General features: G+C 67.3%; 51 protein-coding genes, 6 tRNA genes and 1 other RNA gene (1 of these 58 running past the window's edge). 11 read left to right on the top strand and 47 right to left on the bottom strand.

Features of this window, described 5'->3' with window-relative positions; genetic code table 11:
- Nucleotides 1-95: 95 nt before the first annotated feature.
- The 6 genes from QE393_RS06855 to QE393_RS06830 form a co-directional block, all read right to left on the bottom strand.
- Nucleotides 96-779, bottom strand: coding sequence for a TerC family protein (locus QE393_RS06855; protein WP_273807011.1), 684 nt, complete (start codon nucleotides 777-779; stop codon nucleotides 96-98).
- 163 nt (nucleotides 780-942) lie between these two features.
- Complete coding sequence (locus QE393_RS06850) at nucleotides 943-1,680, bottom strand: ABC transporter substrate-binding protein (protein WP_273807009.1); 738 nt, start codon at nucleotides 1,678-1,680, stop codon at nucleotides 943-945.
- 118 nt (nucleotides 1,681-1,798) lie between these two features.
- Nucleotides 1,799-2,515, bottom strand: coding sequence for an ABC transporter ATP-binding protein (locus QE393_RS06845; RefSeq protein WP_273807007.1), 717 nt, complete (start codon nucleotides 2,513-2,515; stop codon nucleotides 1,799-1,801).
- A complete protein-coding gene (locus QE393_RS06840; RefSeq protein WP_405046281.1) occupies nucleotides 2,515-3,321 on the bottom strand; it encodes an ABC transporter permease in 807 nt (268 codons plus the stop codon). Before QE393_RS06840 ends, QE393_RS06845 begins: the two co-directional genes overlap by 1 nt.
- Before the next feature lie 8 nt (nucleotides 3,322-3,329).
- Nucleotides 3,330-4,328: an aliphatic sulfonate ABC transporter substrate-binding protein gene (locus QE393_RS06835; RefSeq protein ID WP_273807006.1), complete on the bottom strand. Its 999-nt coding sequence runs from the start codon at nucleotides 4,326-4,328 to the stop codon at nucleotides 3,330-3,332.
- 17 nt (nucleotides 4,329-4,345) lie between these two features.
- Nucleotides 4,346-5,329, bottom strand: a complete 984-nt coding sequence (locus QE393_RS06830; RefSeq protein WP_273807005.1) for an aliphatic sulfonate ABC transporter substrate-binding protein — start codon at nucleotides 5,327-5,329, stop codon at nucleotides 4,346-4,348.
- Between the two features lie 260 nt (nucleotides 5,330-5,589).
- Here QE393_RS06830 and QE393_RS06825 point away from each other — a divergent pair, with 260 nt between their 5' ends.
- Complete coding sequence (locus QE393_RS06825; protein ID WP_273807004.1) at nucleotides 5,590-6,957, top strand: LLM class flavin-dependent oxidoreductase; 1,368 nt, start codon at nucleotides 5,590-5,592, stop codon at nucleotides 6,955-6,957.
- Between the two features lie 17 nt (nucleotides 6,958-6,974).
- Nucleotides 6,975-7,760 (top strand): MetQ/NlpA family ABC transporter substrate-binding protein, encoded by a 786-nt coding sequence (locus QE393_RS06820; protein WP_273807003.1) that lies wholly within the window; start codon nucleotides 6,975-6,977, stop codon nucleotides 7,758-7,760.
- A 28-nt stretch (nucleotides 7,761-7,788) separates the two neighbouring features.
- Here QE393_RS06820 and QE393_RS06815 read toward each other — a convergent pair whose 3' ends face one another.
- The 10 genes from QE393_RS06815 to QE393_RS06770 all read right to left on the bottom strand — a co-directional run bounded on the left by QE393_RS06815 (nucleotide 7,789) and on the right by QE393_RS06770 (nucleotide 17,583).
- Nucleotides 7,789-8,391, bottom strand: a complete 603-nt coding sequence (locus tag QE393_RS06815) for a trans-aconitate 2-methyltransferase (RefSeq protein WP_273807002.1) — start codon at nucleotides 8,389-8,391, stop codon at nucleotides 7,789-7,791.
- 161 nt (nucleotides 8,392-8,552) lie between these two features.
- The gene (sfnG, locus tag QE393_RS06810; RefSeq protein WP_273807001.1) at nucleotides 8,553-9,644 is read right to left on the bottom strand and encodes a dimethylsulfone monooxygenase SfnG; all 1,092 of its coding nucleotides are present in this window, start codon (nucleotides 9,642-9,644) and stop codon (nucleotides 8,553-8,555) included.
- A 226-nt stretch (nucleotides 9,645-9,870) separates the two neighbouring features.
- A complete protein-coding gene (locus tag QE393_RS06805) occupies nucleotides 9,871-11,055 on the bottom strand; it encodes a PotD/PotF family extracellular solute-binding protein (RefSeq protein ID WP_273807000.1) in 1,185 nt (394 codons plus the stop codon).
- Nucleotides 11,052-12,041, bottom strand: a complete 990-nt coding sequence (locus tag QE393_RS06800) for a GTP-binding protein (protein WP_273806999.1) — start codon at nucleotides 12,039-12,041, stop codon at nucleotides 11,052-11,054. The genes QE393_RS06805 and QE393_RS06800 overlap by 4 nt, the downstream gene beginning before the upstream one ends.
- Nucleotides 12,038-12,337: a hypothetical protein gene (locus QE393_RS06795; protein WP_273806998.1), complete on the bottom strand. Its 300-nt coding sequence runs from the start codon at nucleotides 12,335-12,337 to the stop codon at nucleotides 12,038-12,040. Before QE393_RS06795 ends, QE393_RS06800 begins: the two co-directional genes overlap by 4 nt.
- 9 nt (nucleotides 12,338-12,346) lie before the next feature.
- Complete coding sequence (locus QE393_RS06790; RefSeq protein ID WP_273806997.1) at nucleotides 12,347-13,096, bottom strand: SDR family NAD(P)-dependent oxidoreductase; 750 nt, start codon at nucleotides 13,094-13,096, stop codon at nucleotides 12,347-12,349.
- A gap of 10 nt (nucleotides 13,097-13,106) precedes the next feature.
- The gene (locus QE393_RS06785) at nucleotides 13,107-13,877 is read right to left on the bottom strand and encodes an SDR family NAD(P)-dependent oxidoreductase (RefSeq protein ID WP_273806996.1); all 771 of its coding nucleotides are present in this window, start codon (nucleotides 13,875-13,877) and stop codon (nucleotides 13,107-13,109) included.
- An 11-nt stretch (nucleotides 13,878-13,888) separates the two neighbouring features.
- Nucleotides 13,889-15,247: an MFS transporter gene (locus tag QE393_RS06780; protein WP_310042680.1), complete on the bottom strand. Its 1,359-nt coding sequence runs from the start codon at nucleotides 15,245-15,247 to the stop codon at nucleotides 13,889-13,891.
- 25 nt (nucleotides 15,248-15,272) lie between these two features.
- Complete coding sequence (locus tag QE393_RS06775; protein WP_310042678.1) at nucleotides 15,273-16,154, bottom strand: polysaccharide deacetylase; 882 nt, start codon at nucleotides 16,152-16,154, stop codon at nucleotides 15,273-15,275.
- 73 nt (nucleotides 16,155-16,227) lie between these two features.
- Entirely contained in the window at nucleotides 16,228-17,583 is a 1,356-nt protein-coding gene (locus QE393_RS06770; protein WP_310042676.1) for an amidase, read from the bottom strand.
- A 286-nt stretch (nucleotides 17,584-17,869) separates the two neighbouring features.
- On the opposite strand from QE393_RS06770, the gene QE393_RS06765 reads away from it, so the two are divergent.
- Nucleotides 17,870-18,883 (top strand): GntR family transcriptional regulator, encoded by a 1,014-nt coding sequence (locus QE393_RS06765; RefSeq protein ID WP_273806993.1) that lies wholly within the window; start codon nucleotides 17,870-17,872, stop codon nucleotides 18,881-18,883.
- Here QE393_RS06765 and QE393_RS06760 read toward each other — a convergent pair.
- From QE393_RS06760 to QE393_RS06730, 7 genes are all read right to left on the bottom strand, one after another.
- Nucleotides 18,880-19,533 (bottom strand): methionine ABC transporter permease, encoded by a 654-nt coding sequence (locus QE393_RS06760; RefSeq protein WP_044342295.1) that lies wholly within the window; start codon nucleotides 19,531-19,533, stop codon nucleotides 18,880-18,882. The two genes, QE393_RS06765 and QE393_RS06760, sit on opposite strands and share 4 nt — an antisense overlap.
- Nucleotides 19,526-20,620 carry a methionine ABC transporter ATP-binding protein gene (locus QE393_RS06755; protein WP_273806992.1) on the bottom strand — a complete coding sequence of 365 codons (1,095 nt, stop codon included), beginning with the start codon at nucleotides 20,618-20,620 and terminating at the stop codon, nucleotides 19,526-19,528. Before QE393_RS06755 ends, QE393_RS06760 begins: the two co-directional genes overlap by 8 nt.
- Complete coding sequence (locus QE393_RS06750) at nucleotides 20,617-21,459, bottom strand: MetQ/NlpA family ABC transporter substrate-binding protein (protein ID WP_273806991.1); 843 nt, start codon at nucleotides 21,457-21,459, stop codon at nucleotides 20,617-20,619. The genes QE393_RS06755 and QE393_RS06750 overlap by 4 nt, the downstream gene beginning before the upstream one ends.
- A gap of 63 nt (nucleotides 21,460-21,522) precedes the next feature.
- A complete protein-coding gene (locus tag QE393_RS06745) occupies nucleotides 21,523-22,551 on the bottom strand; it encodes an ABC transporter substrate-binding protein (protein WP_310042674.1) in 1,029 nt (342 codons plus the stop codon).
- A gap of 201 nt (nucleotides 22,552-22,752) precedes the next feature.
- Entirely contained in the window at nucleotides 22,753-23,718 is a 966-nt protein-coding gene (locus QE393_RS06740) for an ABC transporter substrate-binding protein (RefSeq protein WP_273807133.1), read from the bottom strand.
- A 5-nt stretch (nucleotides 23,719-23,723) separates the two neighbouring features.
- On the bottom strand, nucleotides 23,724-24,677 hold the full coding sequence (locus QE393_RS06735) for an ABC transporter substrate-binding protein (protein ID WP_273806989.1): 954 nt from the start codon (nucleotides 24,675-24,677) through the stop codon (nucleotides 23,724-23,726).
- Complete coding sequence (locus QE393_RS06730; protein ID WP_273806988.1) at nucleotides 24,674-25,453, bottom strand: class II aldolase/adducin family protein; 780 nt, start codon at nucleotides 25,451-25,453, stop codon at nucleotides 24,674-24,676. The genes QE393_RS06735 and QE393_RS06730 overlap by 4 nt, the downstream gene beginning before the upstream one ends.
- 251 nt (nucleotides 25,454-25,704) lie before the next feature.
- Here QE393_RS06730 and QE393_RS06725 point away from each other — a divergent pair, with 251 nt between their 5' ends.
- Complete coding sequence (locus QE393_RS06725; RefSeq protein WP_273806987.1) at nucleotides 25,705-26,307, top strand: cysteine dioxygenase; 603 nt, start codon at nucleotides 25,705-25,707, stop codon at nucleotides 26,305-26,307.
- The gene (locus QE393_RS06720) at nucleotides 26,304-27,872 is read left to right on the top strand and encodes a rhodanese-related sulfurtransferase (protein ID WP_310042671.1); all 1,569 of its coding nucleotides are present in this window, start codon (nucleotides 26,304-26,306) and stop codon (nucleotides 27,870-27,872) included. Before QE393_RS06725 ends, QE393_RS06720 begins: the two co-directional genes overlap by 4 nt.
- Here QE393_RS06720 and QE393_RS06715 read toward each other — a convergent pair.
- On the bottom strand, nucleotides 27,869-28,516 hold the full coding sequence (locus QE393_RS06715) for an alpha/beta family hydrolase (protein ID WP_273806985.1): 648 nt from the start codon (nucleotides 28,514-28,516) through the stop codon (nucleotides 27,869-27,871). The genes QE393_RS06720 and QE393_RS06715 overlap by 4 nt on opposite strands.
- 112 nt (nucleotides 28,517-28,628) lie before the next feature.
- Between QE393_RS06715 and hemN the strand changes: the two genes are divergently transcribed.
- Nucleotides 28,629-30,011 (top strand): oxygen-independent coproporphyrinogen III oxidase, encoded by a 1,383-nt coding sequence (gene hemN / locus QE393_RS06710; protein WP_273806984.1) that lies wholly within the window; start codon nucleotides 28,629-28,631, stop codon nucleotides 30,009-30,011.
- Between the two features lie 63 nt (nucleotides 30,012-30,074).
- The gene (gene fnr, locus QE393_RS06705; protein ID WP_007162251.1) at nucleotides 30,075-30,806 is read left to right on the top strand and encodes a fumarate/nitrate reduction transcriptional regulator Fnr; all 732 of its coding nucleotides are present in this window, start codon (nucleotides 30,075-30,077) and stop codon (nucleotides 30,804-30,806) included.
- A 45-nt stretch (nucleotides 30,807-30,851) separates the two neighbouring features.
- Here the strand turns inward: fnr and QE393_RS06700 are convergent, their stop codons facing one another.
- The 11 genes from QE393_RS06700 to smc form a co-directional block, all read right to left on the bottom strand.
- Nucleotides 30,852-33,269 (bottom strand): TonB-dependent siderophore receptor, encoded by a 2,418-nt coding sequence (locus QE393_RS06700; protein ID WP_405046234.1) that lies wholly within the window; start codon nucleotides 33,267-33,269, stop codon nucleotides 30,852-30,854.
- A gap of 77 nt (nucleotides 33,270-33,346) precedes the next feature.
- A complete protein-coding gene (locus QE393_RS06695; RefSeq protein ID WP_273806982.1) occupies nucleotides 33,347-34,279 on the bottom strand; it encodes a DUF4880 domain-containing protein in 933 nt (310 codons plus the stop codon).
- Entirely contained in the window at nucleotides 34,276-34,785 is a 510-nt protein-coding gene (locus tag QE393_RS06690; protein ID WP_133859284.1) for a sigma-70 family RNA polymerase sigma factor, read from the bottom strand. Before QE393_RS06690 ends, QE393_RS06695 begins: the two co-directional genes overlap by 4 nt.
- Before the next feature lie 98 nt (nucleotides 34,786-34,883).
- Nucleotides 34,884-35,483 carry a recombination mediator RecR gene (gene recR, locus QE393_RS06685; protein ID WP_273806981.1) on the bottom strand — a complete coding sequence of 200 codons (600 nt, stop codon included), beginning with the start codon at nucleotides 35,481-35,483 and terminating at the stop codon, nucleotides 34,884-34,886.
- Nucleotides 35,484-35,689: 206 nt separating this feature from the next.
- Complete coding sequence (locus tag QE393_RS06680; protein ID WP_007162246.1) at nucleotides 35,690-36,016, bottom strand: YbaB/EbfC family nucleoid-associated protein; 327 nt, start codon at nucleotides 36,014-36,016, stop codon at nucleotides 35,690-35,692.
- Between the two features lie 33 nt (nucleotides 36,017-36,049).
- A complete protein-coding gene (gene dnaX / locus QE393_RS06675; RefSeq protein ID WP_310042669.1) occupies nucleotides 36,050-38,041 on the bottom strand; it encodes a DNA polymerase III subunit gamma/tau in 1,992 nt (663 codons plus the stop codon).
- A gap of 178 nt (nucleotides 38,042-38,219) precedes the next feature.
- Complete coding sequence (locus QE393_RS06670; RefSeq protein ID WP_273806978.1) at nucleotides 38,220-38,501, bottom strand: hypothetical protein; 282 nt, start codon at nucleotides 38,499-38,501, stop codon at nucleotides 38,220-38,222.
- Between the two features lie 192 nt (nucleotides 38,502-38,693).
- Nucleotides 38,694-38,790: signal recognition particle sRNA small type (gene ffs, locus QE393_RS06665), an RNA gene on the bottom strand.
- Nucleotides 38,791-39,076: 286 nt separating this feature from the next.
- Nucleotides 39,077-41,461: an NAD-dependent DNA ligase LigA gene (gene ligA / locus QE393_RS06660; protein WP_310042667.1), complete on the bottom strand. Its 2,385-nt coding sequence runs from the start codon at nucleotides 41,459-41,461 to the stop codon at nucleotides 39,077-39,079.
- A gap of 115 nt (nucleotides 41,462-41,576) precedes the next feature.
- A complete protein-coding gene (gene zipA / locus QE393_RS06655; RefSeq protein WP_310042665.1) occupies nucleotides 41,577-42,476 on the bottom strand; it encodes a cell division protein ZipA in 900 nt (299 codons plus the stop codon).
- A 205-nt stretch (nucleotides 42,477-42,681) separates the two neighbouring features.
- On the bottom strand, nucleotides 42,682-46,167 hold the full coding sequence (gene smc / locus QE393_RS06650; protein ID WP_310042663.1) for a chromosome segregation protein SMC: 3,486 nt from the start codon (nucleotides 46,165-46,167) through the stop codon (nucleotides 42,682-42,684).
- 167 nt (nucleotides 46,168-46,334) lie between these two features.
- Between smc and QE393_RS06645 the strand changes: the two genes are divergently transcribed.
- Entirely contained in the window at nucleotides 46,335-47,330 is a 996-nt protein-coding gene (locus QE393_RS06645; protein ID WP_310042661.1) for a sulfate ABC transporter substrate-binding protein, read from the top strand.
- Nucleotides 47,331-47,421: 91 nt separating this feature from the next.
- On the opposite strand, the gene QE393_RS06640 is transcribed toward QE393_RS06645, so the two are convergent.
- The 6 genes from QE393_RS06640 to QE393_RS06615 all read right to left on the bottom strand — a co-directional run bounded on the left by QE393_RS06640 (nucleotide 47,422) and on the right by QE393_RS06615 (nucleotide 48,018).
- A tRNA-Gly gene (locus tag QE393_RS06640) sits at nucleotides 47,422-47,497 on the bottom strand.
- A 4-nt stretch (nucleotides 47,498-47,501) separates the two neighbouring features.
- Nucleotides 47,502-47,577 (bottom strand) — tRNA-Glu (locus QE393_RS06635).
- Nucleotides 47,578-47,641: 64 nt separating this feature from the next.
- Nucleotides 47,642-47,717: transfer RNA gene (locus QE393_RS06630), tRNA-Gly, on the bottom strand.
- A gap of 4 nt (nucleotides 47,718-47,721) precedes the next feature.
- A tRNA-Glu gene (locus QE393_RS06625) sits at nucleotides 47,722-47,797 on the bottom strand.
- Nucleotides 47,798-47,861: 64 nt separating this feature from the next.
- Nucleotides 47,862-47,937, bottom strand: a tRNA-Gly gene (locus QE393_RS06620).
- A 5-nt stretch (nucleotides 47,938-47,942) separates the two neighbouring features.
- Nucleotides 47,943-48,018: transfer RNA gene (locus tag QE393_RS06615), tRNA-Glu, on the bottom strand.
- A gap of 171 nt (nucleotides 48,019-48,189) precedes the next feature.
- Between QE393_RS06615 and QE393_RS06610 the strand changes: the two genes are divergently transcribed.
- A complete protein-coding gene (locus QE393_RS06610) occupies nucleotides 48,190-48,957 on the top strand; it encodes a hypothetical protein (protein ID WP_310042659.1) in 768 nt (255 codons plus the stop codon).
- Nucleotides 48,958-48,982: 25 nt separating this feature from the next.
- On the opposite strand, the gene QE393_RS06605 is transcribed toward QE393_RS06610, so the two are convergent.
- From QE393_RS06605 to msrB, 4 genes are all read right to left on the bottom strand, one after another.
- On the bottom strand, nucleotides 48,983-49,471 hold the full coding sequence (locus tag QE393_RS06605) for a GAF domain-containing protein (RefSeq protein ID WP_310042657.1): 489 nt from the start codon (nucleotides 49,469-49,471) through the stop codon (nucleotides 48,983-48,985).
- A complete protein-coding gene (locus tag QE393_RS06600) occupies nucleotides 49,468-50,355 on the bottom strand; it encodes an ATP-binding protein (protein ID WP_310042653.1) in 888 nt (295 codons plus the stop codon). Before QE393_RS06600 ends, QE393_RS06605 begins: the two co-directional genes overlap by 4 nt.
- 105 nt (nucleotides 50,356-50,460) lie before the next feature.
- Nucleotides 50,461-50,946, bottom strand: a complete 486-nt coding sequence (locus QE393_RS06595; protein WP_183630348.1) for a glutathione peroxidase — start codon at nucleotides 50,944-50,946, stop codon at nucleotides 50,461-50,463.
- A complete protein-coding gene (gene msrB / locus QE393_RS06590; RefSeq protein ID WP_133859295.1) occupies nucleotides 50,943-51,344 on the bottom strand; it encodes a peptide-methionine (R)-S-oxide reductase MsrB in 402 nt (133 codons plus the stop codon). The genes QE393_RS06595 and msrB overlap by 4 nt, the downstream gene beginning before the upstream one ends.
- Before the next feature lie 155 nt (nucleotides 51,345-51,499).
- On the opposite strand from msrB, the gene QE393_RS06585 reads away from it, so the two are divergent.
- Both QE393_RS06585 and htpX read left to right on the top strand, forming a co-directional pair.
- Nucleotides 51,500-52,711 carry a pyridoxal phosphate-dependent aminotransferase gene (locus QE393_RS06585; protein ID WP_273809642.1) on the top strand — a complete coding sequence of 404 codons (1,212 nt, stop codon included), beginning with the start codon at nucleotides 51,500-51,502 and terminating at the stop codon, nucleotides 52,709-52,711.
- A gap of 194 nt (nucleotides 52,712-52,905) precedes the next feature.
- Nucleotides 52,906-53,784, top strand: coding sequence for a protease HtpX (gene htpX, locus QE393_RS06580; RefSeq protein WP_310042651.1), 879 nt, complete (start codon nucleotides 52,906-52,908; stop codon nucleotides 53,782-53,784).
- 39 nt (nucleotides 53,785-53,823) lie between these two features.
- Here the strand turns inward: htpX and QE393_RS06575 are convergent, their stop codons facing one another.
- Both QE393_RS06575 and QE393_RS06570 read right to left on the bottom strand, forming a co-directional pair.
- Nucleotides 53,824-54,999, bottom strand: coding sequence for a VWA domain-containing protein (locus QE393_RS06575; protein ID WP_273809641.1), 1,176 nt, complete (start codon nucleotides 54,997-54,999; stop codon nucleotides 53,824-53,826).
- A gap of 8 nt (nucleotides 55,000-55,007) precedes the next feature.
- Nucleotides 55,008-55,562, bottom strand: partial view of a MoxR family ATPase gene (locus tag QE393_RS06570; RefSeq protein ID WP_273809640.1) — the 3' portion only. Its footprint extends 279 nt past the window's final position; 555 of the gene's 834 nt are visible here — the last part of the coding sequence; its start codon lies beyond the right edge, outside the window — the gene reads right to left on this strand; the stop codon is at nucleotides 55,008-55,010.

The raw sequence follows: 55,562 nt of genomic DNA, 5'->3' as shown, positions 1-55,562 counted from the left end.
CGGAATTCGACTAACGATATGCAGTGACGGCGCAGGCGCCGGCGGTGCCGTCACGGCAGAGCAAAGGTGGACCAGCCTGGGCTGGCCAGCGGACCTCAGGCGGTGACCGCGCGCCGCGCCAGTAGCTGACCTACCGCCAGCACGAAGACCGCGCCGATCGCCCCGGCCACATAGGGCACCCAGTGCACATCGGAAAAGCCCAGCCAGCCCTGCAGCAGTTCGTCGCTGGCGATCAGCTTGCCGGCGATCCAGCCCAGCAGGGCCGCACCGGCCACCACCAGCCAGCGAAACTTTTCCATGAGCTTCAGGATGAGCTGGCTGCCAAAGATGATGATGGGGATGCTGATGAGCACCCCGGTGATGGCCAGGCCCAGGTGCCCCTGGGCAGCGCCCGCCACGGCGATGACGTTGTCCAGGCTCATCACCACGTCGGCCACGATGATGATCCAGATGGCCTGGCCAAGGGTGGTACCGGCCTTGACGTTGGCCTCGTCCTCTTCGGGCGTCAGCAACTTGATGCCGATCCACAGCAGCAGCACGCCACCGACCACCTTGAGCAGCGGCCAGCCCAGCACATAGCTGGCGACGAACAGCAGCAGGATGCGCAGGATCACCGCGCCGGCGACACCGCCGAGGATAGCCTTGCGGCGCTGGGCCTCGGGCAACCGCCGACAGGCCAGCGCGATCACCACGGCGTTGTCGCCGCCGAGCAGGATATCGATGATGACGATCTGCAGGAGACCGGTGAGAAAGGCAGGATCGGACAGGGTGGCGAGCAAGATCGACCTCGACGCTAAGGGTGCTGGGACAGGCGTTTGGCAGCAGGGGGCGTTGATGATTTCATCCGGCCCCTGCCATGGCGCCAAGAATAGCGCCCCAAGCTGTCATCCAGCCGACGAAACGGCGCCGCGGATCGATTCCGCCTGGCGCCGGGGCCTCGTTTCAGCCGTTTGTCGAGGGGGCACCGATCCGCACGTCGCCCTGACCGCTGGCGGCCAGCTCGCGGGCAACCAGGCCGCTGCGCAGTTGCTCGTCGAGAAAGCCCTGCACGAAGGCTGCCGCGGCCGCGCGCCCCTTGGGCACGGCCATGGCCTGGCGGATCTCGGTGAAGCTGTCGGCCAGCACCCGGTAGCCCGGATGAGCGGCGGCATAGGCTTCCAGGGGTTGACGCACCCCGGCGGCGGCGTCCAGGCGCTGATCGACGAACCAGTCGATGGCCGCCGGCGAGGTCGGCGCGCGCACCAGCTCCGCCTGGGTCAGGGTGCGACTGAGATAGAGGTCATAGGCCGCGCCCTGCCCCACGGCGATACGGCGCCCGGCCCGGTCCAGCTCGGCCACGCCCTGAGCCGGATCGTCCGCGCGCAGCAGATAGGTGCCCTCGATGATGACATAGGGTTCGCTGAAGGCGATCTGCGCCGCCCGCACCGGTTCGATGGCGAGAAAGGCCAGGTCCCAGGCGCCGTCCTGCAGCGCGGCAAAGACCTTGCCGGCGGCGTCGTGGGTCGTGAAATGCACCGGCACATCCAGGCGCTCGGCCAGCGCCCGGGCCAGGGCCACCGAGACACCGGCCGGCTCGCCATCGGCGCCGCGTTGCGCCAGCACCGGGTTGCCGTAGTTGATCGCGGTCCGGAGAACGCCCTGGGGGGCCAGTTCGGCCAATACCGTTGCGGATGGGCTCATGGAAGCTCCTTGGAGGGGTCGACTGTCGGGGTGCGGTTGGGGCTCGCCGCTGCCGTCCGATACTGCCCGCTCCCGGGCGATTGCGCACGCCTTCGTCGACCCTTCCGTGCTCGCGGCCTCACACCCTGAGCCGCTGCAATTCCTCATAGGCCTCGGCGGCCTGGGCCAGCAAGGCGGGGGCGCGCCGCTCACGCGGCTGGGGCGCCGCCACGGCGAAGTGGCGCTGCACGCGGGAGGGCGCGCCGCCCAGGACCAGGACGCGGTCGCCGAGGTAGAAGGCCTCGTCCAGGTCATGGGTCACCAGCAGCACGCCGATCTGATACCGGGCCACCAGGCGCAGCACCAGGTCCTGCAGTTGCCAGCGGGTGAAGGCATCCACCGCGCTGAAGGGCTCGTCGAGCAACAGCAGCCGTGGGCGACCATAGAGTCCGCGAGCGATGGCGACCCGCTGCGCCATGCCGCCGGAGAGTTGCTTGGGCAGCAAGGCGCCCTGCCCCTCCAGCCCGACCTCACTTAGCAACTGCGCGGTCCAGGCGCGATCGAAGCGCGCGCCCTCGGCGAAGCCGACGTTGGCAGCCACGTCCAGCCAGGGCATCAGCCGCGGCTCCTGGAACACCACGCCGACGCCCTGGCTGGACGCGGCCAGGGTCAGGCGGCCACCGAACTCGTCGTCCAGTCCGGCGGCGATGCGCAGCAGGGTGCTCTTGCCGCAGCCACTGGCGCCCAGCAGGCTGACCACCTCGCCGGCGGCCAGGGTCAGGTCGACGCCTTCCAGCACCCGGCGCCCGGCAAAGGCCTTGCCGATGCGTTCGAGGGACAGCAGGGGTTCGCTCATCACTGGCCACCCTGGTAGGTGTCGCGCCAGGCCAGCGCCCGGCGTTCCAGGCGTAGCAGCAGTTCATCACTGAGCTTGCCGAGCACCGCCAGCACCAGGATGGCGGCGATGACCACGTCCGGTCGCGAGGTCTCCCGGCCGTCGCTGAGCAGATAGCCGAGGCCGGCGGTGGCGGCGATCAGTTCGGCGGCCACCAGGAACATCCAGCTCATGCTCAAGGCTCCGCGCAGCCCGGTGAACAGACTGGGCAAGGCGGCCGGCAGCAGGATGCGGCGGATCAGCGCTGGGCGCGACAGGCGATAGAGGCGGCCCACTTCCACCAGGCGGCGATCGACGTCGCGGATGCCGCTGACCAGCGCCAGGTACAGTGGAAAGAAGGCGCCCAGGGCGATCAGCACGATCTTTGGCGTTTCATCGATACCCAGCCAGAGCAGCAGCAGGGGTACCCAGGCCAGGCTGGGAATAGCGCGCAGCGCCTGGAACAGCGGATCGAGATAGGCCTCGGCGCGGCGCGACATCCCGACCCAGGCGCCGATCAGCAGCGCCAGACCCGCGCCCAGGGCAAAGCCACTGGCGACCCGCGCCAGACTGGCCGCCAGATGCCGCCACAACTCCCCTTCCCCCAGCAGCCACAGGGTCCGCAGCACCTCGCTGGGCGGTGGCATCTGGTAGGCCGGCAGCCAGCCCAGGCGCACCACCGCTTCCAGCACCGCCACCAGCCCCAGGGGCAGCACGGCGCCGCGCCAGCGGCCACCCGCACCGCGAGCGGGTCGGGAGGCCTGGGCCAGCGGCGCAGCCTGGGTCAGTTCATCACTCACGGCGCGTTCACCTTGGCCACGGCGGGTTCGGCCTTGATCACGGCCTGGGCCAGCGCGGGCTGGACCAGGGCATCGACCGCCGCGACGGCATCCACGCCGGGGCGTACCAGGCCTTCTTCGGCCAGCAGCGGCGCGGCACCCTTGAGCGCGGCGACGAATTGCGGACCCGGCAGCGGCTGGCTGAAATCGGTACGGGCGAGCTGGCGCTGGGCGACTTCCAGCGGCAGGCCGGACGCCTTGGCCAGTAATTCGGCGGTCTCTTGGGGATGGGCCAAGGTCCAGCGGCGCGCGTCCTCATAGGCGCCCAGCACCGCCTTGACCAGTTCCGGCTGGGCCTTGGCGAAGGCTTCGGTGGTGCTCAGCACGCCATAGCTGTTGAAGTCGAGATTGCGATAGAGCAGGCGCGAGCCCGCCTGCAATTCGCTGGCGGCCATGTGCGGATCGAGACCGGCCCAGGCGTCCACCTGGCCGCGCTCCAGGGCGGCGCGACCGTCCGGGTGCTGGAGATGGACGATTTCCACGTCGCCCTTCTTCAGGCCCGCCTCGCGCAGGCTGCGCAGCAGGAACAGATAGGGATCGGTGCCCTTGGTCGCGGCGATCTTCTTGCCCTTGAGATCGGCCAGGGACTTGAGCGGCGAAGCCTTGGGCACCACCAGGGCGGTCCATTCCGGGCGACTGGCGAGATAGAGGGTTTCGATCGGAGCGCCATTGGCGCGGCTGAGCAGCGCCGCGAGACCCGCGGTGGAGGCGAAATCGGTGCTGCCGCTGTTGAGGTATTCCAGCGAGCGATTGCTGCCCTGGCTGAACACCCAGCGCACGGCGATGCCCTGCTCGCCGAGGCGCTTTTCCAGCAGGCCCTGCTCCTTGAGCACCAGGCTGGTGGGGGCATAGTAGGCGTAGTCCAGGCGGACTTCCTTGGGCGGTGCGGCCAGCGCCAGCAGCGCGCTGCCGAGCAGGGCCAGGCCGGCGGCCCAGCGTAGCGTGGTCTTGTGCATCTCGAGTTCCTTGTCGGCTAGCGGGAGGTCAGGGGGGCGCTGGGGGTCCAGAGGTCCACGGCGCTGGCATCCACGGCAGTGGGTAGCAGCTTGGCCGCGTGGAAGGCATCGGCGATGCGCTGCTGCTCGCCGAGGGCGGCGCGACTGACCGGCTGGACATCGTAGGTGCGGCGGCCGTTGGCCAGCTCGACGGTAGCCTCGTCCAGGCGACCCCACTGCGGACCGAGGATGCGTGCCGCCTCGGCGGGGCGTTGCTTCACCCACTGCCCCGTGCGCTGCAGCTCGGCGAACACCAGGGCCAGCACCTCGGGATGAGCCTGGGCATAGGGGGTGGCGGCCAGGTAGTAGCGCTGGTAGCTGGCCAGGCCTTCGCCGGAGGCGAGTATGCGGACGTGCTGCTGGCGCTGGGCGCTGGCGACGAAGGGCTCCCAGGTGACCCAGGCGTCCACCTTGCCGTTCTCCAGGGCGGCGCGACCGTCGGCGGGGGTGAGATAGGCCGGCTGGATGTCGGCGAAGCTCAGGCCGGCCTCCTGCAGGGCGGCGATCAGCAGGTAGTGGCTACCGGCGGCCTTGGTCACGGCGATGCGCTTGCCCTTGAGATCGGCGAGGCTCTGCAGCGGCGAGCCCTCCGGGACCAGGATGGCCTGGGCCTGGGGCGATGGTGTTTCCCGAGCGAAATAGGTGAGCTTGGCACCCGCCGCCTGGGCGAACACCGGCACGGTGTCGGCGACGTCGGCGGAGAGATCCACGTTGCCGACGTTGAGGGATTCCAGCAGCGGCAGGCCGCTGGAGAACTCATGCCAGCTGACGGTGATGCCCTTGGCTGCCAGATCCCGCTCCAGGGTGCCCTGCTCCTTGAGCAGCACCAGCAGGGTGGAGGATTTCTGGTAACCGATACGCAGGCTGGTATCGGCCTGAGCGGCGCAGGCAAGGCCCAGCAGACCCAGGGCGAGCAGTCCCTGGCAGAGACCTGCGCGAAACGAAAAGCGGATAGCGGCCATGAATGCCTCAGCGGGCGGCGAATGGATGCCGGCCACGATAAGGAATAAGCAAAGGTCAGCTTAATACCGATTTGGAATTTGGTTAGAGGCGAGGCCCACGCCCGCGAACGCCTTAACGTTATTCCGAAAGGCTATTTAAAGCCCGGCATATCTCGAAGCTAACGTATAACCACCGGACCACCGGATCTCTCCTTTCGCCTTGAACCCGAGGATCCCATGGCTGTGCTCCGGACTCTTCTCCCCGCGGGGGCACCCGCCCCATGACCGCCCCCGCCAAGCAGGTGCTACTCAACGCCTTCAACATGAACACCGTGGGCCACATCAACCACGGCCTCTGGACCCATCCGCGTGACACCTCCAGTCGGTACCACACCCTCAGCTACTGGACCGAGCTGGCCCAGCTGCTGGAGCGCGGCCTGTTCGATGGCCTGTTCATCGCCGACATCCTCGGCGTCTACGACGTCTATGGCGGCAACGTCGACCTGACCCTGCGCGAATCCATCCAGTTGCCGGTCAACGACCCCTTCCTGCTGGTCTCGGCCATGGCCGCTAGCACCCGGCACCTGGGTTTCGGCCTCACCGCCAACCTCACCTACGAGCCGCCCTATCCCTTCGCCCGCCGCCTCTCCACCCTGGATCACCTGAGCGAAGGTCGCGTGGGCTGGAACATCGTCACCGGCTACCTGGACAGCGCCGCCCGCGCCATGGGCCTGGACCGGCAGATCGCCCACGACCGCCGCTACGACCAGGCCGACGAATACCTGGAAGTCCTCTACAAGCTGCTCGAAGGCAGCTGGGCGGACGATGCCGTGGTCCGCGATCGCGTCCAGCGGATCTATGCTCGTCCCGAGCGGGTGCGCAAGGTCGCGCACCATGGCGAATTCTTCGACGTCGAGGGCTATCACCTCTGCGAGCCCTCGCGGCAACGCACGCCGGTGCTGTTCCAGGCCGGCTCCTCGGATCGCGGTCTGGCCTTTGCCGGGCGCCATGCCGAGTGCGTGTTCATCTCCGGGCAGGACCAGGCCGCCACCCGCGCCCAGGTCGAGCGGGTGCGGGGCGCGGCAGTGGCCGCCGGCCGCCGCGCGGATGACGTCAAGCTGTTCATGGGCCTCACGGTGATCGTCGCCCCCACAGCCGCCGAAGCCCGCGACAAGCACGCCGAATACCTGAGTCATGCCAGTCCCGAGGCCGGGGTCGCCCACCATTCGGCCTCGGTGGGCATAGATCTCGCCGCCTATGGCCTCGACGAACCCATCCGCCCGCAACGGACCGAGGCCATCGAGTCGGCGCTCAAGCGCCTGGTCGCCAAGGACGCCGGCTGGACCCGCCGCAAGCTGCTGGAGCAGCACGCCCTCGGTGGCCGCTACACCGCCCTGGTCGGCGATCCCGGGCAGGTGGCCGATGCCCTGCTCGGCTGGATCGACGAAACCGGGCTGGACGGCTTCAACCTGGCGCGCACCGTCACCCCCGAGTGCTACGGCGACTTCATCGACATGGTGATCCCGGAGTTGCAGAGCCGGGGTCGCTACAAGACCGCCTACGCCGAAGGCAGCTTCAGACACAAGCTGTTCGGCCGCGGCGACCACCTCGATACCCGCCACTTCGGCAGCCGCTTCCGCCAGGACTGACCGCTCAAGGACGCCCCATGACCCGCCTCAAACCCCTGCTCTTCGCCCTCGGCCTGTTCAGCACCGCGGCCCTGGCCGCGCCACTCAAGATCGGCACCACCGCCGCCTTCGCCCCGCCGCTGGAAGTCGCGGTGCAGGAGGCCAAGGCCGCCGGGGTGGACGTGGAGATCGTCGAATTCAGCGACTGGATCGCCCCCAACACCAGCCTCGCCAACCACGACATCGACGCCAACTACTACCAGCACATCCCCTTCCTGGAGAACGCCAAGCGCACCGCCGGCTATGACCTGGTGGCGGTGGCGCCGGGGATCATCAACAACGTCGGGCTCTATTCGAAGAAGTACCGGACCCTGGCGGAAGTACCCAAGGGCGCGCGGGTGGCCATCGCCAACGACGCCATCAACGGCGGCCGTGGCCTGTTGCTGCTGGAGAAGGCCGGCTTCATCACCCTCAAGCCCGGCGTCGGCTACCACGCCACCCTGGCGGACATCACCGGCAATCCGCGCGACATCCAGATCGTCGAACTGGAGGCCGTGCAGCTGGCCCGCTCGCTGGACGACGTCGACGTGGCCCAGGGCTATCCGCACTACTTGCGCCTGGCCAAGACCATCGACCCCAACCAGGCCCTGCTCTTCGATGGCCTCGACCACCCCGAGTACGTCATCCAATTCGTCGCGCGCCCGGACAACAGGGAGGATCCGCGCCTGGCCAAGCTGATCGACCTTTATCAGCACTCGCCCAAGGTCCGCGCCGCCCTGGACCAGGCCCATGGCACCCTCTACCAGCCGGGCTGGAAGGAGTGATCCGCGTCCGGGTCACCGAGCGAGAAGGTCAGAGCTTCTCCACGACGAAGGCACAGCGACCACGGTTGCGGCCGCCGTCGGGCAGGTCCATGAAGTCGTCGATGAGGATGCGCACGCCCTGCGCCAGCAGCAGGGCGCGCAGCTCCTCCGGCGGATGCGAGTCGTAGAAGAACGGCTGGTCGAACATGGTATCGACGAAGGAGCCCGCCGCCGAACCGCCGGCCGTCAGCATCAGGCGGCCACCCTGTGGCAACCCGCCGATCACCCGCGCCAGGAGGGTCGCGTGCCAGCGGCGCTCCAGATGGAACAGCGAATCCCACAGCAGCGCGCCCTGATAGCGTTCGGCGCAGGCGTAGGTTTCCAGCCGCGCCTCGATCCAGCGCTGCTTGGGGAACTCCCGCCGCGCATGGGCCAGCATGGCGGCCGCCTGGTCGACACCCAGCACGCGATGCCCCTGGGCGAGGATGGCGGCGGCGACCGGGGTGCCGGTGCCGCAGCCCAGATCGAGCAGGGTGGCGCCCGGTTCGAGGTTCTCCAGGAGCACCTCCAGGTAGCGACGCTCGTCGTCCCTGAGGCTGACGCGGGCCTGGCGAAAGGTGTCGGCGATGGCGTTGTAGGAGGTCTTGTTCATGGCGTCGGCTCCCTGGCTATTACCTGAGCCTAGCTGATCCAGGAAAAGGCTTCCGGCCCTGCGTCTCGCCCTGAAACTGTACCTGGCCGTTTTCGACGCCTGGCCTCAGCTCACCCGGATCGTGCTGCGCTAACGCGCCTGCGTTCCGGGTGAGCCCTGCCCTAGGCCGCCGCCTGGGCCGCGGCTTGCGCTTCGAGTTCGCGCACCAGGGGCAGCACCCGCTGGCCGAAGTACTCCACCTCTTCCTGGAAGTGCAGGAAACCGGCGAGCACCAGGTCCACGCCCTCGGCCTTGAGGGCCACGATGCGCTCGGCGACCTGCTCGGGCGTGCCGATCAGGTTCGGCTTGAAGCCGTCGTTGTACTGCACCAGATCCTCGAAGCTGGAGTCGGCCCAGTTACCCTTGCCTTCCGGGCTAGCGGCACCAGCCTGGCGCGCCGCATCGCCAAAGGCCTTGACCGCCTCGGGGTTGGCCTTGGCCACGATCTCCCGCAACACCTCGCGCGCCTCGGTCTCGGTGTCGCGCGCGATGATGAAGGCATTCACCCCGACCTTGACCTCACGCCCCTCCGCCGCGGCCTTGGCGCGCAGGTCCTGTACCTGGGCGCGAATCTCCTCGCGGGTGCCGCCGTTGGTGAAGTACCAGTCGGAGACCCGCGCCGCCATGTCCCGCGCGGCCCGCGAGCTGCCACCCTGGAAGATCTCTGGATGGGGCTGCTGCAGCGGCTTGGGTTTCAGGGTGTAGTCGCGGAAGCGATAGAAGTCGCCGGCGAAGCTGAAATTGTCCTGGGTCCAGATGCCCTTGAGGGCGCGGATGAATTCCTCGGAACGCCGATAGCGTTCGTCGTGCTCCAGCCAGGGCTCGCCGATGCCGTGGAATTCACCCTTGAACCAGCCGGACACCAGGTTGATGGCGACCCGGCCGTTGGTGAGCTGGTCGATGGTCGCCAGCTGCTTGGCCGCCAGCGCCGGATTCCAGGGGCCGGGCAGGATGGCGGCGATCACCTTGAGACGCTCGGTGGCGGCCAGCAGCGCATGGCTGAAGGCCACCGATTCATGCTGGTATTCGGCGCCGTAGCCGGCGGTGAAACGGATCTGCGTCAGGGCATAGTCGAAGCCGGCCCGCTCGGCGAGCTGGGCCAGCGTGCGGTTGTAGTCGATGCCCCAGTGGGTGCGCTGCTCGATGGTGCTGACCACCAGGCCGCCGCTGACATTGGGGACCCAATAGGCGAATTTGACGGGGTTCTGCGACATGCAAGGGCTCTCCGGGTTGGGCTCGCCGCGAGGGCGAGCGAAACAGTGACTCCGAGCCTTCAATCAAGAACCGAACCAAGTCTTTAAGTCTTTTTATATCAATGACTTACAGATATCAACCAGAGGCTTTCAGGTGTAGCGCCAAGGGCAGCTGTCCAATCGCTGTCGCCTGGGCAACAGCGCACCAAGGCGTCTGGCGCGCGGTTCTCGGCGAAAGAATGTCACCTCAGGCGGCCGTGGTGCGCAGGAATTCGCTCCAGCGCCGCACCAGATAGTTGTGCTCGTCCATCACCGAATTCCACACGCCGATATGGCTCATGCGTTCGGCGTAGGAACCGCCTTCGCGACGCTGGCCCACCTCGATCAGCGGCAGGCCGTCGCTGCCGGCGAGTTCTTCACGGGCAGGCAGGCCGCCGTACCAGAAGTCCCACTCGGCAGCGCTCAGGTGATCCCGCGCCCGCACCGGATTGGCGATGTAGAACCCCTGGCGGGCCATCACCGCCCCGGGCCAGCCGGCCAGCCACCAGTTGAGGTAGGCATAGGCGGCATCACGCACCCGCCCCTCCGCGCAGCGCGACAGCGACAGGCCGCCGAACCAGGCGCGGTAGCCCTCGCGCGGGACCGCCACCCGATAATCCACCCCCGCCCGGTGCAGCGCCATGAGCATGGGTGACCAGAGACTCTGGATATCCACCCCGGCGGCCAGGGTCAGCTCGCCGGCGCTGCGGTCGTCGGACCAGAAGGCGGCGAAATGCCGATGGCGCTGGCGCTCCACCAGCAACTCGGCCAGGCGGTCGATCTCTTCCAGGCGCAGATTGCCGATGTCGTCGAAACGCGCGAGACCGGCGGCCTGGATCGCCAGGGCGGCGTCCAGGGCGCCGATGGCGGCGTCGCTCTGCAGGGCGCTATGGCCGCACCAGCCTTCATCGATCAGCCAGGCCCAGCTCTCCTGCTGGCCCACCAGGGCGGCAGGCAGGCTTTCGGGTCGGTAGGCGAAGCTGTCGGCATTGTGGGTCAGCGGCAGCATGCTGATGCGTTCACTGGGCTGGCCGCCGAGGCTGCCGTCGTGCTGCACATAGAGGCGGTCGCACGGCCGGCAGCCGGGCGCCAGGCGATCCGTGGCATGCAGCCGGCCGCGCTTGGGCAGGTCGTTGATCTCCTCCCAGAGCGCGATGCGGCGGATGTCGATGGGCTGGATCGCCCGCGCCGGCCAGACGAAGTCGACGTTGTGGAACCACTGGTCATAGAGGTCGTAGCTGCCCGGCTCCAGCACCGCGATACGCTGGGCGGTCTGGACGTCGTGGATCTGGTAGACCAGGCGGATGCCCAGTTCCGCCTCCGCCCGCTGGCGGATGGGTTCGAGCAGGGTCACCGAGGTGCCCAGCACCCTCAGGGTCAGCGGCGTGCTCATGCGGCCCGGCCCAGGCCGCCCATGAAGGCGGCGAAGGAGCGCCTGAGCAGCGCGGTGTCCAGATCACGGACGATGAACACCAGACGCGAGCGGCGTTCGCCCGCCGGCCAGGCCGGCAGGTGCACTGGCGGATGCAGGCTGTGTTGCACGCCATGGATGACGATGGGTTGGCTGGCGTCGATCACGTCGAGGATGCCCTTGACTCGCAGGATGCGTTGCCCGTGGCATCTTAGCAGCATCGACAGCCACACCCCGAAGGCCATCCAGTCCAGCGGCCGGTCGAACTCCAGGCAGCAGACCTCGGCGCTGCCGTGGCGGCCTTCGGCAACGGCGGCGAACAGGCGCCAGCGGCCGACCTCGGCCGCCGGATCGGCGGCGCGCAGCCCTTCGCCCAGCAGCAGGTCATCGCCGCTGGCCACGGAAGCCGCCAGGGCCCGGGTGGCGGTGGGATTGAGCTGGGCCAGATGGCGGTCCAGCCGCTCCAGCACGGCGGGCGCGACCCGGTCGGCCTTGCTCAGCAACAGCCGGTCGGCCGCGGTGACCTGATTGAGCCACTCCGGATGCAGCCCTTCCTGTAGCGCGGCGTGCTCGGCGTCCACCACGGTCACCAGCAAGCCCAGGTGGAAGCGTCCGCGCAGCTGGGGATCGAGATTAAGGGTGGCCAGGATCGGCCCCGGATCAGCCAGGCCGGTGGTCTCCAGCAGGACCCGGCGAAAGGCCGGGATCTCGCCACGACTACGGCGCCCGTGCAGGGTCAGCAGCGCCGCCTTGAGATCGCCGCGCACCGAGCAGCAGACGCAGCCGCTGGGCAGCAGCACGGTGTCCGGAGCCACCTCTTCCACCAGCAGGTGGTCGATGCCGACCTCGCCGAATTCGTTGATCAGCAGCGCCGTCTCGCCCAGGGCTTCCTGGGCCAGCAGGCGCCGCAGCAGGGTGGTCTTGCCGCTGCCGAGGAAGCCGGTGATGACATTGACCGCCAAGCTCATGGCGCCGCCTCCAGCGGTGCCAGGATACGCGGATCCAGGGGGTCGAGCGGTCGCCCCAGCACCGCCTCGGCCTGGCGCCAGAGATCGTCCAGCCCCTCGGCCAGCGCCTGGCGCCCGGTCGGGCCCTGGACCAGGTAGGAGGCGCCCTGGACGTCGCTCACCGTCAGCCGGAAGGGCGCCACCACCCGGTTGATGGCGGCGACCCGACGCAGGCGCTCGCGCCGCCGGGGCAGGTCATCGCCCAGCGGATCGCTCCAGTGGAGATCCGGGCCGAGCAGGCCGCACAGTCCGCACATGGTTATCTCCTAGGGCATGACGTCGCCGGAATTGGGGCCCAGGGTCTGGCCGACGAAGAGGTTGCCGCCCGGATCGCTGGCCAGCAGCAGCGCCACCGGCGCCACCTCTTCCGCGCGACCGAAGCGGCCCAGCGGCAATTCGCGGGCCTTGGCCACCTTCCAGTCGGCGCTGATGCCATCCACCAGCGGGGTCTCGATGGGACCGGGGGCGATGGCGTTGACCAGCACGTTGTCGCGGCCCACCTCCAGCGCCAGCGACTTGGTGAAGCCGATCACCCCGGCCTTGGCCGCCGCATAGTGGCAGAGCTCGGCGCCGCCCTTGATGCCGAGCTGGGAGGCGACGTTGATGATGCGGCCCCAGCGCTGCGCCTGCATGTGCGGCAGGGCGCGCTGGCTGGCGAGAAAGACACTGGTGAGGTCGACGCGCAGCATGTCGTTCCACTGTTCCAGCGTCAGGTCGACGCAGGGTGCCTGGGTCAGCATCCCGGCGTTGTTGACCAGGATGTCGATGCCGCCGTAAGCCGCCACGCAGGCGTCCACGCCGGCGCGGGCCCCATCCGGCTGGCCCACGTCGGCGACGGTCTCCGTCACCGACGCGCCCAGGGCACGGCATTCCGCGGCCAACCGGGCCAGCCGCTCGGCGTCGCGGTCGGCCAGCACCAGGCGCGCCCCCGCAGCGGCATAGCTGCGGGCGATGGCGGCGCCGATCCCGCTGGCCGCGCCGGTCACCAGGGCGCGGCGGTCTGTCAGCTCGAACATGCTCTTCTCCTCAATCGGGCCAACGGACGGTGAGACCGCCATCGACGATAAGACTCTGGCCGGTGATGTAGCTGGCTTCGGTACTGGTCAGGAAGCGCACCAGCGCCGCCACCTCCTCGGGCCTGCCGACCCGCCCCAGGGGAATGCTGCGGGCGGCCTTGGCCAGGCCCTCCGGGCCCAGGGAGTTCTTGGCGTCCAGCGACTGGGGGGTCTCGATCAGGCCCGGGATCACCGCGTTGCAGCGGATGCCACGCGGCGCCAGTTCGACGGCCAGCGAGCGACACAGCCCCGGCACCCCGGCCTTGGCCGCGGCGTAATGGGCATGGTCCTGCCAGCCATAGACGCCGCCGGCGATGGAGGAGATGGCCACCAGGGCCCCGCCCTCCCCCAGGTGCCGCGCGGCGGCGCGAAAGGTGCGCATGACGCCGGTGAGGTCGACGTCGAGCATCTCGTGCCAGCGTGCATCGCTCATTTCCAGCAGCGGTGCGGCGCGGAGGAGGCCGGCGTTGGCCACGGCATAGTCGAGGCGACCGAAGTGAGCCAGGGCGGCATCGGCCAGGGCATCCACCGAGGCGCTGTCGCTGACGTCCAGGGGTTCGAGCAGGCACACGCCACCCGCGGCGGCGACCCGCCGCCGCGTGTCTTCGGGGTCATGGGGATCGCCGGGGTAGTAGCCGCCGACCACCCGCACGCCCTGCTGGGCATAGGCCACGGCCAGGGCCTGGCCGATGCCGCTGGCGGCACCGGTGATCAGGGCGACGGGAGAGGTATGAGCTGTCATGGGGGCTCCTGTCATTTGAGACTGGTGGGTTCGACGTGGCGGGCGGCCCACATCACCAGGCCTGAGAGAAAGCACGGCAGCGCCCCGAACCAGAGCGCGGCGCTGTACCACTGGCCACCGCTGCCGAGCACGCTGGTGATGCCGAGGCCGGCGAGGATGGCGCCGATCGGTCCCATGGCGTGGACGATGGCGCCACCGGTGGCGCGAATGCTGGTGGGAAAGCTTTCGCCCATGAAGAACAACATGGCCGAATAGGGGCCGGTGAGAAAGAACAGCCCCAGGCTGTAGAGCGCCACCACCGGTACCAGCTGGCTGGGCGCCTGCAGCATGGCGAAGAAGGCCAGGCCACCGCACATCCAGCCGAGGGCCACGGTATTGCGCCGGCCGATGCGATCGCCCAGCCAGCCATGGAACAGGTAGCCGATGAAGCCAACGGCGTTGGACAGCACCAGGATCCACAGCGAGTTCTCGAAGCTGAGCTTGTGCACGCTGACGATCACCGAGGTCCCCAGCACGCTGAACACCTGGATCGCCGACCAGTTGAGCAGGATGGCCAGGCTCAGCACCAGGGTCGGGCGCAGGGCCTGGCCCTTGAAGGCCATGGCCACGCCGGCCTTGGCGTGCTCTTCGTAGTCCACGCCGTATTCCTGGGCCAGGCTGCGGGCGTCCTGCTCCTGGCCTTCGCGGCGCAGGCGCTGGATGCGGGCATGCACCTGGAATTGCGGGCTTTCCTTGAGCTTGCGCGCCAGCACGGCGATGACGAAGGCCGGCACGGCGGCGAACACGAAGCAGCCCTGCCAGCCGATGTGCGGCAGCAGCAAGGCGGTAAGCCCGGCGGCGATCAGCGCACCGATCGGCCAGCCACTCTGCACCAGGCTGTAGATGAAGCCCCGGCGGCGGATCAGCCGCGGATCGTCGGAGGCGGCATAGACCTCGGTCAGGTAGGTGGCGTTGACCCCCTCCTCCGCATAGCCCAGGCCGGCCACCGAACGCACCAGCACCAGCGGCACCTTGCCCATGCCGGCGCACAGCGCGGTCAGCGCCGAGCATACGGCGGTGCCGCCTATGGTGACGATGATGCCGCCGCGGCGACCGATCCGGTCCACCAGCGGGCCGATGGCGAAGGCGATGATGGCCCCGCCCAGCGCCACCCAGGTGGCGAGTTCGGCCTGCTCGGCTTCGCTCCAGTTGAAGTGCCCACCCATCACCGGCAGCAGGGTGCCGAACAGGATGAAGTCGTAGACGGCGAACACCCAGGCGAAAAAGGCGATCCAGGTGGCGTAGCGGACATCACCGGAAGACAGCGGCTGCGGTTTCCAGGCAGCCGTGGCGGTTTCCGGGTGGAGCGAAGGGGCGGCAGGGAGGGTCATGATCCTGTACCTGTGGGCTGGGCGCTTAGCGCTGGCGCGGCTGGCGCCGCAGGAAGTCGTCGGCGATCTCGTCCATGGTGGCGAAGCGCACCCCGGCGTGACCCTGGATATGCTCGATCAGGCGTTCGAGCATCAGCAGCACCTGCGGCCGCCCCGAGACGTCGGGGTGGATGGTGATGGGGAACACGGCGTAGTCCATCTCGCGATAGACCCAGTCGAACTGGTCGCGCCACATCTCTTCCAGATGGCGCGGATTGACGAAGCCGTGGCTGTTGGGCGCCTTCTTGATGAACATCATCGGCGGCAGGTCGTCGAGGTACCAGTTGGCCGGGATCTCCACCAGATCGGTTTCCTGGCCGCGCACCAGCGGCTTCATCCAGATCTCGGGCTGCTGGCTGTAGTCGATCTTGGTCCAGTTGTCGCCGACCCTCACGTAGTAGGGAGAGAAGTCGTTGTGCATCAGGCTGTGGTCGTACTTGATGCCCTTCTTCAGCAGCAGCTCGTTGGTGACCCGGCTGAATTCCCACCAGGGCGCGACATAGCCGGTGGGTCGCTTGCCGGCCAGGGCGGTGATCAGCTCGATGGACCTGTCCAGCACCGCCTCCTCCTGCTCGGGGGTCATGGCGATGGGATTCTCGTGGCTGTAACCATGGATGCCGATCTCGTGGCCTGCCGCGGCCACCGCCTGCATCTGCTCGGGAAAGGTTTCCACCGAATGGCCCGGGATGAACCAGGTGGTCTTGAGACCGTAACGCTCGAACAGCTTGAGCAGCCGGGGCGACCCCACCTCGCCGGCGAACAGGCCGCGGGAGATGTCATCGGGCGAATCCTCGCCGCCGTAGGAACCGAGCCAGCCCGCCACCGCGTCGACGTCGACGCCGATGGAAACGAAGATTTCTTTGGCCATCGTTGCACTCTCCAGTACCCGGAAGAAAACCAGGTCGGTGGCGGCGCCGGGCCCCCGCCACCGCCACTTGAAATCAGGCGCCGACCAGGGCTTCCACGACCGTGGCGGCATCGAGCAGGCGTTCGTCCGCGGCGGCGGGGGCCACCAGCAACAGGCCGGTGGGCAGGTCCTGGGCATCGCGCCCACTGGGCAGCGAGACACCCGGCGCGCCGAGCAGGCTGCCGGCCATGGTCAGGCGCAGCAGCTCCAGATTGGTGGCCGCGAAGAGGTCGGCGTCGGCTGCCAGAGGGGCCAGCGGCGGCGCCACCTGGCTCACCGTCGGCACCAACAGCAGCGCCTCGGCGAATTCGGCGGCAAAGCGGGCCCGCAACAGATCGCGTTGTTCATGCAGAACCGTCAGCTGGCCATCGGGCAAGGCCCGCGCCCGCTCCAGGCGCTGACGTACCCGCGGATCCAGGCGTTCGGCCGCGGGACCGTCGAGCACGTCGCGGTGCAGGGCGAAGGCTTCCAGGGCCCCTGGCCAGCCTTCTGCGGCGAGAAATTCCAGGGCCTCGGCAAAGACCGTGCGGGCGCGGCGCTCCACGCTCACGCCGGCGCGGGCCAGCCGCTCGGCGGCGGCCAGCAGATTGGCCCGCACCGCCGGCTCCACCCGGGCGTCGTCCAGCACGCTCAGGTCCAGCACCACGCGCAGCGCCTTCGGCGCTGGCAGCGGTCGGGCGGCAGCGCCTGTCAGCAGGCGATCCAGGCACTGCACATCGCGCAGGCTGCGCGCCAGCGGACCCGGCACGTCATAGGACGCGGCCAGCGGGAAGATACCGGTCGCCGGATAGCGCCCCAGGCTGGGGCGATAACCCACCAGCCCATTGAGCGCGGCCGGCAGGCGCACCGAGCCGGCGGTGTCGGTGCCGAGGGCCAGGGGCACGATGCCGGCGGCGACGGCCACCGCCGAACCCGAGGAAGAGCCGCCCGGTATGCGCACCTCGCCCTGCGCCCGCGGATTGGCGGGCGTGCCGAAATGAGGATTCAACCCGACGCCGGAATAGGCGAACTCGCTGAGATTGACCTTGCCCAGGCTGACCAGGCCGGCCTGGCTCAGGCGCTGTACCAGGATCGCATCGGCCATGGCGGGTGGCGCCAGGCGGCGCAGCTCGGCACCGCAGGTGGTGACTTCGCCCTGCAGGTCGAAGAGGTCCTTCCAGGCCAGCGGCACGCCATCCAGCGGCGAACGCGGCTGCCCGGCCTGCCAGCGCTCGCGCGCCGCCAGGGCTTCGGCACGGCCACGCTCGGCGGTCAGGGTGATGAATACCGCCGAGGAGGCCTGGGCGCGCGCCAGCGCCGCCTCGAAGACCGCGACCGGATCGAGGGTACCGGCCGCGTAGGCCTCGCCGAGACCGACCGCATCCAGGGACGGGGCGTGGGCGGATTGCATGGCTGCTCCTTAAACGTACATTTTATAATTTGGTACGTTTAATAGAGCAGGCTTTGTGCCAGCTTGGCAAAAAGGGATGCCGCTACCTTGCAAAGCCACCGCTTAGAGGTGGCTTGAGTCTTCCCCTAAACGCTCGCCCTAAAATGTACCTATATTAAATAGATCCATTTTTGTGCAGAACCGTAACGCTTGCCCCGTTACCGTGCGTGCGCCATACCCGGCCGGTAACGCGCGAAAGGCCGCGGGCCTGTGCCACAATTCTCATCTCGTTCCCGGAAGGCCCCAGATGTCGGCAGCAGTCCCCGCCCCCCTCGATGACAGTCGTACCGCCGCGCGCTACGCGATGATCCGCAGTGCACTGCGCGAAGCCATCCTGGCCGGTCGCGCGGCGCCGGGGCTGGTGCTGGTCGAGGCGCCGCTGGCGCAGCTGTTCGGCACCAGCCGGGTTCCGGTGCGCCAGGCGCTGACGCTGTTGCAGGAGGAAGGCCTGATCCGCCGCTTCGAGGGGCGCGGCTATCTGATCGATCCGGCCGGCACCGCGGGCGAGCCGCAGCGCCAGCCGCTGACCCGCCAGTTGCTCGGGTTGGACAGCGGCGACGAACTGATCGATACGCGCTCCCTGGGCGAGCGGGTCGGTGACGAGATCGCCGCCTGTGTCAGCCACGCCCTGCTCTTCGGCCATTTCCGGCTGGACGAGCAGCAGGCGGCCGACCACCTGGGCGTCAGCCGCGCCGTGGTGCGCGAAGCCCTGATGCGCCTGCGCGATCGCGGCCTGGTGGAAAAGGAACCCTATGGCCAGTGGCTGGCCGGTCCGCTCACCGCCCAGGCCATCCGCGACGACTACGAGATCCGCGCCCTGCTGGAACCCGAGGCGCTATTGCAGACCGCGCCGGGCCTGGCGCGCAGCGAGCTGCTGGCGATGCTCGAACGCCTGGAACAGCTGGCCGCCCACCCTGCCCCCACCTCCTGGACCGCGGTGGAGCGCATCGAGGCGGATCTGCATGGGCGTTGCCTGGCCGGCCTGCGCAATCGCAAGCTGGCCCAGCTCATCGCCCACAGCCAGAGTCCGCTGAACGTGTCGCGCATCTTCCACCAGTCGCTCGGCACCCCGCTGGACGAGGCGGTGCTGGTGGAGCATCGCCTGGTGCTGGAATCCCTGCTGGTGGGCAGTCCCGATTCGGCGGCCAGCCAGTTGCGCAATCACCTCCTGCGCGGTCGTGATCGCACCCTGCAGCGCCTCAAGGTGCTCTCGGTATTGCCCGACCCGGAATTGCCGGCCTATCTTGAGCGCCTGAGCTAGCGCGCCCGCAGGTGCCGCACGTAGCGGTCGCCGATGAACTGGATGCCGCACACCAGCACCACCAGGATGGCGATCACCACGGCCATCACCTGGGTGTCGTAGCGCTGGTAGCCATAGCGGATCGCCAGGTCGCCGAGCCCCCCTGCGCCTATGGCGCCGGCCATCGCCGAGGCACCGATCATGGCCACCAGGGTCACCGTGAAGCCGCCGATGATGCCGGGCAGCGCCTCCGGCAGGAGCACATTGAAGACGATGTGCCGCCGTTCGCAGCCCAATGCCTGGGCCGCCTCGATCACGCCACCGCCAACCTCGCGCAGGCTGACCTCGGCGATGCGGGCAAAGAACGGCGTGGCGCTGAGGGTGATGGGTACCACCGCCGCCCAGACGCCGATGGTGGTCCCGGTGATCAGCCGCGTCAGCGGGATCAGGGCCACCAGCAGGATGATGAAGGGCGTGGCGCGAAAGGCGTTGATCAGGGTACCCAGCACCCGGTTGAGGGTGGGCGCGGCGAAGATGGCGCCGCGCCCGGTGGTGACCAGCACCACGGCCAGGGCGATGCCGGCGAACCAGACGATGGCCGCGGACACGCTGACCATGGTGAGGGTATCGAGAAAGGCCTTCCACAGCGCCTTCAGCATGAAGTCAGACATAGCCCAGCACCTCCGCCCGGGCGAACAACCCGGCCTGGGTCAGGAAGGTGGCCAGCCGTCGCTCCGGCGCCGCGGTCGCCACCAGCAGGCGGCCCAGGGCATGGCCCTGGATACGGTCGATACCGCCATGCAGCAGTTCGACCGGTGCCCCCAGGGCCTGGCCCAGCGCCTGGAAGTCGGGCTCCGCACCCTGACCGTCGTAGCTGAGCTCCAGCACGGCCCGGGCGCCCGGTTGCCGGGTGGCAGCGAGCCGCCTGGCCAGATCCGTCGGCAGCTGGGCCGCCAGGGGTGCCAGCAGCGCCCGGGTGGCTTCTGCCTGAGGCGCGCCGAACAGCTGCCATACCGGGCCCTGTTCGACGATGCGGCCATGCTCCAGTACCACCACCCGGTCGCAGATCTGGCGGATCACCGCCATCTCGTGGGTGATGAGTACGATGGTCAGTCCCAGACGGCGATTGATGTCCTGCAACAAGGCCAGGATCGACTGGGTGGTCTCCGGGTCCAGCGCCGAGGTGGCCTCGTCGCAGAGCAGCAGTTCGGGCTTGAGCATCAGCGCGCGAGCGATGCCCACCCGCTGCTTCTGGCCACCGGACAGCCGCGAGGGATAGACCTGCTCCTTGCCCTGCAGCCCGACCAGCTCGAGCAATTCCCGGGCCCGGGCGTCGATCTCGTCGCGACGAAAACCAGCAGCCTTGAGCGGCAGGGCCAGATTCTCCAGCACCGTCTGCGAGGCCAGCAGATTGAAATGCTGGAAGATCATGCCGATCCGCCGTCGCAGCGCCACCAGGCGGTCGCCTTTCAGGGTGCCGAGGTCGACGCCATCGACCAGTACCTGGCCGGCGCTGACGTCTTCCACGCGATTGAGGGTGCGAATCAGGCTGGACTTGCCGGCGCCACTGCGACCGATGATGCCGAAGATCTCGCCACGGGCGATGCTGAGGTCGATGTCGGCCAGCGCGGTCACCGGCAGCGCATCGCCGGTGTAGATCTTGTGCACCCCGCTCAGGCGCAGATGCTCGCGCGCGGGGGCGGCCTGAGGCTCGATGGGCGGCTGAGCCGGTGCGGTTCTGAGCAGCGCATTGCTCATCGGGCGGCCTCCTGCCGGTTCAGCCAGGCCAGGCTGTAGAGCTGCGGATTGCCATAGGCCTGGGCGATGGCCTCGCGCACCCGCGGATCGTTCTGGAACACCTGGATGAAGGTACGGATCGCCGGGTCATCGGCCTTGTCCGGCCTGGTCACGAACCTCAGGGCATAGAGATGGCCGCTGGCCTCGTCGTCGCTGAACAGCAGCGCACTGTTGGGGTCCGTGGTGCCGGCCGCGAGGATATGCGAGGGATAGCTTTGCGCCAGGGTCACGTCGTCCAGCACCCGCGCCAGTTGCGGACCGGGCAGTTCGATGAATTTCAGATGGCGGGGATTGGCGACGATGTCCTGCAGGCTGGCCTTGGGCCCGGTACCAGGCTTGAGCTGGATCAGGCCGGCACGGGCATAGAGGTACAGCCCACGACCCTGATTGACCGGATCGTCGGCCACCGCCACGGTGGCGCCATCCGGCACCTCGGCAAAGCTTTTCACGCGTTTGGAATAGAGGCCGACCTTGTTTTCCACGCCATAGGCGATGGGCACCAGGCCGTAGCCGTTCTGGGCGTTGGCATTTTCCAGGAAGGGTTGGTGCTGGAAGTAGTTGACGTCGATGTCGCCGTGGGCGAGCGCCAGATTCGGCGTGTTCCAGTCGCTGAAGGCGACGATCTCCACCGCCACGCCCTGTTCCCGCGCCACCTCGGCGGCGCGCTCCAGGGCGGCGTTCTGCGGACTGTCGTTGATGCCGAGGCGAATCTTCTGCGGCTCGGCGGCCTGGGCGGACAGCGCCAGGGTCGTGCTCGCCAGGAGCAGCCCGAGGCGCTGGAAAATCGGAGGAATAGCCATGGGAGACCTCGAGATGTCGAGGGCTCGTCCGGTGGTCCGGTGGAACCCGTAAGGGAAAAGGGATCAGCTGCCCTTCTGGTCGGGCGCGTCGACGAAGAAATAGTCCTGCCAGCTGCCGGGCTGGTTGCGGATGGCCCCGATGCGATACATGAACTCCGCCAGCTTCAGCGTGTTCTGCGGCGCCGTGTCGAAATTGACCTCGGGGCTTTCGATGATCCGCTGGATCAGTGCCGGATCGAGGCGGGAATTCTCGACCTTCACGTAGGTACGGGCGGCGGCGGCCTTGTCCTTCTCGATGATCTGCCCGGCCTCGACCAGGGCCTCACGGAAGGCCTTGTAGGTCTTGGGATTGTCCCGGCGGAATTTCTCGGTGACGAACACCAGATTGGGCGAGACGGCCCCACCGAGCACGTCATAGGAACTGAGCACCCTGTGCACCTTGCCGCTGGCCAGTTCCTGTTCCTGGAACGGCGGATTGGCGAAGTGGCTGTTGATCTCGGTACCGCCGGAGATCACCGCCGCGGTGGCATCCGGATGCGGCACCGCCACCGTCAGGGGATCCAGGCGATTCCAGTTCTTCTCGCCGAAGGCCTGGGCGGCGGCGTACTGCAGGAAGCGCGACTGCACCGAGACGTTGACCGCCGGCACGGCAATGCGGTCCTTGGCGCTGAAGTCGGCCAGGGTCTTCACCTGCGGATTGTTGGTGACCAGGTAGTTGGGAAAGGCCCCCAGGCTGGCCACGGCCTTGACGTTCTGCCGACCATGGGTGCGGTCCCAGAGCGTGAACAGCGGCCCGAGCCCGGCGGAGCCAACGTCCACCGCGCCCGACAGGACCGCCTCGTTGACGGCCGCGCCACCGGACAGCTTTATCCAGTCGACCTTGATGTCGACGCCCTCTTGCTTGCCGTGCTTCTCGATCAGTTGCTGGTCCCGCAGCACATGCAGGATCACATAGGACACGCCGAATTGTTCGGAGATGCGCAGGGTGCCCTCGGCCTGGGCGGCCTGGGGTGCGACGCCCAGCCCGGTGAGCAGGCTGACGGCGAGCCCCAGGGCCAGGGGACGACGGGTGAAAGGAAGACGTGGGGGCATCAGGGTGCGCTCATCCATGGAAGTGGCTTATAGCCTACTCAAGCTATTCAGCATTTTTGAAATAAGGATGGGTTATATGGATAGGTCCAGTGGCGGTGTGGCTTTCCCTTACCCCAGTCCTCTCAGAGGGAGAGGGTGCGCCCCGCCGTACGTAGGTTGGCGCTGAGCGAAGCGAAGCCCAACACCACTCTGCATCCCGCCCTACTCCCGCTCCGCCTGCCGCGGCGCGTCCGGCTTGCTCACCCGGAACCCCTCGGCGAAGGTCGCCCGGGCCTCCAGGCGCTGCGGTATCAGGCCGCTGCGATGATAGAAATCCGCCGCCGCCTGCTGGTCGGCCACCACCTGCTGGTCGATGGGCTCCCAGTGCAGCTGGCGGCGCGCGAATTGCAGCCGGGCCACCGCCTCGGGAAAGCCGATGATCTGCGCCAGGGTCCTGGCATAGCTGTCGAGGTGGGCATAGCCCCAGCGCTGGGCGGCGGCCAGGCGGTCGAGGTAGTCCTGCAGCGCCGCGCGCCGGGCCGGATCGGCCAGGGCCGTGTCGGTGGCGGCCAGGAAGCTGTTGCCCGCCCAGAGTCCGCGCCCATTGACCAGCACCCGGGCGCCGTCGACCTGCTCGGCCTGGGCGGTGTAGGGCTCCCAGGTCGCCCAGGCGTCCACCGAACCATTGGCCAGGGCCATCTTGGCGTCCACCGGTCCGAGGAAACGAAAGCTCACGTCCTGGGCGGTCAGCCCCACCGAGTCCAGCGCCTTGAGCGCGATGTAGTGGCCGATGGAGCCGCGCCCGGTGGCGATGCGCTTGCCCTTGAGATCGGCCGCGCTCCGCAGCGGCGAGTCGCGCGGCACGATCACCGCCGTGCCATAGGGATCGGACTTGTCCACGGCGATGGCCTTGACCGGCGCGCCGGCGGCCAGGGCGAACAGCAGCGGGCCATCGCCGATGATGCCGGCATCCACCGCGCCCGCATTGAGCGCCTCGGCCAGAGGTGCGGCCGCAGGAAATTCCGCCCACTGGATGCGATAGCCCGGCAGGTCGCGCAGGCCGTCGGCCGCTTCCAGCTGGGCGCGCATGTTGCCCTTCTGGTCGGCGATGCGCAGGGTCAGGGGCTCGGCGGCCAGGGCCGCGCTGGCGGCGAGCAGCAGCGGTAGCGCCAGCAGGGTACGGCGGATGAGGGTCATGGTTTGGCTTCCTGGGTAAAGACAGTGGCATCGGCCAGGGCGGCGACGTCGACCGGTTTGGGCAGCACCTGGAGGTCGCTGAAGAGATCGGCCACCTGCTGCACCGCGGCGACGTCCGCCGGCTGCACCGGGCGCAGGCCACGGGAGGTGCGGGTGGAAATGGCCACCGCGGCGCCTTCCGGCAGGCGCGTCAGCTCGGCGTAGACCCGGGCATAGTCCTGCGGATGGGCGACCGCCCAGGCCCGTGCCCGGGCCAGGCGCCCGGCGAAATCGGCGATGGCGGCGCGCTTGGCCGGGTCCGCCAGCGACGCCGGGGTGGCGGTGAGAAAGCCCAGGGCGGTGGTCAGCCCCTGGCCATCGCGCAGCAGCCGGGCGCCGTGCTGCTCGGCGATGCCCAGGTAGGGATCGAAGGTCGCCCAGGCGTCGATCTGCCCGGCATTGAAGGCGGCGCTGGCGTCGGTGGGCAGCACGAACTTGACCGTGACGTCCTCCCGCCTGAGCCCGGCCTCTTCGAGGGCGGCATACAGCAGATGCTGGGAGATGCTGCCCTTGGCCGAGGACACCACCACGGTGCGCCCCTTGAGATCCTTGACCGAACGGATCGGCGAATCGGCCTGCACCAACAGGCCATTGGCCTGGGGGTAGCCGACATTGGTAGCGATGAGCTTGAGCGGCACGCCGCCGGATGCGGCCATCAACACCGGCAGGTCACCGGCATAGGAGGTATCCACCGCGCCGACGCGCTGGGCCTCGAACAGCGGCGCGGCGCCCTGGAAGTTGGCCCAGCGATAAGTGTAGGGCGCGCCTTCGAGGGTGCCGGCGGCCTCCATCATGGCGCGCAGGCCGCGGGCCTGGTCGCCCAGCACCAGGGTCACCCCGGACAGATCCGGCGCCGCCTGGGCCTGTCCCAGCAGCAGCGCCAGGCCCAGCGTGGCGAGCAATAGCTTCATTGCGCGTACTCCCGGCCCTCGTGGCGCTCCAGTTGCCGCACCGCCGCGTCCCAGTGGCGGACATGGGCGCCGCGCGCCAGATTGCCGGGGATGAGGTCGCTGACCTTCTGCGCCACGGCGTCCGCGGCAATCACCAGCTCGGCGCCACCGCTCTGGGCCGCCAGTTGCGCCGCGCAGGAGCGTTCCAGGTAATAGAGGTGCCAGAAGGCCTCCTCCAGACTCGCGCCCACCGTGAGCAGGCCATGGTTGCAGAGGATCATCGCCGGGTGCGCCCCGAGGTCGGCCACCAGCCGGCTTTGCTCGTCCAGATCCAGGGCCACGCCCTCGTAGCCGTGATAGGCCAGGCGGCCGAAGAACCTCATGGCGTGCTGGGAAAGCATCAGCAGGCCGCCGCGCTGGGCGGAGACGCCGATGCCCGCAGCCGTGTGGGTGTGCAGCACCGCATGGAGTTCCGGCTGGGCACGGTGGATGGCGCTGTGGATCACGTAGCCGGCCGGGTTGATGCCGAGCCCGGTGGGGTCGAGGACGATCTCGCCATCGATGTCCACCTTCACCAGCGAAGAGGCGGTGATCTCGTCGAAGGTCTGGCCGAAGGGATTGATCAGGAAGTGCGCCTCCGGGCCCGGCACCCGCAGTGAAAAGTGGGTGTAGATATGGTCGGTCCAGCGTTCGCGGGCGGCCAGGCGATAGGCGGCGGCGAGCTTGACCCGCGCCTCCCATTCGGCGGCGGACACCTGGGCGCGGACGCTGGCGAGGGCGTTGAGAAAGGCGGTCATGCAGCGGCTCCGAAAGCAGAAGAGGCGCCAGGGCGACGGGCGTTGCCCCGGTCTGCTTAGAACCTAACGTTGTGAGCCGCTGAGACGGAAATATCGATTGCGCATAACCTAATATGCGTTAAACGGATAAACAAAATAGATAATTATTAGAATACTGGTTTTCAGCACAGAACCAATCGATCTAAGACCCTGGGCCTCGTCCTTGCTTTAATGGCCGTCATCGCCCACCCGCCTGACCCGTGGAGCCCGCCATGCCCCTTAGGCTCGACCGCCTGCGCCTGTTCCTGCATGACCTCGCCACCCTGGTCGACGAACACCCTGCCGAACCTCAGCTGCTGCAGCGCGGTGCCGCCCTGCTCGGCGAGCTGGTGCGCCATGACGACTGGCTGCCCGAGGACTGCGCCCTGCCCCGCCCCGAGCGCTACAGCCAGTACCTGCTGCATGCCGATGCCCGCCAGCGCTTCTCGGTGGTGAGTTTCGTCTGGGGTCCGGGCCAGGCCACGCCGGTGCATGACCACCGCACCTGGGGCCTGATCGGCATGCTGCGCGGCGCCGAGATCGCCCAGGGCTTCGCCCACGATCCCGCTGGCCGCCTGCTGCCGGAAGGCGCGCCCGTGCGCCTGGAGCCGGGCCAGGTGGAAGCGGTCTCGCTGCGGGTGGGCGACATCCACCAGGTCAGCAACGCCTATGCCGACCGCACCTCCATCAGCATCCATGTCTATGGCGGCAACATCGGCGCCGTGCGCCGCGCCGTCTATGCCGCGGATGGCCAGGAAAAGCCCTTCATCTCCGGCTACACCAATCGCCAGCTGCCCAACCTGTGGGACCTGTCCCAGGAGACCGCCACACCATGACCGCCATCCGCACCGCCGAGGACATCCGCCAGGCCCTGCTCGCCGGCACCGAGGTCGCCCTGCTCGACGTTCGCGAGGAAGACCCCTTTGCTGCCGGCCATCCGCTGTGGGCCGCCAATCTGCCGCTGTCGCGCCTTGAACTGGAGGCCTGGTCGCGATTGCCGCGGCGTGACGTGGCCATCACCCTCTATGACGCGGGCGAGGGCCTGGCGGAACGCGCGGCCGAACGCCTGCACGCCCTGGGCTACACCGACGTGGCCCTGCTCGAAGGGGGCCTGGCAGGCTGGCGCGCCAGCGGCGGCGAACTCTTCATCGACGTCAACGTGCCGAGCAAGGCCTTTGGCGAACTGGTGGAAGCCCGCCGCCATACCCCCTCGCTGCCCGCCGAGGAGGTCCGGGCGCTGCTGGATCAGGACGCCGACCTGGTGATCCTCGACGCCCGCCGCTTCGAGGAATACCAGACCATGAGCATTCCCGGCGGGGTCAGCGTGCCGGGTGCCGAACTGGTGCTGCGGGTGGCCGAGCTGGCCCCCGATTCGCGCACCCGGGTCATCGTCAACTGCGCCGGGCGCACGCGCAGCCTGATCGGCGCCCAGTCGCTGATCAACGCCGGCATTCCCAATCCGGTGGCGGCCCTGCGCAACGGCACCATCGGCTGGACCCTGGCCGGCCAGACCCTCGAGCACGGTCAGCGCCGCCGCTTCGGCGAGGTGACAAGCGAAACCCGGGCGACCGCCGCCGCCCGCGCCCGCCAGGTCGCCGATCGCGCCGGCGTCGCCCGCCTGCCCTTCAGCGAACTGGAGGCCTGGCGCAGCGACGCCCGGCGCACGAACTACCTGATCGATGTCCGCACCCCCGAGGAATTCGCCGCCGGTCACCTGCCCGGCGCCCGCTCGACACCGGGTGGCCAGCTGGTGCAGGAAACCGATCACAGCGCCCCGGTGCGCGGTGCCCGCCTGGCCCTAGTGGACGACGACGGCGTGCGCGCCAACATGAGTGCCTCCTGGCTGGCGCAGATGGGCTGGGCGGTGGCGGTGGTCGACGACATCCCGGCCGGTGCCCTGAGCGCCACCGGTCCCTGGCAGGCACCGGCGCCCACACCGGGGCCGGTGGAGCGCATCTCGGTGACGCGGCTGCAGGAATGGCTGGCCGAGCCGGGCACCCTGGTGGTGGATGTCACCGCCAGCGCCAACTATGTCCAGAGGCACATTCCGGGCGCCGCCTGGGTGCTGCGCGCCGATCTGCCGGCAGCGCTGCCACCGGCGGAGCGCTATGTCTTCACCTGTGGCAGTGGCCAACTGGCCGCCTTCGCCGCCCTCGATGTCCAGGCCATCACCGACCGGCCGGTCCTGCTGCTGGAGGGCGGTACCGCGGCCTGGCTGGCTGCGGGTCTGCCGGTGGAAGGTGGCGAGACGCGGCTGCTGTCGACCCGGCGCGATCGCTACCGACGCCCCTACGAGGGCACCGACGCCCCGCGCGAGGCCATGCAGGCTTACCTGGACTGGGAGTTCGGCCTGGTCGAGCAGTTGCGGCGGGATGGCACCAGCGGCTTCCGGGTCATCTAGCCGCTGGTCCGCACGAAGGCCGCCACCCAGGCCGCCGTCTCCACCAGCGCCTGGGAATGGCTCAGGCCGCTGCGCTTGAGCGGCTTGAGATCATGGTCCGCGGTGGCGATCCACTGCATCTCGATGCTGGGCGCCAGAGCATAACCCGCCACCTCTTCCTGCGTGCCCAGGGCATCCCGCTCGCCCTGGACGATCAGCGTCGGCGTAGCCAGGGTCGCCAGGTGCTCGGTGCGCAGCCGTTCGGGCTTGCCCGCCGGGTGGAAGGGATAGCCCAGGCAGATGAGGCCCGCCGCGCCCAGTTCATCGGCCAGCAGACTGGCCATTCGCCCGCCCATGGACTTGCCCGCCAGCCACAGCGGTCCGCTTTCTGCCGCGCGCCAGGTCGCGACCATGGCCCGCCAGTGGTCCAGCAGGACCGGGGCCGGATTCGGCGGGCGCCGTTTGCCCTCGGCGCGCGCGCGCGTCATATAGGGAAAGTCGAATCTCAGGGTACGGATCTCACGCCGGGCCAGTTCCTCGGCCAGTTGCTGCAGGAAGGGGCTGTCCATTCCCGCGCCCGCACCGTGGGCCAGCAACAGGGTCGCCAAGGGCTCACCCGCGGGTCGGCATTCGCGGAAGCGGTCGAGGTACAACTCGTCTGCCATGGGCCACTCCTCGTCCAAACGCTAGAGCTTAACCCGGCCTTTATTGATCTGGATCAATAAAGGCCGGGGCCTGCCCCTCACACTGGACACCTCGAAACCACTGGAGCCCGGCATGACAGCCGCCCTCGCCTGGGACGCCGACCTCATCGCCCGCTACGATCGCGCCGGCCCCCGCTACACCTCCTACCCCACCGCCGTGCAATTCCACGACGGCATCGGTCCCTTCGACCTGCTCGGCGCCCTGCGCCTGAGTCGCCAGGCCGGACGGCCGCTGTCGCTCTACCTGCACGTGCCCTTCTGCGCCAACATCTGCTACTACTGCGCCTGCAACAAGGTCATCACCAAGGACCGCAGCCGCAGCGCCGCCTACCTCGACGCCCTGCGCCAGGAGATGATCCTCACCAGCCGGCACCTGGATGGGGGGCAGCGGGTGGAACAACTGCACCTCGGCGGCGGCACCCCGACCTTTCTCAATCCCGTGCAGCTGCGCGCGCTGATGGCCGATCTGCGCCGTCACTTCACCCTGGCCGACGACGACCGCGGCGACTACTCCATCGAGATCGATCCGCGCGAGGCCGACTGGAGCACCATGGGCCTGTTGCGCGAGCTGGGCTTCAACCGCGTCAGCTTCGGCGTCCAGGACCTGGACCTGCAGGTGCAGCTGGCGATCAATCGCCTGCAGCCCTTCGACGACACCCGCACCCTGGTGGAGGCCGCTCGCGCCCTCGACTATCGCTCCATCAACCTGGACCTCATCTACGGCCTGCCGCGGCAGACCCCGGCCAGCTTCGCCCACACCGTGGAGCGGGTGCTGGAATTGCAGCCGCATCGGCTGTCGGTGTTCAACTACGCCCATCTGCCGCAACGCTTTCCGCCGCAGCGGCGCATCGAAACCAGCGAACTGCCGGACCCGGCGGCCAAGCTGGAGATGCTGCAGCGCACCGTGGAACAGCTGCTGGCCGCCGGCTATCGCTACATCGGCGTGGATCACTTCGCCCTGCCCGACGACGACCTGGCCATCGCCCAGGAGGACGGCACCCTGCAGCGCAACTTCCAGGGCTACACCACCCATGGTCACTGCGACCTGCTGGGCCTGGGCGTCTCCGCCATCAGCCAGGTGGGCGATGTCCTCTGCCAGAATACGCCCGACCTCGCCCGCTACCAGGAACGCCTGGGCCAGGGCGACCTGGCGGTGGTCCGCGGCGTGCGACGCTCGCGGGACGACCGCATCCGCGGCGCGGTGATCGGCCAGCTGATCTGTCATTTCCAGCTGGATTTCGCCGCCATCGAGCGCAGCTGCGAACTGGATTTCCGCCAGTACTTCGCCGATGCCTGGCCGCACCTTGAGGCCATGGCCGCCGACGGCCTGCTCCGTCTCGATGCGCGCGGCCTGCAGGTGCTGGCGCCGGGCCGCCTGCTGATCCGTGCCCTGTGCATGCTGTTCGACCGCTATCTGGCCGGCCAGGACAATCAGCGCTTTTCCCGGGTGATATGACCCATGCCTGCCACGACTGCTAAAGTTAGACTTTTGGAACCAGACGAGAAGCGATCTTCCCCCATGACCGAGCCCCTCAAGCTGCGCAACGCCCAGGCCCATTGCAAGGATTGCAGCCTCGCCTCGCTGTGCCTGCCGCTGTCGCTCGATCTGAAAGACCTGGACGCCCTCGACCAGATCGTCAAGCGCGGCCGGCCGCTGGCCAAGGGTGACCACCTGTTCCGCCAGGGCGATACCTTCGGCTCGGTCTATGCGGTGCGCTCCGGCGCCCTGCGCACCAGCAGCCTGAGCGATGCCGGCGAGGAGCAGATCACCGGCTTCCACCTGCCCAGCGAACTGGTCGGCCTGTCGGGCATGGACACCGAGCGCTATCCGGTCTCGGCCCGGGCGCTGGAGACCACCACCGTCTGCGAGATCCCCTTCGAGCGCCTGGACGAACTCTCCGAACAGCTGCCGCAACTGCGCCGCCAGTTGCTGCGGGTGATGAGCCGGGAGATCCGCGATGACCAGCAGATGATGGTGCTGCTGTCGAAGAAGAGTGCCGACGAGCGCATCGCCACCTTCCTGGTCAATCTCTCCGCGCGCTTCCATGCCCGCGGCTTTTCCGCCCAGCAATTCCGCCTGAGCATGTCGCGCAACGAGATCGGCAACTTCCTCGGCCTGGCGGTGGAAACCGTGTCGCGGGTGTTCACCCGCTTCCAGCAGAGCGGTGTGCTGGCGGCCGAAGGCAAGGAAGTACGCATCCTCGACTCCGCCCGCCTCTGCGCCCTCGCGGGCGGTCAGCTGGAAGGCTGAGCCGTTTGCGCCTGCCGCTCGGCCAGCGACAGGCGCCCGGCCCCTCTAGAAGCTGTAGCTGACCGTCGCGGTCACGTTGCGCTCCTCGCCGAAATAGCAGAAGTCCAGGCTGTAGCAGGACGCCACATAGTCCTTGCCCATCAGGTTGTTGGCGTTGACCCGCGCCGTGAGCCCCGGCATCCCCAGCCGGGTGAAGTCATAGGCGAGCATGGCATCCACCAGGGTGTAGGCCGGCACCTTGAGGGTGTTGGCCTTGTCCGCCCAGCTGGTACCCACATAGCGCGCCCCGGCGCCGAGGCTGAAGCCCGCCAGCGGTCCGGCCAGCTCGTACTCACCCCACAGCGACGCCTGGTGCCGAGGCGCCTGGTTCGGCGTATTGCCCTGGGTGCCGTCCAGCGCCTGGGTGTACTCGATGTCGGTGAAGGTGTAGCTGCCCAGCAGCTTGAGGCGCTCGGCCAGTTGCAGATGGCCCTCCAGCTCCAGGCCACGGGAGCGGATCTCGCCCACCGAGGAATAGAAGTCCTCCTGGGGCAACTTGGTCGCCACGTTTTCCTGGGTAATATGGAACAGCGAGGCGGTATAGAAGCTGGCGCTGCCCGGCGGCTGGTATTTCAGACCCAGCTCCCACTGCTTGCCCTCGGTGGGCTCCAGGGGATTGCCCGCGGCGTCGTTGTAGGCGTTGGGATTGAACGACGTGGAATAGCTCAGGTAGGGCGCCAGGCCGTTGTCGAACAGATAGAGCGCTCCGGCACGGCCGCTGGCCTGGCCACGGCGCGCACTGCTGCGGGTGCCCGCCTGGCGATCCTCGATACCGATCTCCACCCAGTCCTGGCGCAGGCCCAGGGAAAAGCGCCAGCGATCCAGCTCGATCAGATCCTGCAGGTAGACCCCAGTTTGCTGCAGTTCGCGGCGGTACTCGCTGCCGGGGGAGATAGTCACCTGGCCACCGTAGTTCGGCGCGAAGGCATCCAGCGGATCCGCCGTGCCGCTGGGCCAATCCACATGGGTCCAGCGACGCTGGTAATCCAGTCCGGCGAGCAGGGTGTGGCGGCTGCCGGCCCAGTCGAAGTCCGCCTGCACCAGGTTGTCCAGGGTATAGGCGTGCAGGTTCTCGCGACCGCCGGAGTAATAGCGATTGAGCAGGTTGCTGTCGCCGACATAGCCGTAGCCATAGACCTGCTCCAGCTCGACCCGCGACTTGGCGTAGCGGAAATTCTGCCGCGCGCTCCAGACGTCATTGAACCTGTGCTCGAACTGATAGCCGACCATCTGCTGGGTGCGTTCGAATTTATCGTGGTCGGGTTCGCCGTCGAAAAAGTGGTTGCTGATGTAGCGCCCATTGCGGCGATAGAGGCTGCCTTCGGCCGGCACCCCGCTGTGGTAGCCACCGTCCGGGTCCTTTTGCAGATAGGCCTGCAGGGTCAGGGTGGTATCGTCGCTCAGGTCGATGGCCAGGCTGGGCGCCAGGGCGTAACGCTCTTCTTCCACGTGATCGAACTGGGTGTCGCTGTGCTGCGCCAGCCCCACCAGGCGATAGGCGATGCGCCCCTCCTCGTCCAGCGGTCCGCCGAAATCGAAGCCGGCGCCATGCTGGCCGAGATTGCCCAGGGTGGCCTGGACCTGGCGATAGGGCTGGTACAGCGGCTTCTTGCTGGTCAGGGCCACCAGACCGCCCGGCAGGCTGCGGCCATAGAGCACCGACGCCGGGCCCTTCACTACGTCGATGCGCTCGAGGAAATAGGGATCGACCTGCAGCGAGCTGAAGGTGCCGCTGTCGCCCATGGTCTTGAGGCCGTCGAGAAAGACATTGTCGACGCTGTTGTCGGCGAAGCCGCGCATCACCACGTAGTCGTAGCGATTGGAGGCGCCGATCTGGCCGGTGAAGATCCCCGGGGTGTACCTCATGGCCTGCTGCACGGTCTTGGCGCCCTGGTCATCGATCTGCTCGCGGGTCACCACGGAGACCGACTGGGAGGTTTCCAGCAGGCCCTTGCTGGTCTTGGTGGCCACGTCGCTATGGGTCGCCAGGTAGCCATCGGTCTCGCCCAGGGCATTGCCCAGGGCGAAGCCGGTCACCGTGGTCTCGTTGAGGGCGGTCACCTCGCTCGCAGCCGCTGACTCCAGGCGGTAGCTGCCATCGGCCTGCCGCACCGCCTGCAGGCCACTGCCCTGGAGGATCTGCCGGAAGCCGTCGGCTGGTGTGTAGCGGCCCTGCAGCCCCGGACTGCGCCGACCTTCCAGCCCCTGGGCGGGCGCCGACAGCAGTACGCCGCTCTGGGCGGCGAAGGTGCTCACCACCGTGGCCAGACTGCCCGCCTCGATGCGGTATTCCTGCGCCAGAGGCGCCGCCTGGACCACCCCCTGGGACATGGCCAGGCCAGTGATGCCCAGCGGCATGGCCAGGGCGAAGACGCGCAGGGCGCGGCGCAGCGGATGCAGGGTGAAACGGGTATCGCGATGCATGGAAAGCCTCGAAACGGAGATCGTTTCCCCCAAGCCCCGCGAGCGTGAAAAAGGGGAACCACCCGCGATACTTTTTTTCAGGCGGGCACGATCTGCACCCACCAGGGCAGGCGCCGTTCGACCCTTACCGGCAGGCTGTCGGCCAGGGCCGCCAGCGCGCGGTCGGTATCCGCGAGGGGATAGCTGCCGACTACCCGCAATTGGGCGACCGTGGCGGTACAGGTCAGCAGGCCCGGTCGATAGCGACCCAGCTCCGCCACCAGGGCCGCCAGCGACCAGTCGTCGACCACCAGCCGCCCCTGGCGCCAGAGTTGCCGCCCCGCATCGACCGGGCCTAGCGGCTGTATGGCAACAGGCGTCATCAACGCTCGCGTCCCTTGCGCCAGGCCCTCGGGCCGGGCCTGGCGTGGCAGCAGCTGCAGAGCCCCGCGGTAGGCTGCCACCTCCAACCCTTCGTCACGCGCGTGGACCGCGCAGCAGCCCGCCTCGAAGCGCACCCGGCCTGGCGTCGCCTCCAGCACCATGGGCGCCGTCCCCCCTCGGCTTTCGAACAACGCCTCGCCGCGCAGCAAGCGCCAGTGGTGCGCCGTGGCGCCACGCGCGAGTTGGCTGTCGGTGTTGAGCCAGACGCGCACCCCGGCGGCCAGGTCGAAGGCACGGATCTCGCCGACCGCCGTGCTCAGGTCGGCGCCCTGCCCCAGCCGCCAGTCGTCCGGCCGCGTCCAGCCCAGCGCCAGGCCACCCAGGGCCAATCCCAGCACCTTGAGCGCCCGGCGCCGTCCCAGGGACTCGCGCCGCGCCAGGGCCATTCGCCCGGACGCAGGCAGACCGGTGAAGCGCGCACTGATCTCCTCCACCCGCGCCCAGGCCACGGCGTTGCGGCTATCCGCCTGCAACCAGCGTTCCCAGGCCCGCTCGGTGACGGGGTCCACTTCGTCGGCAGCCAGTTCGGCGAACCAGTCCGCCGCTTCCTCCAGAGGTCCGCCACGACCGGGCGTCAGCGCACTCAAGACACCAGTTCCAGGCAGTGCAGCATGGCCTGGGCCATGTACTTCTTGATCATCCGCTCCGACACGCCCAGTCGCTCGGCGATGACGCCATAGGTGAGCCCCTCCAGTTGCGCCAGCAGAAAGGCCTGGCGCACCCGGCCGGGCAGGCGGTCGAGCAACGCATCGAGTTCGGTGAGGGTTTCCAGGATCAGTGCCTGGGCTTCCGGCGACGGCTGCACGGCCTGCGGTTGCGCGGCAAGCGCGTCGAGATAGGCGCGCTCCAGGGCCTGGCGCCGCCAGTGGTTGGCCAGCAGTCCCTGAGCGACGGTCGCCAGGAAGGCACGGGGTTCACGCAGGCGTTCCAGCTCCGCCTCCCGGGCCAGCAGCCGCACGAAGGTGTCCTGGGCCAGATCGGCCGCCTGCCCCAGGCAGCCCAGGCGCCGCTGCAGCCGCTCGCGCAGCCAGCCATGGTGGTCCAGGTAGAGGGTCCGGATATGTCCGTGCCGGTCGGACTCGAGCGTCTGCATCACCATCCTCGGAAGCAGCTGACTTCCGATAATGATAATGCTTCTCGATCACAAGATACAGGCCTGTCGCCGTCTCGCAGCGACGGGATAACGCAGCGCTAGAGCGAGATCGGCTTGCGCCCGGCGAAGGCGTGGGTCAGGGTGCCGCCGTCGACCAAGTCAAGTTCGCCCCCCAGGGGCACGCCATGGGCGATACGGGAGATGGTCAGGCCCTTGGGCGCGAGCAGCTGGGCGATGTAGTAGGCGGTCGCCTCGCCTTCCACCGTGGGGTTGGTGGCAATGATCATTTCCTGGAAACCGCCCTCGCTGACACGCCGTTCGAGCTCGGGTACGCCGATGGCGTCCGGACCCAGGCCGTCGATGGGCGACAGGTGCCCCTTGAGCACGAAGTAACGCCCGCGATACCCGGTCTGCTCCACGGCGAAGACATCCATGGGGCCTTCCACCACGCAGAGCAGGCTGTCGTCACGCCGGCTGTCGGCGCAGAAGCCGCAGATCTCGTCTTCGCTCAGGGTGCGGCAGCGCTGGCAATACCCGACCCCTTCCATGGCAGCGCTGAGGGCACTGGCCAGGCGCTGGCCACCCTGGCGTTCGCGTTCGAGCAGTTGCAGGGCCATGCGCTGGGCGGACTTCTGGCCGACACCGGGCAGGACCCGGAGCGCATCGATCAATTGGCGAATCAGGGGACTGAAGCTCATGGACTACCGTACTGGAAGGCGGGAAGAACGGGTGCCCGACGGACACCCGCAGCTGGAGCGTCTTGGGTTCTGTATCAAAAGTGCCTGCGCATCGGTGATGCTTCGTTGAAAAAGGCTTCGGAATGCTCATTTACCACTCGTAAATTCCGCTTCCTCAGCCTTTTTCGCCTCGCTTGACCTTCGCTCGGCGACTTTTTATACACAACCTAGAAAGGCATCTTGAAGCCGGGCGGCAGCTGCATCCCGGAGGTCATGCCGGACATCTTGTCCTGGCTGTTCTGCTCGATCTTGCGCACGGCGTCGTTCACCGCGGCGGCGATCAGGTCCTCGAGGATTTCCTTGTCTTCCTGCATCAGGCTGTCGTCCAGGCTGACGCGCTTGACGTCGTGTCGGCCGGTCATGACGACGCTGACCAGGCCGGCGCCGGATTGCCCGGTCACTTCGGCGTTCGCCAGCTCTTCCTGCATCTTCTGCATCTTTTCCTGCATCTGCTGGGCCTGCTTCATCAGGCCGGCCATGCCACCTTTCATCATGTCTGCTACCTCGAACTATGAATGGAAAACCGGTCAGGCTTGGGTGTCGACCGGCTCGATGGTACCCGCGCGCACCGTGGCGGCGAACTGTTGCATCATCTGGCGGATGAGCGGGTCGTCCTGGATCGACAACTCCGCCTGCCGCTGCCGCTCCGCCCGGCGCCGCGCGGCAGCCTGGGCGGGCGTCTCCTGCTCGGGGGTCTGGATGGTGACCTCGAGCGTAATGGGGCGACCCTGCTGCTGGTTCAGCGCATCGTTGAGCCGGCGTTGCTGGTTGGCATTGAACAGGGCGCTCTGCGCCGGATCCAGGTGCAGGTGCCAGCGATCGCCGTCCATGGCCACCAGAGTGCAGTTGGCGGCGATGCTGGCGGTCAGTCCGCCCAGCTTGAGATCGGGGAACAACGCCTGCCAATCGGCTGCCAGGCCCGTGGCCGGTTGCACCGCCGGCGCCGGCGCCGCGGCCACCGCTTCGGCAGTCGGCTCGCCGAGGCTGTCGAGATAGTCGTCCAGCCCCACCTCGTAGTAATCCTCGGCGGGTGGCGGCTCTTCGTCACCATCCAGATCGTCACCGGCGGTGTCCGCCGGCAGTTCGGCGATCACCGTGGCGTCTGGCGTCGTCTCGACCCGTGGCGTGGGCGCGGCGCTGGGCGCCGCCTGAGCGGCGGGCGCGGCGACCTGTGTCACCGGTGCGGGGGCTGGCACCGCTGCCGCCTTGACCTCCGCTTGCCCAGACTCCTCCCAGGGAAGATCGACCGGCACTTCTATAGGGGTGGTATTATCTGCAGGTGACGGCTCGGGAGCAGGCGCAGGGGCTGCCTGAGGCCCGGGGACAGGCGTCGAAGCCACCGGAAACGCCGCGGCCACCGGACGGGGGTTGGAGTCAGCCGTGGCCGGGCTGGCTCCCGTCGTCTTTAGTGCCGGTCGCTCGGCAATCGCCGCACCGGCAGGCCGGAAGGCCAGCATCCGCAGCAGGACCATCTCGAAGCCGTGGCGCGGGTCGGGCGCCAGCGGCAGATCGCGCCGGCCAACCAGACCCAGCTGGTAGTAGTACTGGACATCTTCCGCCGGCAGCGTCTGCGCCAGGCTCAGCACCCGCTCGCGATCGCCCTGGCCGTTGTCCACCGCATCGGGCAGCACCTGGGCGATGGCCACGCGGTGCAGCACATTGAGCAGCTCGGCCAGCACCCCGCCCCAATCGGGGCCCTGCTCGGCCAGATGGCGAACCGCGTCCAGCACGGCACGACCATCGCCTTCCAGCAAGGCCTGGAGCACGTCGTAGACCTGGCCATGGTCGAGGGTCCCGAGCATGGCGCGCACATCGGCGGCCAGCACCTTGCCCTCGCCAAAGGCGATCGCCTGGTCGGTCAGGCTCATGGCGTCACGCATGGAGCCATCGGCCGCACGACCCAGTAGCCAGAGGGCATCGTCCTCGAAGGGAATGCCTTCCGCGGCGAGCACCTGCTGCAGGTGCGCAACGACCCGCTCCGGCGGCATGTTCTTCAGCGAGAACTGCAGGCAGCGCGAGAGAATGGTGACCGGCAGCTTCTGCGGATCGGTGGTGGCGAGCAGGAACTTGACGTGGGGCGGTGGCTCTTCCAGCGTCTTGAGCAGGGCGTTGAAGCTGTGGGTGGACAGCATGTGCACCTCGTCGATGAGGTACACCTTGTAGCGACCGCGGGACGGTGCGTACTGCACGTTCTCCAGCAGCTCGCGGGTGTCTTCCACCTTGGTACGGCTGGCGGCGTCCACCTCGATGAGGTCGACGAAGCGGCCTTCATCGATCTCGCGGCACACCGAGCAGCTGCCACAGGGCGTCGAGCTGACGCCGGTCTCGCAATTCAGGCACTTGGCCAGGATCCGCGCGATGGTGGTCTTGCCTACCCCGCGGGTGCCGGTGAACAGATAGGCATGGTGCAGCCGCTCGTTATCCAGCGCATTGATCAGCGCCTTGAGCACATGGGTCTGGCCGACCATTTCGCGGAACGACCGCGGGCGCCATTTGCGCGCAAGAACCTGGTAACTCATCGAGACCTGATCAGGAGAAGACGTGGGGGGAGCACATGCTAACGAAGAGGGGCCGCGAATGCATCCCGCAGCGTGGTATCGGGACGCCGCCACGCGGACCGCAGCTACTTCACCAGATGGAGGCAGCCAGGCGGATTTTCAAGCGATCAGAAGGGCGAACGGCGGGCAAAAGACCGTTTCAGGCACGTCGGCAGTGGTCTTCGCCGTCGGCCAGGACAACGCTGGAGACATAGGCTGCCAAGGCATCCAGCTGGCCGCGCAGGCGGCTCACGGTGGCGTTCATCTTGAAGGGATTGATCGCCTCCTCGTTGGTCAGGTCGATCCTGATCAGCAGCAGGGGCTCGGTGGGATGGTGGATCTGAGCGACCAGCGTCGCCTCGGTGTCGCGGCGACAGTCGACACGATAGGGATGGAGGCCATTGCTCAGGGCGCGTCCTGCGCTTTCGAGTCCGTTCTTCACGATGAATCCTTGGACATTCGTCCAGTAATGATGACGCGGTGCGCATGATGGCACAGAGCCATGAACCAAAACAGTGCATTTCATCACGAAAGCCGTGTGGCGTGCTTCGCGGAGCGCTGAGAGGCGAGACAGAAAAGGAGGAGGAAGAGAAAAGGCGGGAAGAGGAAAAGCAGGGGGCAGAAATGGAGGTGGCTCCGCCAGCCACACCCCGGCACACGACATCACCGCTGCGGCTGCTCCCTTCCGGGCCTGACCGGGTTCACGGTTGATCGTTGCGGGGGGACCGACAGAGCCACCATAACGCCTCACCCTGAGGTGAGGTGCATCATTCTACGCGGTTGGGGCGAAGTTGCAAGCCATACAAGGACTTAGGTTCGCCAGGGGGCAGCGGAGGATATCTGGAACGGCAAAACCGTCCGGTTCCGGATCTGGCGCCGACGACCTCATGCCCGCGACAGCCAGGCCAGGGTATCGAGCAAGGTGGCCCCGGGATCGGACCACCCGTAGCAGATCCAGTGAACACCAGCCGCCTCGGCTGCGGGTAGTGCCAGCAAGACCGGAGCCTGCTCCTCCCGCTAGCGAACGCCCTGAGCGGCAAGGATCTGCAGGAAGGCGTCCTCGTCCAGCACCTTGACCCCCAGCTCGTTCGCCTTGGTCAGCTTGGACCCCGCCCCCGGACCGGCGACCACCACGGCGGTCTTGGCCGAGACCGAACCCGAGACCTTGGCGCCCAGGGCCTCCAGGCGTTCCTTGGCCTCGTCGCGACTCATGGCCTCCAGCGTTCCGGTGAGCACCCAGGTCTGGCCGGCGAAAGGCAAGCCCTGCACGGCCTGCCGGGTACTTTCCCAGTGCATGCCAAAGGCCTTGAGCTGGGCCTCGATGGTCAGCGCCCGGGCGACGTTGTCCGCCTCGGCGAAGTACTCGCGCAGCCCTTGCTTGGCCCGCTCGTTGAGACCGGCGAGGGTCTTGAAGGTCAGCCAGTCCTGCGAGCCCTCGACCAGGGCCGCCAGGCTGGGAAAGGCGGCGGCCAGGGTCTTGGCGCCGGTCTTGCCCAGAGAGGGAATGTGCAACTGGTCGAGGAAGTCGGCGAAGGCGGCATAGCCGGAGAATTCGGCGTGCACCTCACCCTCGTCCGCCAGCGCGATGCCGTTGGCCAGCAGTGCCTCCAGGACCTCGCGGTTGTGCGCGGACTGGAAGAAGTTGTGGATCTCGAAGGCCACCTCCGGCCCGATGTCCGGCAGATAGACCAGCACCTCCGGCAGCGCCTCACGGATGCGCTGCAGACTGCCCAGGGCGCGTGCCAGGCGCTTGGCGGTCTCTTCGCCCACCTCGGGGATGCCCAGGGCGAAGATGAAGCGGGCCAGCGCCGGCTGGCGACTGGCTTCGATCGCCGCCAGCAGATTGCGACTGGACACCTCGGCGAAGCCTTCCAGCTCGACCACCTGCTCGTAGGTCAGGGTGTACAGATCGGCCGGCGATTTCACCAGGTCGCGGTCCACCAGCTGCTCGACGATGCGATCGCCGAGGCCGTCGATGTCCATGGCGCGCCGCGAGGCGAAGTGGATGATCGCCTGCTTGAGTTGCGCCTGGCAGGCCAGGCGGCCGACACAGCGATAGACCACGCCCTCGCTGACCGACTCCTTGCCCTTGCCGCGCTTGATCAGCTGGGTGCGCTCCACCGCTGAACCGCACACCGGGCACTGGGTGGGGATCGCCACCGGGCGGGCATCCGCCGGCCGCCGCTCCGGCACCACCTGCATGATCTGCGGGATGACATCGCCGGCGCGGCGCACGATCACGCTGTCGCCGATCATCACGCCCAGCCGGGCGATCTCGTCCATGTTGTGCAGGGTGGCGTTGGTCACGGTGACGCCTGCCACCTGCACCGGCCTGAGTCGGGCCACGGGCGTGATGGCACCGGTACGGCCCACCTGGAATTCGACATTGAGCAATTCGGTCAGCTCTTCGCGGGCGGGAAACTTGTGCGCCAGCGCCCAGCGCGGCTCCCGGGCGCGGAAACCCAGCTCGCCCTGCCAGTCCAGGCGGTTGACCTTGTAGACCACGCCGTCGATCTCGTAGGCCAGGGCATCGCGGCGCTGGCCGATGTCCTGGTAGTAGGCACGACAACCTTCCGCGCCCTGCACCTTGCGCAGCTCGCGACTGATGGGAATGCCCCACTCCCGGAGCTGCTGGAGAATGTCGTACTGGGTGTCCGGCAGAGCCCCGCCCTCGACCCGCCCGAAACCGTAGCAGCAGAACTCCAGCGGCCGCTGGGCGGTGATCCGCGAATCCAGCTGGCGCAGGCTGCCGGCCGCGGCATTGCGCGGATTGGCGAAGGTCTTGCCGCCGCTTTCCATAGCCCGGGCATTGAGCGTCTCGAAACCGGCGCGGGACATGAACACCTCGCCACGCACCTCCAGCACCGCCGGCCACCCTTCGCCCTGCAGGCGCAGCGGGACGTTGCGGATGGTCCGCACATTGATGGTGATGTCTTCGCCGGTGGTACCGTCGCCGCGGGTGGCGCCGCGGGTCAACAGGCCGTTCTCGTACAGCAGGCTGACCGCCAGCCCATCGAGCTTGGGCTCGCAGGTGTACTCGACACCGGAATCCGGTCCGGCGAAGTCGGTCTCGCCGAATTCCTCACGCAGGCGCTTGCCGACACTGCGGTCGAAATCCTGCAGGTTCTCGTCGGCGAAGGCGTTGCCCAGGCTGAGCATGGGCACCTCGTGGCGGATGGTGCCAAAGGCGGCCAGCGCCGAGCCGCTGACCCTCTGGGTGGGCGAGTCGGGCGTCACCAGCTCGGGATGCTCGCCCTCCAGCGTCTTGAGTTCGCCGAACAACCGGTCGTACTCGGCATCGGGCACGCTCGGCTCGTCCAGCACATAGTAGCGATAGTTGTGGGCGTCGATCTCGCTGCGCAGGGCGGCGATCCGGGTGACGGCATCTTGGGCGTCGGTCATGGCGGTCTCTCACTGTCGCCACCCAGGGGTGGCCCTGGCGGCACCCGGGGGCGCCGCGGCAAAACGTACAAACAAAAAGAGCAGCCGAGGCTGCTCTTGGTTCGCTCCGGCGCGATCAACGCTTGAGCATCAGGCTCTTGCGTTCGAAATCGACGATGCGCTGGCGGTAGTGCTCGATGGTCTGGGCGGTCATGACGCTGCGCTGCTCGTCCTTCAGCTCGCCATTGAGCTCGGAGGACAGCTTGCGTGCCGCTGCCACCATCAGGTCGAAGGCCTGCTTGGGATGGCGCGGACCGGGCAGACCCAGGAAGAAGCTCACCGCCGGGGTATGGAAGTCGTCGATGGCATCCAGGTCGAAGGTGCCCGGACGCACGGCGTTGGCCATGGAGAACAGCACCTCGCCATTGCCCGACATGCTCTCGTGACGATGGAAGATATCCATGTCGCCGAAGCGCAGTCCGCTTTCCAGGATGCTCTGCAGCAGCGCCGGACCGGAGAAGCCCTTCTCGTCGCGGGAGATGACGTTGATCACCAGTACCTCGTCGACCGGCGCCATGGCGGCCTGACTGCTGCCCGTGCTGACGGGCTCGCTAACCGGCTCGCGCTCGGTCGCCTTGCCGCTCAGCGGCTTGTCCTTGCGCGGCTTGTCGCGGCCACGGGTCACGACCTCATCGGAATCGACGGCCAGGCCTGCCAGGCTTTCGTCGCTGGCGGACAGGTCGAAGCTGTCGGCACTGGGTTCTTCACGGCGTTCGTCGCGGCGCTTGCGCTGGGTGGAGCGCGGCGGCGTCGGCTCGCCCGGATCATCCAGGGAGGGCTCCTTGGGCTCTATCACCCGTGTGGGGCCGACGATTTCCGGATCCTCGTCCTCGTGTTCCGGCTGGTTGTTCAGCGACTGGTCAAGCTTGAACTTGAGCTTGCCCTTGCCGCTCATGCGACGCCAACCATCGAACAGAATACCGGCGATGACGATGACGCCGATGATGATCAGCCACTCGCGCAGACCCATATCCATGAAAAAGACATACCCCTGTGAAAATAATGGACCGACACCCGTCGGGAAACTTTGGAAAGTCGACGCTTGCGAGGTCTTTCCAAAACCTCCGAAACCTACGCCAAGTCAGTGTTCTTCCTAGCTTTTTCCACTTACCGCTAGCGCGGCCATAAGCTAGCACGACTGCTGCTAACTTTACACCGCCAAGCCGCGAGGCTGTGGGGCACTAGGCATCGACCATGGCCACTGCCTCCTCCACATCCACCGCCACCAGCCGTGAACAGCCCGGTTCGTGCATGGTCACACCCAGCAGCTGATCGGCCATCTCCATGGCGATCTTGTTGTGCGTGATGTAAATGAACTGCACCTTCTCCGACATGCTCTTGACCAGACGGGCATAACGGCCGACGTTGGCGTCATCCAGGGGCGCATCCACTTCATCGAGCATGCAGAACGGCGCCGGATTCAACTGGAAGATGGCAAAGACCAGCGCCAGCGCCGTCAGGGCCTTTTCGCCGCCCGACAACAAATGGATGGTGCTGTTCTTCTTGCCCGGCGGCCGCGCCATGATCGCAACCCCGGTATCGAGTAAATCTTCCCCAGTAAGTTCCAGGTAGGCGCTGCCACCCCCGAAAACTTTTGGGAACAGGGCCTGCAGGCCCTGATTGATCTGGTCGAAGGTGTCCTTGAAACGATTGCGGGTTTCCCGATCGATCTTGCGAATGACGCTTTCCAGGGTCTCCAGTGCCTCCACCAGATCGGCGTTCTGGGCATCGAGATAGGTCTTGCGCTCGGCCTGTTGCTGATATTCGTCGATGGCTGCGAGGTTGATCGGCCCGAGCCGGGCGATACGCGCCGCGACAGCCTCCAGCTGCGCTTCCCAGACGGCTTCGCTGGCCTCCGCGGGCAGGGTCGCGATCACTGTCGGCAGGTCGTAGCCGTCGGCCGCCAGCTGCTCGGCGAAGCCACTGCGACGGGTCGCCAGCCCCTGCCACTCCAGGCGATGCTGCTCCAGCAGGCCACGCAGCAGCGTCGCCTGCTGTTCCGCCTGCAGCCGCCGCCGCTCGAACTCACGCAACTCCCGATCGGCATCCTCCAGCGCCAGCCGCGCCGTGCGCATTTCCTCGTCCACCTGCAGACGCCGCTCCAGTAGCTCTTCCAGGCGCAGGCGCAATTCGTCGAGCGGCTCGCCGCCTTCCTCCAGGTTGAGATTGAGCTGCTCGCAGCGCTCGCCGAGGCGTGCGGTCTGCAACTCCAGCCGCTCCAGCGCCTGGAGGGTCGACTGGCGCTGGGCTCTCAGGGTGGTCAGCCGTACCGTCAGCTGATGCAGTTGTTCCTGGGCCTGGCGCTGGCGCTGGCGCGCCGCGTCCACCGCCTGCCGATGACGGTCGCGCTGTTCCTGCAGTCGCGCGCGCTGTTCGGTATCCACGGCCATGGCGTCGAGGGCGTCCTGCAGGCGCAACCGGCATTCGCCCAACTCCTCCTGCTCATGCGCCAGCTGCTGCTCGACGTCCTTGAGTTCGGCCTCCAGCTGCCGGCGACGGATGCTCAACTGTTCGGCCCGCGCCTGCTGGGCGGACAGCTGGGCGCGTGACTCGGCCAGCCGCTGCTGCTCCTGCTGCTGGCGCCGCCGCGCCTCTTCGCGCTCGCCTTCCAGCCGCTGCTGGGCCGCGCGACGATCCTCCAGCCGCTCTTCCTGTAACGCGAGCGCCGCGCTCAGTTCCAGGCGTCGCGCCTGCAATTCCTCCAGTTCGCGTCCGCGGGCCAGGACACTGCCTTCGGCCGCCTGGGCACGACGCACGCGCAGGAAATGCCGGGAGACCCAGTAGCCTTCCGGCGTGATCAGACTCTGCCCCGGAGCCAGGGCCACCCGGCGTGCCAGGGCTTCGTCGTAACTGTTTGCGATCAGCACCTGACCCAGCCAGGGCGACAGGTCGCGCGGTGCCTGTACCAGCTCCAGCAGGCTGCCCGCGGCGACCGGCACCGCGCCGGGTAGTGCCAGATTAAGGGCACCACTGGCGAAGGTGTCGAGCCGCAGGGACGCCAGATCATCCAGGCAGACCGCCTGCAGATCGCCACCCAGCACGGTTTCCACCGCCAGTTCCCAACCCGGGGTGACCTGCACCTCATCTGCCAGCTGCGGCGCCTGGCCGAGCCCTTCGGCTTCGAGCCATTGAGCCGCGCCGGTATCAGGGGCCAGCGCCGCCTGCTGCAGGGCCTCCAGCGAGGCGATGCGGCCTTCCAGCCGCTGCAATTCGCCCTGACGCTGACTCTGCTCGCCGGCCAGCCCCAGCAATTCCTCCCGCAGCCGCTGCAAACCCTCGGCAACCTGCAATTCCTGCTCGGCCAGGCCTTCCAGCAGCAACTCGTCTTCGGCGATCTGCTCCTCCAGCATGACCAGCCGCTCGGAGGGACCGTCCTCGCCCAGCAGGGTGCGCTCGTCGCGCAGTCGACGCTGGCGGTCCATGCCCCGCTCCAGACTCTGCTCCAGCGAGCGAATGCGCGCCTGCTGCACGTCAGCTTCCCGCTGCGGCTCGACGCTCGCCGCACTGAGCGCCTCCCAGCGCTGCTGCCAGTCCGCCAGGGCCAGCTCCGCCTCTTCCAGCGCGGCACCGCCCTCCTCGCCCAGCTCCCGGGCCGCCGCCTCCTCGGGTTCGAGCATCGCCAGCTCTTCTTCGAAGGTGGCGAGCAGCACCCGGTCGTGCTCCAGGTGGGACTCGGCTTCGCTGCGGGCCTGTTCGGCTTCGCGCAGATCGTCCTGCAGCTGCCGCTGGCGCTGCTGACCGTGCTGGATGGTCTGCTCCAGGCGGGCGATGTCACCGCCCAGGGAATAGAAGCGACCCTGCACCCGATTGAAGGCTTCGCTCAGCTCGTGATGACCGTCGCGCAGCCGCTCGATGCCGGCGTCCGCCTGGCGCTGCTCGGCGGTCAGGGCCTCGAGGGCGGTCTCCTGGTCGCGGATCACCTTTTCGCGCTGCTCGACGCGACCATCCAGTTCGCGCCAGCGCACCGCCTGCAATTGCGCCTTGAGTTGCCGCTCCTCCTGCCTGAACGCCTGGAAGCGTTCGGCCGACTGTGCCTGACGGTGCAGCCGTTCCAGCTGACGCTCCAGCTCTTCGCGCAGGTCGGTCAGGCGGGCGAGATTCTCCTGGGTGCGGCGGATGCGATTCTCGGTCTCGCGCCGCCGCTCCTTGTATTTGGAGATGCCGGCGGCTTCCTCGATGTAGTGCCGCAGGTCCTCCGGGCGCGCCTCGATCAGCTTGGAGATCATTCCCTGCTCGATGATCGAATAGCTGCGCGGCCCCAGGCCGGTACCGAGGAAGATGTCGGTGATGTCGCGCCGGCGGCACTTGGTGCCGTTGAGAAAATAGGTGTTCTGGCCTTCGCGGGTGACCCGGCGGCGGATGGAAATCTCCGCGTAGCTCGCGTACTCGCCCACCAGGGTGTGGTCGGAGTTGTCGAAGATCAGCTCGATGGAGGCCTGGGACACCGGCTTGCGGCTGTTCGAGCCGTTGAAGATGACGTCGGTCATCGACTCGCCGCGCAGATTCTTGGCCGAACTCTCGCCCATCACCCAGCGCACGGCGTCGATGATGTTCGACTTGCCGCAACCGTTGGGGCCGACCACCGCTGCCATGTTGCTCGGGAAATTCACCGTCGTCGGATCGACGAAGGATTTGAATCCCGCCAGCTTGATCGACCTCAACCGCATATCAGGAGCCCTTGTTCACCGCGCCGTGCCCAACCGCAGGCGAAAGGGCGAAAGTCTACCATTGGCGGCCCGACTGCCGTTGCCGCGCATGAGCTTATTTCCCGGCGCCCTGCACGTCGCCGGGGCGACAGGCTATAGTCCTGCACCCCCACTCGCAGGATGCCCCCATGAAGCTCCTTCGCCTTACCCTGCTCGCCACCGCCCTGGCGGCCAGCGCCCAGGTCCTGGCCGCCCCGCCGCTGCTCAACGTCTCCTACGACGTGATGCGCGACTTCTACAAGGACTACAACCCGGCCTTCCAGGCGCACTGGAAAGCCGAGCACGGCGACACCCCGGTGATCCAGATGTCCCATGGCGGCTCCAGCAAGCAGGCGCGCGCGGTCATCGACGGCCTGCAGGCCGACGTCATCACCATGAACCAGGCCACCGACATCCAGGCCCTGGCCGATCGCGGCCTGGTGCCCAAGGACTGGGAAAGCCGCCTGCCCGACCGCAGTGCGCCCTTCACCTCGGCCACGGTGCTCATCGTCCGCCAGGGCAACCCCAAGGGCATCCACGACTGGTCCGATCTGCTCAAGGACGGCGTCCAGGTGATCGTGCCCAATCCCAAGACCTCCGGAAACGGGCGCTACACCTATCTTTCCGCCTGGACCTATGCGCTGCGCCAACCGGGCGGAGACGAGCAGAAGGCCCGCACCTTCGTCGCCGACCTGTTCAAGCACGTGCCCATCCTGGACACCGGCGGTCGCGCCGCCACCACCACCTTCATGAAGAACCAGCAGGGCGATGTCCTGGTGACCTTCGAGAACGAAGCCGAGATGATCGCGCGGGAATTCGGTCGTGGTGGCTTCGAGGTGGTCTATCCGAGCATCTCGGTGCAGGCCGAGCCGCCGGTGAGCGTGGTCGACAGTGTCGTCGACAAGAAGGGCACCCGCGCCGAGGCCGAGGACTACCTCAGGTATCTCTGGTCCGACCAGGGCCAGAAGATCGCCGCGGACAACTTCCTGCGCCCGCGCAATGCCCAGATCCTGGCGCAATACGCCGATCGCTTTCCCAAGCTCGAACTGATCGATGCGCAGAAGGAATTCGGTCCCTGGAGCGGCATCCAGAAGACCCATTTCGCCGATGGCGGGATCTTCGACCAGATCTATACGCCCCAGTGACAGGCTCGCGCCCGGCCAGATGCCGGGCGTCTGGCCGGCCTGAAAGACACGCACACAAAAACACCGCCCGGAGGCGGTGTCTTTGTTTGTTTGGAGCGGGAAACGAGACTCGAACTCGCGACCCCGACCTTGGCAAGGTCGTGCTCTACCAACTGAGCTATTCCCGCAATATGGCGTCCCCTAGGGGACTCGAACCCCTGTTACCGCCGTGAAAGGGCGGTGTCCTAGGCCACTAGACGAAGGGGACGAAACCTCTTTCCACAAGGCCTTTCACCTTGCATCCCACTGTCATGAAACCGTGGGATTGTGTTTGGAGCGGGAAACGAGACTCGAACTCGCGACCCCGACCTTGGCAAGGTCGTGCTCTACCAACTGAGCTATTCCCGCAATATGGCGTCCCCTAGGGGACTCGAACCCCTGTTACCGCCGTGAAAGGGCGGTGTCCTAGGCCACTAGACGAAGGGGACGAAACCTCTTTCCGCAAGGCCTTTCACCTTGCATCCGACCGCCCGAGGGCAACCGGATTGTATCTGGAGCGGGAAACGAGACTCGAACTCGCGACCCCGACCTTGGCAAGGTCGTGCTCTACCAACTGAGCTATTCCCGCAATTTTGGCGTCCCCTAGGGGACTCGAACCCCTGTTACCGCCGTGAAAGGGCGGTGTCCTAGGCCACTAGACGAAGGGGACCAGGTAGAATCCCTCAGGACTCTGGCCTACCACTCGGCTGACGCTTGCCGCCGTTGGGAGTGCGCGCATTCTAGGGAGCCTTACCCTGGGCGTCAATAGCTGATTAAATACTTTTCAAATCAACGACTTCGCTCGCACGACAAACGGCGGGCAAGCACCATGGAGAAGGTCATGTCCTCAACGATGATTGCAGCGGTAGTGGGGCTTGGCATCCTCTTGTTGATCATGATCGCCTTCGTCAACCAGAAGCTCGAAGCCGGACGCCTGGAAAAGCAGCGCCTGGTCGCCGACCTCACCGACCGCATCAAGCGCTGCGCCCAGCTGGGCGGCAGTCTGCCCGGCCAGCTGATGACCCCGGCGCTCAAGCAGCTGTTCTACCGCATCGAACTGGGGCTGATCACCCGCCTCGCCGCCCTGCAGACCCCTTCCGCCAGCCTCACCGCGCGCAAGACCGAACTGGAAGAAGCCCTGGCCAAGGGCGACGACATCGAGGTCGGCAATGTCGCCCGGCCCGTGCACACCGAAGCCCGGGTCAAGGAAGTCCGCGGCTATCTGGAAATGCTCCATGCGCTCGTCGCCCACGCCAACCAGATCGGCATTCTCGATGGCCAGGAGGCGCAGCGCTGGGTCGGCGAGATGCGCTATCTGCTCACGGCGACCTATGTGGAATTCTTCCGCTATCAGGCCGAACAGCAGATCAAGAGCGAGCACTACATCCAGGCGCGCCAGTCGTACGAGCGGGCGATCATGCAGATCCGCAAGCAGCAGCAACCCGAGCGCTATACCGAGTTGCTGGCCTATCTCGAAGAGCAGATCACCCAGGTGAAACGCCAGCAGAGCGAACTGGTCGAGCAGGCCAGCAGCAGTGCCAACGAGCTGTCGGACAGCGTGGACACGCTCAAGGACGACAGCTGGCGCAAGAAGAACGACTACGAGTGAGGGCTGCCCTGCCCTCCTCCGGCGATCAGCAGTCGGTCGCGGCCATGAAGGCCGCTACCAGGGCTTCGATACCGGCCTGATCCGCCGCACTGAAGCGCCCCGGATGCGGACTGTCCAGATCCAGCACGCCGATCAGGCGACCGTCCTGGACCAGCGGCACCACCAGCTCGCTGCGCGACGCGGCGTCACAGGCGATATGCCCGGGAAAGGCATGGACGTCCTCGACGCGCTGGGTACGCCGCTCGCGGGCAGCCGCCCCGCACACGCCCTTGCTGAAGGGAATGCGCATGCAGGCGACCTTGCCCTGGAAGGGGCCGAGCAGCAGCTGGTCCTCACCCTCGACGAAATAGAAGCCGGCCCAGTTCAGGTCCGGTACTTCCTGATAGATGAAGGCCGACAGCTGGGCGGCATTGGCCACCCGATTGCGCTCGCCGGCCAGCAGGGCTTCGACCTGGGCAGCCAGCATGGCATAGCCCTCGAGTCCGGCCCCTACGCCCGTCAGTTCTACGGTCATGCTTTCTCCAAGAGTTTGAGCCCGACCCACTGTCGGGCGAATTGATAGGCACAGCGGCCATTGCGGTTGCCGCGACCGGACGCCCAGCGGATGGCTTCGCGATCCGCTTCCTCGGACCACTCCAGCTGCAAGCCGGACTTGCCGGCCAGGGTCGCGCACCAGTGGCGCACCACGGCGAGATAATGATCCTGGGTGAAGGGATAGAAGGACAGCCACAGACCGAAGCGATCCGATAGGGCGATCTTGTCTTCGGCCGCTTCGCTCGGATGCAGTTCGCCGTCGACGTGCTCCCAGTTCGCATTGTCGCTCTGCCGCTCGGCCACCAGGTGACGCCGGTTGGAGGTGGCATAGAGCACCACGTTGTCCGGCGCCTGCTCCAGGGAGCCATCCAGCACGCTCTTGAGCACCCGGTAGTCGTCGCTGCCGGAATCGAAGGACAGGTCGTCGCAGAACACCACGAAGCGCTGCGGCTGGCCGGCGAGCTGCTCCACGGCGCGGGGCAGATCGGCGAGATCGTCACGCTCGATTTCGATCAGCCGCAGACCCTCACCGGCGTATTCCGCCAACAACGCCCGGATCAGCGACGACTTGCCGGTACCCCGCGCGCCCCACAGCAGCGTGTGGTTGGCCGGCAGTCCGGCCACGAACTGGCGGGTATTGCGGGCGAGCTGGTCGCGCTGGCGATCAATCCCCAGCAGGTCGGCCAGGCGCAATTCCAGATTGACCTCGAGCGGCTGCAGATAGCCGCCATGGCCTTCCCGACGCCAGCGCGCCGCATAGCAACGCTGCCAGTCCAGCGGTTCGCGACGATGGGGCAACAGGGGTTCGAGACGCTCCAGCACCTGCCGCGCGTGGAGTAGAAAGTCTTCTAGGGAGGCATTCACAGGGATGATCCTTGACGACAAAAGGAGAAGCGGGCCAGCCGCCAGCCAGGCCGCGCATTATCGTATGACTTTTACCATCCAGACAAAGGCCGGACGAGCCAGGTGCTAGGACGCCAGCGCCTGGCGGACATGCTTTTCCAGCTGCGATGGCCGAGTAATGGGCGCGAAGCGCTGGACACGCCCCTGCGCCGGCGTGATCAGGAACTTGGTGAAATTCCAGCGGATCGCGCCGCCCAGGAGACCTGGCGCCGCCTGTTTGAGCGCGACGAACAGCGGATGGGCGCCTTCGCCATTGACGTCGAGCTTGGCCATTACCGGAAAGCTGACGTTGAAGCGGGTCAGGCAGAAGGTCTGGATCTCGGCATTGCTGCCCGGCTCCTGGCCGCCGAACTGATTGCAGGGAAAGACGATCACCCGCAGCCCTTCGGCCAGATAGCGCTGCTGCAGCGCCTCGAGGCCGTCGTACTGGCGGGTGAAGCCGCACCGGCTGGCGGTGTTGACCACCAGATAGGCCCGCGCCGGCCAGTCGGCCAGGCAGGCCCGCTGGCCGTCAGCCGTGTCGAACGGCAGGCTGAGGATGTCCTTGATCACGCCGAGGCCCTGGGTTGCAGCTGCAAGGCCACCGAATTGATGCAGTAGCGCAGGCCGGTCGGCGGCGGACCGTCGGGAAAGACGTGGCCCAGGTGCGCATCGCAACGGGCGCAGAGCACCTCGACGCGATGCATGCCATGACTGAAGTCCTCCTTTTCCCGTACCGCCTCGGCAGCGATGGGCGCGTAATAGCTGGGCCAGCCGCAGCCGGAGTCGAACTTGGTGCTGGAGTCGAACAGCGCCAGCTCGCAGCAGGCGCAGTGATAGACGCCGGGCGTCTTGGTGTTGCAATAGGCGCCGGTGTAGGGTCTTTCGGTCGCGGCCAGGCGACAGACGCGAAACTGATCGTCGGTCAGGCGCTCACGCCAGTCTTCCGGGCTACGCTGTACTTTTTCCATGATGACCTCTCTGGATGCCGGCGCATCTTTTGTAACAGGCGATGCAGCCGTATGATTCCCGCTCAGTCTGGCATCCGCCCCCGGATGCTGCCAAGCGCCGGTCGGCGTCCGCCCCCGCCGAGTCTTTCTCGCCCTTTTCCAGGATTCATTTCCCCATGCAGGTCTCCAAGTCGAACAAGCTCGCCAATGTCTGCTACGACATCCGCGGCCCGGTCCTCAAGCATGCCAAGCGCCTCGAAGAGGAAGGCCACCGCATCCTGAAGCTCAACATCGGCAATCCGGCACCCTTCGGCTTCGAGGCGCCCGAGGAGATCCTGCAGGACGTCATCCGCAATCTGCCGACCGCCCAGGGCTACAGCGACTCCAAGGGTCTGTTCAGCGCGCGCAAGGCGGTGATGCAGTACTGCCAGCAGAAGCGCATCGAGGGTGTCGGCATCGAGGACATCTACCTGGGCAATGGCGTCTCCGAGCTGATCGTCATGGCCATGCAGGCGCTGCTCAACAACAACGACGAGGTGCTGATCCCGGCGCCGGACTATCCGCTGTGGACCGCCGCGGTCAGCCTGGCCGGTGGCAAGCCGGTGCATTACCTGTGCGACGAGCAGGCGGGCTGGTTCCCCGACCTGGCGGACATGGAAGCCAAGATCACCAGCAACACCAAGGCGCTGGTGCTGATCAATCCGAACAACCCCACTGGCGCGGTCTATTCCAGGGAAGTGCTGGAAGGCATCGTCGAACTGGCGCGGCGGCACAACCTGGTGCTGTTCTCCGACGAGATCTACGACAAGATCCTCTATGACGAAGCCCAGCACATCTCCACCGCCTCCCTGGCGCCGGACGTCCTGTGCCTGACCTTCAACGGTCTGTCCAAGTCCTATCGCGTCGCCGGCTTCCGTTCGGGCTGGCTGATCGTCTCGGGCCCCAAGCACCGCGCCCACAGCTATATCGAAGGCCTCGACATTCTCGCCAACATGCGCCTGTGCGCCAACGTGCCGGCCCAGCACGCGATCCAGACGGCGCTGGGCGGCTACCAGAGCATCAACGACCTGGTGCTGCCGCACGGACGCCTGCTGGAACAGCGCAATCGCACCTGGGAGTTGCTCAACGACATCCCCGGGGTCAGCTGCGTGAAGCCGATGGGCGCGCTCTATGCCTTCCCGCGGATCGACCCCAAGGTCTGCCCCATCCACAACGACGAGAAATTCGTCCTCGACCTGCTGCTCTCGGAAAAACTGCTGGTGGTCCAGGGCACCGCCTTCAACTGGCCCTGGCCCGACCACTTCCGCGTCGTCACCCTGCCCCGCGTCGATGACCTGGAGCAGGCCATCGGGCGCATCGGCAACTTCCTCGGCGGCTACGCCCAGTAGCGGCAAAGCATTTCCGGGTCTTTCATCGGTTGGCGCCACTTACGGCGTCAACCAGCGCCGGCCCTTGCGTGACCGTCGCTTACCTGACCGGCCAGACAAGCGACGACACAGTTTGCAATAGAGGAAACGTTGAATGGATCGGGGCCGAACCTTATATAGCCGGCAGATAAACCTGTGAGGAGCTGTACCCCACCATGATGCGCATTCTGTTATTTCTGGCTACCAACCTGGCGGTGCTGATCGTTGCCAGCATCACCTTGAAGGTGCTTGGCGTGGATCGCTACACCGGTCAGAACTATGGCAGTCTGCTGGTGTTCTGTGCCGTGTTCGGTTTCGCCGGCTCGCTGGTCTCGCTGTTCATCTCCAAGTGGATGGCGAAGATGAGCACCCGTACCGAGGTCATCAGCCAGCCGCGTACCCGCCATGAGCAGTGGCTGCTGCAGACCGTCGAGGAGCTGGCCCGCGAAGCCGGCATCAAGACCCCCGAGGTCGGCATCTTCCCGGCCTATGAGGCCAACGCCTTCGCCACCGGCTGGAACCGCAACGACGCCCTCGTCGCGGTCAGCCAGGGCCTGCTGGAGCGCTTCTCTCCCGAAGAGGTGCGCGCGGTGCTGGCCCACGAGATCGGCCACGTCGCCAATGGCGACATGGTGACCCTGGCGCTGATCCAGGGCGTGGTGAACACCTTCGTGATGTTCTTCGCGCGAATCTTCGGCAACTTCGTCGACAAGGCCATCTTCAAGAACGAGGAAGGCCACGGTATCGCCTACTTCGTGACCACCATCGTCGCCGAACTGGTGCTGGGCATCCTGGCCAGCATCATCGTCATGTGGTTCTCGCGCAAACGTGAATTCCGCGCGGACCAGGCCGGTGCGCGCCTGGCCGGCCCCAATGCCATGATCGGTGCCCTGCAGCGCCTGCGTGCCGAGCAAGGCATTCCGGTGCAGATGCCCGACACCCTGAACGCCTTCGGCATCAACGGCTCGCTGAAGAACGGCCTGGCCGGTCTGCTGATGAGCCACCCGCCGCTGGAAGACCGCATCGAGGCCTTGCGCCGCTACGGTCAGCGCTAAGCGCGAGCGATGAAAAAACCCGGCTTCGGCCGGGTTTTTTCATGGGCGGGTCAAGGACCGAATGGCCTCGCCTAGCCCCTCGCCGGTCAGGGGAAACATGCGCTGGCCCATGAGTTCGCGCAGCAGCCGGATCGAGGTACTGCTGGCCCAGCCCTCCTGCGGATAGGGGTTGAGCCAGGCCGCCCGCGGGAAGTGCTGGCAGAGTCGCTGGATCCACAGGGCACCGGGCTCCTCGTTCCAGTGCTCGACGCTGCCACCCGGATGGGTGATTTCGTAGGGCCCCATGCTGGCGTCGCCGACGATCACCAGGCGGTAGTCCGCGCCATAGCGGCGCAGCAGTTCGGCGGTGTTGAGCCCTTCCTCATGGCGCCGGGCATTGTCGCGCCAGACGCGTTCATAGACGCAATTGTGGAAGTAGTAGTACTCCAGGTGGCGAAACTCCAGGCGACAGGCGCTGAACAACTCGCTGCACAGGCGCACGTGCAGGTCCATGGAGCCGCCGACATCGAGTAGCAGCAGCACCCTGGTCGCATTGTGCCGTTCCGGTCGATAGCGCACGTCCAGCAGACCACCCTCGCGTGCCGTGGCCGCGACGGTCCCCTCCAGATCGAATTCCGCCGCTGCGCCCTGGCGGGCGAAGCGCCTGAGCCGGCGCAGGGCCAGTTGCAGGTTGCGGCGGTCCAGCGGCGCGCGATCGTCCAGGTTACGGTAGTCGCGCTGCTCCCAGACCTTGGCTGCCTGCCCCTGCCGCGAACCGGCCTCGTCGATGCGCACACCAAAAGGATTGTAGCCGCCGCTGCCGAAGGGACTGGTGCCCCCCGTGCCAATCCACTTGTTGCCGCCGGCATGCCGCTCGCGCTGTTCGGCGAGGCGCTGCTGCAGGATGGCGAGCAATTCATCGAGGCCACCCAGCGCCTGGAGCCGCTGGCGATCCTCCTCGGACAGCCGCCGCTGCAGCTCCAGGCGCAGCCAGTCCGCGGGAATCGCCTTGGTATCCGCCAATCGCTCCGACCTGGCCATCTCGCCGGCATAGACCTGATCGAAACGGTCGAAGAAGCGCTCATCCTTGACCAGCACCGCACGGGCCAGCAGATAGAAGGCGTCGGGATCGGCTACCACCAGGCCCGCATCCAGGGCAGCGTGCAGATCCAGCAGTTCGCCCAGGGACACCGGGATGCCCGCCGCCCTAAGGCGGGTGAAGAAATCGAGGAACATGCCTCTCCTCAGCTCCGCCGACGACGCATGAAGGCCTGACGCTCAAGCAACTGCAGATCCTGCTCGTTCTTCAACAGCGCGCCCGCCAGCGGCGGCAGACCACCCTCGCCATGCAGTGCCCGCTGCGCCGCCTCATCGCCCAGCAGCAGCGCCAACCAGTCCACCAGCTCCGAGGTGGACGGCTTCTTCTTCAGCCCCGGCACGCTGCGCAGGTCGAGGAAGAGATCCAGGGCCTCCTGGACCAGACGCTGCTGGAGATCAGGATAGTGCACCTGGACGATGCGTTCGAGGGTTTCGCGCTCGGGAAAGCGGATGAAGTGGAAGAAGCAGCGGCGCAGGAAGGCGTCCGGCAACTCCTTTTCGTTGTTGGAGGTGATGATGATGATCGGGCGTCGCTGGGCGCGAATGGTCTCGCCGGTCTCGTAGACGTGGAACTCCATGCGATCGAGTTCCAGCAGCAGGTCGTTGGGAAATTCGATGTCGGCCTTGTCGATCTCGTCGATCAGCAGCACCACCGGATCCTCGGCGGTGAAGGCGTCCCACAGCTTGCCCGGCCTGATGTA

This window comes from Pseudomonas sp. SORGH_AS_0211 (assembly GCF_031453455.1).
GTDB lineage: Bacteria > Pseudomonadota > Gammaproteobacteria > Pseudomonadales > Pseudomonadaceae > Chryseomonas > Chryseomonas aestiva.
This window is presented reverse-complemented; position numbering and strand designations above follow the sequence as displayed.

Bases quoted from the DNA above. Each gene is read 5' to 3' on its own strand.
- QE393_RS06850 (WP_273807009.1), bottom strand. From the start codon at position 1,680: ATGAGCCCATCCGCAACGGTATTGGCCGAACTGGCCCCCCAGGGCGTT.
- QE393_RS06845 (WP_273807007.1), bottom strand. From the start codon at position 2,515: ATGAGCGAACCCCTGCTGTCCCTCGAACGCATCGGCAAGGCCTTTGCC.
- QE393_RS06835 (WP_273807006.1), bottom strand. From the start codon at position 4,328: ATGCACAAGACCACGCTACGCTGGGCCGCCGGCCTGGCCCTGCTCGGC.
- QE393_RS06830 (WP_273807005.1), bottom strand. From the start codon at position 5,329: ATGGCCGCTATCCGCTTTTCGTTTCGCGCAGGTCTCTGCCAGGGACTG.
- QE393_RS06825 (WP_273807004.1), top strand. From the start codon at position 5,590: ATGACCGCCCCCGCCAAGCAGGTGCTACTCAACGCCTTCAACATGAAC.
- QE393_RS06820 (WP_273807003.1), top strand. From the start codon at position 6,975: ATGACCCGCCTCAAACCCCTGCTCTTCGCCCTCGGCCTGTTCAGCACC.
- QE393_RS06815 (WP_273807002.1), bottom strand. From the start codon at position 8,391: ATGAACAAGACCTCCTACAACGCCATCGCCGACACCTTTCGCCAGGCC.
- sfnG (WP_273807001.1), bottom strand. From the start codon at position 9,644: ATGTCGCAGAACCCCGTCAAATTCGCCTATTGGGTCCCCAATGTCAGC.
- QE393_RS06805 (WP_273807000.1), bottom strand. From the start codon at position 11,055: ATGAGCACGCCGCTGACCCTGAGGGTGCTGGGCACCTCGGTGACCCTG.
- QE393_RS06800 (WP_273806999.1), bottom strand. From the start codon at position 12,041: ATGAGCTTGGCGGTCAATGTCATCACCGGCTTCCTCGGCAGCGGCAAG.
- QE393_RS06795 (WP_273806998.1), bottom strand. From the start codon at position 12,337: ATGTGCGGACTGTGCGGCCTGCTCGGCCCGGATCTCCACTGGAGCGAT.
- QE393_RS06790 (WP_273806997.1), bottom strand. From the start codon at position 13,096: ATGTTCGAGCTGACAGACCGCCGCGCCCTGGTGACCGGCGCGGCCAGC.
- QE393_RS06785 (WP_273806996.1), bottom strand. From the start codon at position 13,877: ATGACAGCTCATACCTCTCCCGTCGCCCTGATCACCGGTGCCGCCAGC.
- QE393_RS06780 (WP_310042680.1), bottom strand. From the start codon at position 15,247: ATGACCCTCCCTGCCGCCCCTTCGCTCCACCCGGAAACCGCCACGGCT.
- QE393_RS06775 (WP_310042678.1), bottom strand. From the start codon at position 16,154: ATGGCCAAAGAAATCTTCGTTTCCATCGGCGTCGACGTCGACGCGGTG.
- QE393_RS06770 (WP_310042676.1), bottom strand. From the start codon at position 17,583: ATGCAATCCGCCCACGCCCCGTCCCTGGATGCGGTCGGTCTCGGCGAG.
- QE393_RS06765 (WP_273806993.1), top strand. From the start codon at position 17,870: ATGTCGGCAGCAGTCCCCGCCCCCCTCGATGACAGTCGTACCGCCGCG.
- QE393_RS06760 (WP_044342295.1), bottom strand. From the start codon at position 19,533: ATGTCTGACTTCATGCTGAAGGCGCTGTGGAAGGCCTTTCTCGATACC.
- QE393_RS06755 (WP_273806992.1), bottom strand. From the start codon at position 20,620: ATGAGCAATGCGCTGCTCAGAACCGCACCGGCTCAGCCGCCCATCGAG.
- QE393_RS06750 (WP_273806991.1), bottom strand. From the start codon at position 21,459: ATGGCTATTCCTCCGATTTTCCAGCGCCTCGGGCTGCTCCTGGCGAGC.
- QE393_RS06745 (WP_310042674.1), bottom strand. From the start codon at position 22,551: ATGCCCCCACGTCTTCCTTTCACCCGTCGTCCCCTGGCCCTGGGGCTC.
- QE393_RS06735 (WP_273806989.1), bottom strand. From the start codon at position 24,677: ATGAAGCTATTGCTCGCCACGCTGGGCCTGGCGCTGCTGCTGGGACAG.
- QE393_RS06730 (WP_273806988.1), bottom strand. From the start codon at position 25,453: ATGACCGCCTTTCTCAACGCCCTCGCCAGCGTCCGCGCCCAGGTGTCC.
- QE393_RS06725 (WP_273806987.1), top strand. From the start codon at position 25,705: ATGCCCCTTAGGCTCGACCGCCTGCGCCTGTTCCTGCATGACCTCGCC.
- QE393_RS06720 (WP_310042671.1), top strand. From the start codon at position 26,304: ATGACCGCCATCCGCACCGCCGAGGACATCCGCCAGGCCCTGCTCGCC.
- QE393_RS06715 (WP_273806985.1), bottom strand. From the start codon at position 28,516: ATGGCAGACGAGTTGTACCTCGACCGCTTCCGCGAATGCCGACCCGCG.
- hemN (WP_273806984.1), top strand. From the start codon at position 28,629: ATGACAGCCGCCCTCGCCTGGGACGCCGACCTCATCGCCCGCTACGAT.
- fnr (WP_007162251.1), top strand. From the start codon at position 30,075: ATGACCGAGCCCCTCAAGCTGCGCAACGCCCAGGCCCATTGCAAGGAT.
- QE393_RS06700 (WP_405046234.1), bottom strand. From the start codon at position 33,269: ATGCATCGCGATACCCGTTTCACCCTGCATCCGCTGCGCCGCGCCCTG.
- QE393_RS06690 (WP_133859284.1), bottom strand. From the start codon at position 34,785: ATGCAGACGCTCGAGTCCGACCGGCACGGACATATCCGGACCCTCTAC.
- recR (WP_273806981.1), bottom strand. From the start codon at position 35,483: ATGAGCTTCAGTCCCCTGATTCGCCAATTGATCGATGCGCTCCGGGTC.
- QE393_RS06680 (WP_007162246.1), bottom strand. From the start codon at position 36,016: ATGATGAAAGGTGGCATGGCCGGCCTGATGAAGCAGGCCCAGCAGATG.
- dnaX (WP_310042669.1), bottom strand. From the start codon at position 38,041: ATGAGTTACCAGGTTCTTGCGCGCAAATGGCGCCCGCGGTCGTTCCGC.
- ligA (WP_310042667.1), bottom strand. From the start codon at position 41,461: ATGACCGACGCCCAAGATGCCGTCACCCGGATCGCCGCCCTGCGCAGC.
- zipA (WP_310042665.1), bottom strand. From the start codon at position 42,476: ATGGATATGGGTCTGCGCGAGTGGCTGATCATCATCGGCGTCATCGTC.
- smc (WP_310042663.1), bottom strand. From the start codon at position 46,167: ATGCGGTTGAGGTCGATCAAGCTGGCGGGATTCAAATCCTTCGTCGAT.
- QE393_RS06645 (WP_310042661.1), top strand. From the start codon at position 46,335: ATGAAGCTCCTTCGCCTTACCCTGCTCGCCACCGCCCTGGCGGCCAGC.
- QE393_RS06610 (WP_310042659.1), top strand. From the start codon at position 48,190: ATGTCCTCAACGATGATTGCAGCGGTAGTGGGGCTTGGCATCCTCTTG.
- QE393_RS06605 (WP_310042657.1), bottom strand. From the start codon at position 49,471: ATGACCGTAGAACTGACGGGCGTAGGGGCCGGACTCGAGGGCTATGCC.
- msrB (WP_133859295.1), bottom strand. From the start codon at position 51,344: ATGGAAAAAGTACAGCGTAGCCCGGAAGACTGGCGTGAGCGCCTGACC.
- QE393_RS06585 (WP_273809642.1), top strand. From the start codon at position 51,500: ATGCAGGTCTCCAAGTCGAACAAGCTCGCCAATGTCTGCTACGACATC.
- htpX (WP_310042651.1), top strand. From the start codon at position 52,906: ATGATGCGCATTCTGTTATTTCTGGCTACCAACCTGGCGGTGCTGATC.
- QE393_RS06575 (WP_273809641.1), bottom strand. From the start codon at position 54,999: ATGTTCCTCGATTTCTTCACCCGCCTTAGGGCGGCGGGCATCCCGGTG.